Consider the following 45801-nt stretch of genomic DNA (forward strand, 5'->3'; position numbering starts at 1 on the left):
TGGCGAGCTATCAGGAGACGGCTCCGCTGACCGACGGCTGGACGGAGCGGATCGGCCTGCACCAGTTGTTCCCGCTGCTGGTGCATGCCGTGCTCTTCGGACGGAGCTACGCCGAACAGGCTTTGGCGACATCCCGGAATTTCGCGGACATGTGACCCCGTCATGTGCCGGACGGGAATGTGAAATCGGCCACGTGTGGGAGCGATTCGCCGGTTCCCCCTTAACAAGCTCTTAATTCGGCCTGAGATTACGCAGAGTAAGGAAACCAACCACGCGTTCGAATCGTATAAGTGCATGGAAGAACGAAACAGGGAGAGACCATGCAACCGTTCGCGCTCAACTACGCACGCCCCGCAGTGCAGTTGGACGTCACCACTCCGTACGCGTATGACTCCGGACTGCAGTTGAACGTTCTCCACGATGGCCGGATCGCAGCCACCGATCACGCAACGCTCAGAGCCCTGGGGACCACGACTTCCACCGCGGGCTCCAAGACGCACTTCGACGACTGATCGCGCGGACCCTCACGATGACCGTGCTCATCCTGACCAGTGACGAGGACGTGACGGCGGACATGGTGGTCCTCCGGCTGCACGAGGCCGGAGTGCCCGTCGTCCGCCTCGATCCTGCCGATCTGACCAGTGGTGTGGCCCTGTCGGGCGAGTATGTGCAGGGCGTCAGCCGCGGACATCTGTCCGTGAACGGACGCCTGGTGAGCATGAACGGCCTGCGCTCCATCTGGGTGCGCAGGCCGGGGGCGGCGGCCGCCCGGGCGGCGCAGCCGTCGGCCTGGCTGACCGAGGAGTCCGCGCAGGCGCTGTACGGCATGCTGCGCGGGACCGAGGCGCGCTGGATGAACCATCCGGACGCGGCCCTGCGGGCCCGCCACAAGCCGTGGCAGCTGCGGCTGGCGCAGCGCAGCGGGCTCGCCGTGCCCGCGACGCTGATCACCACGTTTCCCCAGGCGGCCCGGGAGTTCGCGGAGCGGTTCCCGGACCTGGTGGTGAAGCCGGTGTCGGGCGCGCATCCGCAGGAGCCGCCGCGGGCGGTGCCGACCAGCCGGGTGGCGCCGGACACCGACTTCGCGGCGGTGGCGTTCGGCCCGACGCTGTTGCAGCGGCGGGTCGCCAAGCGGGCCGACATCCGGCTGACGGTGGTCGGCGAGCGGCTGCTGGCCGCCCGCAAGCCGGTGAGCCCGGACGCCCACCCCGACGACGTGGACGTCCGGTTCGCGCCGTCCGACTCCCCCTGGCAGGAGGCGGAGGTGCCACCGCGAGTCGCCGAGGCCGTCCACACGTATATGAAGGACGCCGAGCTGGCCTACGGCGCCTTCGACTTCGCGGAGGACGCCGACGGCATCTGGTGGTTCCTGGAGTGCAACCAGTCGGGGCAGTTCGGTTTCATCGAGATGGACACCGGTCAGCCGATCGCCGAGACCATCGCCGGGTGGCTGGCGCACGGCAGCGACCGGTGCCGGTCGTACGCCGGCGGCGGGCGGAACACGACGCCTTGACAGGCTGGGCGACGATGTGGAGCCGGGTACGCAGAAAGGAACGGAAGATGCGCATCGGACTGCTGGGCACCGGGCCCTGGGCACGGGCGGCGTACGCCCCCGCGCTGGCGGGGCACGGCTCGCTGGACTTCGCCGGGGTGTGGGGCCGCCGCCCCGAGGCGGCCGCGGAAATCGCCGGGGAGTACGACGTCCGGGCGTACGACGACGTGGACGCGCTGATCGGCGACGTGGACGCGGTGGCCGTGGCGCTGCCGCCGGTGATCCAGGCGGAGCTGGCGGTGCGGGCCGCGGAGGCCGGCCGGCATCTGCTGCTGGACAAGCCGCTCGCCATCGGCGTCGCCGAGGGGCGGGCGGTGGTGGAGGCGGCCGAGCGGGCCCGGGTCGCCTCCGTGCTGTTCTTCACCACCCGGTTCCAGCAGGAGCCGGAGGCGTGGATCGGTGAACAGGCTGCCACGGCGGGGTGGTTCACGGCCCGGGCGCACTGGCTGGGGTCGCTGTTCACCGGTGAGAGCCCGTTCGCCGACTCGCCGTGGCGGCGGGAGAAGGGCGCGCTGTGGGACGTGGGTCCGCACGCGCTGTCCGTACTGCTGCCGGTCCTGGGCGACGTACGGCGGGTGGCGGCCGCCGTGCACGGTCCCGCGGACACCGTTCATCTCGTGCTCGACCACGCCGGCGGGGCGACGAGCACGGTGACGCTGAGCCTCACCGCGCCCCCGGCGGCGGCCGGGGCCGATGTGGAGCTGCGGGGCGAGGCGGGGGTCACGCTCCTTCCGAGGAGTGCGGAGGGAGCGGTTCCCGCTCTGACCCGGGCCGCCGACGCCCTGGTCGCGGCCGCGCGCACGGGGCGGCCGCACCCGTGCGACGCGGCCTTCGGCCTGCGGGTCACCGAGATCCTCGCGGAGGCGGAGACGCTGCTGGGCAAGGACGTCGGCTAGTCGGCTGCCGGGCTGCTCGGCCGGTCCTCGCCGAACGGCTCGTCGCTCCATCTGAACCACGCCCGGTCCCCCTCTATGTGCAGCAGGAACTCGGGGACCGGGCCGTCCGGCGAGGTCAGGGACACCTGGCGGTGGATCTCGTCGTGGACCTCTTCCCAGGCATCCCAGTCCTCGTCCTCGGCGAGCACCAGCTCCCGGGCGAACAGGTCCCGGACGCCGGCGAAGCCGGGACCGGGGGTGAAGCGGCCGTGCAGCCAGGGGAAGTCGGCCTCGTCGACGACGATCTCACCGACCGGCTCCCGCCTGCCCCGCACCCGCCAGACACCACCCTCGAACCCCATGCCGGCTCCTGTCGTCAGCTGAAGATCACCGTGATGTCAGCATGTCACCCCGCACCGACAACGCCCGTCGCCCGGAAGTTCACCCGCTCCCGGACGACGGGGTACCCGGCCCTGGCGAAGTGTGCGGCCATGGGGACGTTGCCCTGGTCGGTGGCGGCGGCGATGAACGCGGCGCCGTGCTCGACGAGGAAGTGCGTGCACTCCACGAGCAGGTCGTAGGCGTAACCGTGCCCGCGCCGCTCGGGCAGGACTCCGAGGAACCCGATGCAGGGCCCTGCCGGGTTGTGCCCGGGGATGTGGATGCCGACCGGTTCGCCGTCGGGGGTGCGGGCGATCTGCCACCATGCGCGAGGCGAGGGCATCCAGTGGAAGAAGTCCATCTCCTCCTGGGCGGCCAGGTCCACTCCGCCCTGCTCGATGGCGCGGCGGGCGTGGGCGTCCAGGGTGACGGAGTGGATGCGGCGCAGGGCGTCGAAGAACACCCGGTCGTCGGGTTCGGGGCTGTAGACGAGACGGCCGGTCCGTTCGGGCAGGCCGCACTCGGGGGTCCAGCGGTAGTTGTAACGCTCCACCAGGAGCTCGAAGCCCGCCTTGCGGGCGGCGGTGAAACGGGTCTCGGCGGCGGTGCGCAGGTCGGGGTCGTCGTGCCAGCCCGTGGGCAGGTCGAGTTCCAGTTCCTCGACCTGCCAGGGTGCGCCGCTCAGCAGCTCGGCGCCGGCCTCCTCCTCGCCCTCGGCCACGTCGAACCAGTTGATCACGTCCGGCTCGTCGGCCCCGGGAACGCCCCACCAGGCAGCCCGGGCGACCACGCGTCCGTCGCGCAGGGCGACGCGCTTCCACTCGGGGCGGAACCGGGTGCGCTGGTGCTTCTCCCGCATGCGCAGCGGGTCGGGCAGGGTGTCGAAGACGTGGGCGGTGCTGTCGTCGAGCGTACGGATGACCGGATCGGTCACGGATTCCTCCGGGATGCGTGCTGCGGGGAGCGCTCCCGGGTCAGCTCTGACCTGTCACGCCCGGGAAACGGGGAGGGAGCGCGGGATGGGTGTGATGTACATCGCACTCGCCTCCTTCCGTCCGGTCTCGGGCGTGCGCTCATACGTTAGGGGCCCGGCCCGGAGACGTCCACGGGTTTTCCGGGCGCGGCTTTTCAAGATCGAGACGGGTGCGGTGGCCGGTCACGGGCGTAGCTTAGGGATGTGACTTCGGTGCGCGGCTGGTCGTCGCGTGGCTACCGGGACGGTCGTGGCTGGTTGCAGGGTGCGCCGCCGCCACGCTGGGTGCGGGTGCTGCCCGTCGTCCTGCTCGCGGTCGTGACGGTGGCGACGCTGATCAGCCCCGACGGAAACGACTTCGCCTTCCTCCTCGGTGCCATCCCGCCGCTGGCCGTCCTCTCCTACGGCCCGCTGGCGACGGCCGTCCTGAGCTGCCTGGTCGTACTGCTGCTCAACATCCCCGCCACCCACCTGAACCATCCCGGCGACACCGACCTCCTCACGGTCACCTTCGTGGCACTGCTGAGCGTGTTCGTCTCCTACGTGCGCAGTCACCGGGACGCACAGCTGCTCACCGAGCGGGCGGTGGGCGAGGCGGTCCAGCGGGCCGTGCTGCCGCCGCTGCCGGAGCGGGTCGGCGCGGTGGGGTGCGTGGGGCTGTACCGGGCCGCGCAGCACGGGACGCTGGTCGGCGGGGACTTCTTCGACGTGCGCGACGGCCCGTACGGGGTCCGGGCGGTGATGGGGGACGTACGGGGGCACGGGCTGGCCGCCGTCGCCACGGTGGTGTCACTGCTCGGCGCGTTCCGGGAGGCGGTCCTCGACCTGGAGGACCTGGAGTCGGTGGCGGCGCGGATGGACCGCAGACTGACGGTGGACTCGGCCGGCGTTCCGCACGCGGAGCTGTTCGCCACGGCTCTGCTGATGGAGTTCTCCGCCGATCTGCGCTCGGTGCGGATCGTCGCCTGCGGTCACCCGGCGCCGGTCCTGCTGCGGGACGGGCAGGCCGAGGAAGTGATCGTCGCACCCGGGGCCCCGCTGGGGCTGGGGCTGGTGGGGGTGGAGCCGGCGAAGGAGGTCACCGTGGAGCTGGGACCCTGCGACCGGCTGTTCCTCGCCTCGGACGGCGTCTGGGAGGCGCGCGACGGAGCCGGGGGCTTCTATCCGCTCCCGGAGCGGCTCGCGCGGTTCGCGGGCGTGGACGCGGTCGCACTCACCGAACGGGTGTGGGCGGACCTGACCAGGCACTACGAGGTGCATGACGACGCCACCATGCTCGTCCTGACACCGGCCATCGGCTGAGCTCTCAGCCCACCTCCCACAGGAACCGGTGGGTATGGATGCCGAAGTACGGGAAGGACCGGACCTCGCGCACGCCCTCGATCGGCCGGACCACGTCGTTGACGAAATCGAGCAGGTCCTTCGGACCGGCGTGACCACCTCGACGAACAGGTCGAAGCCGCCCGAGGTGAAGACGGAGTACACCACCGCGGGGTGTCCGGCGAGCGCGTCGGCCACGGCACGGGGGTCGCCGTCCACGCCGATGGAGCGTGCCGTACTGCCGGGTGAGGGCGCGCACGCCGTCCGGGTAGCCGGGTTCGGGCAGGACGATGCCGATGTTGGTGAGGGCGGGTCCATGAGAACGGCGGCCACGTGGCCGTGGGCGAGCTCGCGCTCCAGCTGGTCCAGGTCGTTGAACTCGGCGACCCGGCTGGTCAGGGTGACCTCGCAGGGCGCGCCGACGTCCCCGGGGCGGGGCGCCCCCTTGCCGTCCGGGCCGACGACGATGAGGCACTCGCCGACGCTGCCGTGGTAGCTGTAGCTGTTCACCAGGATCTTCGGGCGTCCGGTGACGGCGCGGGCGAGCCGGATCGCCCAACGGTTGGCGTCCGTCGCGGTGAGCGAGAAGCTCCAGCGGGCGAGCCCGAAGCGGCGGGTCAGCTCGGCGCCGGCCCACTCCGCGTCCTCGGTCGGCAGCATGGCGGTGGCCCCGCCCAGCTCGGCGAACCGACGGTGCACCGCCTCGGTCACGGCGGCCGGCGAGTGACCGGCCATCGCCCCGGTGTCGCCGAGGCGAAGTCGATGTACGTGTGCCCGTCGACGTCGGTGACCCGGGTGCCGCGGGCCGTCGCCAGGTACCGGGGGAAGGCGCCGGCGGTCTTGTTCATCCACGTCATCGGGACCCGGCCGAAGAGGTGGCCGGCGCCGGCATATGCCGCGCGGGAGCGGGGGTTTCGCCGCTCGGCCTCGGCGCTCTCGCGGGCCAGGAGGGCGTGCAGTCGGGTGCGGTCCATGGAAGCCCCTGGTCACGGTGCGGCGACGGAATGACGGGAGCGTACGGCTGATACCGCCCTGACATCCGAGGCGCAACGCTCGAATCGATTGCCGAGACGACCGAATCGAGCGCCTCTGCGCACCAAGGCGAATCCGCCGATTTGCGCAACTCTCGTACCGGTGCGCAGTGTTCGAACATTCGCCCTCAAACGCCAGGGTTCGCCACCCCTTCCGCCAGTTAGAAATATCTACCAGCATGCATATGCCGGGTTGGCGTGCGGACGCGCCGAGTGCCCGGTGTCGGTCGTTCCCCTGCGCCCGAAACAGGTGAGCGAGATATCCCGGAGCGGTGCATGACGAACAGGATGTGGATGCAGGGTGTGGAATGGCTCGCGGCAGCGTCGGCGGACCCCCGGGCGTGCAAGTGGGAGTGGGACCACGGTGAGGGCGTTTCCCTGCTGGAGGCGGGCCGCTTCTGGGATCTGCTGAGCGTGCCGGACCGGCTCGGTCTGCTCACCCTGGATCTGCTGTGGCGGCCGTCCCTGCCGGTGCCCGGACCGACCCTGGTGGACAGCGCGGCGCGCCGGGTCGGGTTCTTCCTGCCGCCCGACCCGTCCGGCGGCTGGATCGGTGCCGGGCTGCGGTACGCGAGCAAGGGGGCGTGGGTCTCGGTACCGCCGCCGTACCGGCCGACACGTTTCCTGGAGTGGCTGGTGCCGCCCGACGGCAGCGGCGCGTTGCACAGGCCGGCCACGCTGGAGTCGGCGCTGCGCGAGGCCAACGGCACGCTGGCGGTGTTGCGGCCGGTGTGCGAGGAGCAGTGAGGTCAGCGGCGGGGCAGCAGGATGAGGACGGTGGCCCAGCGGCCCTCCCGTTCGGCCGGCACCGTACGGCCCTGCTCCCGCCGCTCCCGGGCGAGTTGGGCGTAGATCGGCTCACGGGAGAGGAGGGCGCGCGGCTCCTGGACCGTGCGCCAGGGGATGCGGGAGGTTCCGTCCATGCCGGGGCAACGCCCGGGACGCGGCGGTGGTACGCGCCGTCCGGCACGCTCACCGGGGCGGGCGAGCGCACCCCCCGATCGGGCGCGCCCGCCGGCCATACATGCATTCCGGCGGCTCGCGGCCGGCAGGCGGCTTCCCACCCGCGCTCGTATCATGTGAAGTCAGGGTTCTGACGTCCGACCCCACCGCACGTTCCCTGTCACGGGCCTGGAGTCAGCCCATGCCGTACACGTCCGCCATACTGCGCCGAGGGGCCGCGATCGCCGTCGCACTGGGGACACTCACCGTGCCCCTGGTAGCGGCGCCCGCCCCCGCACCGGCCGCGTTCGCCGCGCCGTCGCCCACCCCGTCGCCGTCCGGCAGCTCCGACGTCCGTGCGATGACGCCGGCGGTGGCCCGCCAACTCGACGCGGCCGTGCAGCACGTCATGCGTGAGGCGGACGTGCCCGGCGTGACCGTCGGCATCTGGACGCCGGGACAGAGCGACTACGTTCGCTCGTTCGGGGTCGCGAACAAGGCGACCGGGCAGACGATGTCGCCCGACCTGTACATGCGCATCGGCAGCGAGACCAAGACGTTCACCGTGACCGCGCTGCTGCAACTGGTCGACCAGGGCAGGGTCGGCCTGGACGACCCGATCGGCAAGTACCTCGACGGTGTGCCGGGTGGCGACCGGATCACCCTGCGGGACCTGGCCGGGATGCGCAGCGGACTGTTCAACTACTCGGAGGACGCGGGCTTCTTCAAGGCGCTGACCTCGGATCCGCAGCGCGCCTTCACCCCACGGCAGCTGCTCGCGTACTCCTTCAGGCACCCGGCGTTGTTCCGGCCCGGCGAGAAGTTCTCCTACTCCAACACCAACCTGATCCTGCTCGGCCTGCTCGTCGAGAAGGAGAGCGGGCAGCGGCTCGGCGACTACCTCGAACAGCACGTCCTGGGGCCCGCGGGCATGCGCCACACCCTGTTCCCGACCGGGAACGAGTTCCCCGCCCCGCATGCGCAGGGGTACACCGACCAGACGGCGACCGGGAAGGTCGAGGAGACCGCCGGCTGGAACCCGTCCTGGGGCTGGGCCGCCGGCGCGATGATCTCGGACCTGGACGATCTGCGCACCTGGGCGCGGACCGTGGCCACCGGTGTCTTTCCCGACGGTACGGCCATGGTCGGCCCCGCCGTGCAGAAGCAGCGGCTGACCACCCCTCCGACCGGCATCCAGGGCACCGGATACGGCCTCGGCATCTTCGACGTCCAGGGATGGATCGGGCACAACGGCTCGCTGCCGGGCTACGAGTCCCTGACCGTCTATCTGCCGTCGGCCCGGACGACCGTGGTCGTGCTGCTCAACACCGACATCAGCTACAAGGGCGACATCGAGCCCAGCACCCTGTTCGGCAACGCGGTCACCCGGATCATCTCCCCGGCCCATGTCTTCGACCTGCCGGTGCCCGCCTCCGTCACGCGGTGACGGCGCAGAACCTCAACTCACCTGCCCCGTAAGGCATTTCCGACAGTTGACACAGAAGCGAACAGTCACCGAACGGATTCGCAGCGATGTAACGATTCACCGTGCGAGGCCGGTCAATGACGGTGTGTACTGTGCTGCGAGCGCCACATGGGAGGGCCCCGGGCTCCCCCCTGCCCACTGCAGCCCTACTCCCCTGGAAACCGATTCCATGATCGAATTACCGGAACTGGTGGCCGGTGGTCTCGCCGCCGGAACGCTCTCCGCGCTCGCTCTCGGCGGCAGCCTGCTCAGGTCCCGACGCCAGAAGGCGGCGCTGCGGGCCGAGGTGACGGAGTTGCGTGCCCAACTGGAGGGCGCCGAGGGCGCGTTCATCACCGAGGTCGAGCATCTCGCCGCCCGCCGGATGCCCGCGGCCGCGGCACAGCTCGCCCACCCGCATCTGAGGGTGCCGGGCCCGGCCGGGCAGCACACGCCCGGGACTCCCACCGGGATCGCGCTGGAGTACGTGCTCACCGCGCTGCGCGAGGAGCTGACCGCGCAGCGCACCCGGATCGACGCGGCCGCACAGGCCGGACTGCGCGGCGCCACCCGGGAGATCCAGGCCGCCCTGTACCGTTTGCAGGACGCCCTGCGGGGACTCCAGCAGCGCTACGACGAACCGGAGTTGGCGCAGACGCTGTTCGCGCTGGATCACGAGAACGAGCAGTCGCTGCGGCGGGCGCAGGTCGCGGCCGTGGTGTGCGGGGCCTGGGTGGGGCTGGCCCGCGAGGAGTCCCACGTGGTGGACGCCGTCACCGGCGGCCAGGCCCGGCTCTCGGGCTACCACCGGGTCCAGGTCCACAACCACCTGGAGCCGGGCACCGCCCTGGTTTCGCACGCGGTCGAGCCGGTCGCCATCATCGTCGCCGAACTCCTCGACAACGCGCTGCGCCACTCGGCGCCGGACACCGACGTCGTGGTCAATCTGGAGCACGTGCACCACGGGGTGTGCGTGACCGTCGACGACGCCGGCCTCGGCATGACGCAGGACGAACGGGCCCGCGCCCAGCGGCTGGTGGCGGGGAGCGACCCGATCCTGCTGACCGACCTCGGCGACCCGCCGCGCATGGGTCTGGCCGCGATCGGCCAGCTCACCCGCCAGTTCGACCTGAACGTCGACGTCTCCTCCCCCTCGCCCTACGGCGGAGTGCGCGCGGTGCTGCGGGTGGACAGCCACCTGCTCGGCCGGATCGACCCGGGCGAACGGCCCCCCTCCGCCAGCGCGCCGCGGTCGACCCGGGAGCGCGCTGTGCACGGGGAACCGGTGACCGCGACGGCGCCGCACGGGACGCCCGTACGCGAAGCAGTCGTACCCGAGACGGCCGTACCCGAGACGCCGGTGCCCGAGATCGCGGCGGCCGAGTCCGCGGCGGCCGCCGGGCCGGGGGCCGAGCACGAACGTGCCCCCGCCCCCGGCCGCGAGGAGCCGGGTGACCTGGGCGGTCTGCCGCAGCGGCGCCGCCGTACCCCTGCCGCCGCCCCCGGTGTGCCGCAGCCGCAGCCGGCCGCGCGCCGCCCGGAAGAGGCGGCCGCCGCGCTCGCGGCCCTGCAGTACGGCACCGCGGCGGCGCGGGCCCCCAAGCGGGCGAGCGCGCCCGAACCCCACCGGACCGACGACGAAGGAGGAGCGGCCAGATGACCAGCCGCGATGCGGGCGAGACGGCATGGGTGCTGGACCCCGTCCTGCAGGTGCCGCATGTACTGGGCGCCGTCCTGCTCACCCGGGACGGTCTCGCGACCGGGTACACCGACGGCCTGTCCCAGGCGAGTGCCGAGCGGGTCGCCGCGATCACCAGTACCGTGCAGGGCGCCTGCCGGGCCGCGGCCGCCGCGTTCGCGGACCGGGACCGGGCCGACGTGCGGCAGGTGGTCATCGAGTCGGACCACGGGTACGTGCTGATCGTGCCGACCGAGCACGGCACCTGTGTCGCCGCCTACGGCGACCCGGAGGTGCGCCTGGACCTGCTGGCGCACCGGGTGCACTCGCAGGTGGCCCGGCTGGGCGAGAAGACGATGGCGGCCGCGCCCAGAGGCTCCGACGGCGGCGCGCCGGCATGACCGGCCGCCGTGGCGGCCGTCCCCTGGTTCCCGCGTATCTGTCGACCGGCGGGGTGGCCCGGCCCAGCCGTCCGCACCTGGATCGGCTGACGGTGCTCACCCGTGACGGGGGTCCGCTGCCCGCCGGTCTGCCGGCCGCCGAACTGGCTCTGCTGGAGCTGCTGTCCGGCGGCGCGCTGACGGCGGTGGAGGCGGCGGCGCTGCTGCGGCTGCCGTTCTCCGCCGTGCGGGTGCTGGCCGCCGACCTCGTCGACCGGGGCCTGGTCCAGGCCCGCGCGCCGATCCCGCCCGCCGAACGGTTCGACCCCGACCTGCTGAAGAGAGTGGCCGATGGCCTCCGCGCCCTCAAGCACCGGTGAGCTGCCCCGCCGGGGCGGCACCCATCTCCCCGACGGCACCCGCGACCTGGTGAAGATCCTGGTCACCGGACCGTTCGGGGTGGGCAAGACGACCCTGATCGACTCGGTGTCGGAGATCCGCCCGCTGCACACCGAGGAGCACCTCACCGAGGCCTCCGTCCACGTCGACGATCTCGACGGGGTGCGGGAGAAGGAGACGACGACCGTCGCCATCGACTTCGGGCGGATCAGCCTGTCCGGCGGCATCGTGCTGTACCTGTTCGGGACACCGGGGCAGGACCGGTTCCGGACGCTGTGGGACGACATCTCCTACGGCGCGCTCGGCGCCCTGGTCCTGGTCGACAGCCGCCGCATCGACGCCTCCTTCGACGTGCTCGGGCTGGTGGAGGAGGCGGGGCTGCCGTACGCGGTCGCCTTCAACGCGTTTCCCGACGCGCCGAGCCACTACACGAACGACCAGCTGCGCGCCGCCCTGGACCTGGCGCCCGGCACCCCGATGGTGACCTGTGACGCCCGGGACGCGCACTCCTCGGCGGACGCGCTGCTCGCCCTCGTCCAGCATCTGATCGACGACCGGCCGGCGGAGGCCCGATGACCGCGCAGCAGTCCTTCACCGTCTCGGGTCCGGTACGGCTGTGGGAGGACGGGTTCGCCCGCAACCCGCACGGCTACTACGCGGCCCTGCGCGCCCAGGGTCCGGTCGGCTGGGCGGAGCTCGCGCCGGGCACCCCGGCGTACGTGGTCACCGAGCGGCATGCCGCCCTCGACGTGCTGCGGGACGTCGAGACCTTCTCGCACGACCCGCGGGACTGGGAGGCGACCGTCCCCGAGGACTCCCCGCTGCTCGGCATGATGCGCTGGCGGCCCAACGCCCTGTTCTCCGACGCCGACGCGCACATCCGCTACCGCACCACCCTGATCGACGTGTTCGACCTGATCGAGCCGCACGACCTGCGCCAGCTGGTGCACCGGGCGGTACGGCTGCTGGTCGACCGGTTCGGGCCCAGGGGCGAGGCGGACCTCGTCACGGACTTCACCCGGCCCCTGATGGCCCTGGTCTTCAACAACCTGTTCGGGCTGCCGGACAGCCAGGGCGACCGGCTGAACGAGGGCCTCCTGAAGATGATGGAGGGCGGCGCACAGGCGGCCGCGGGCGAGGCGGACTTCGTCGAGTACGTGCTGCGGCTGGTCGCCGCCAAGGTCGAGGAGCGCGGCGAGGACCTGCCGAGCATGCTCCTGGACCATCCCGCCCAGCTGACCCCGGAGGAGGTCACCTGGCAGGTGTTCCTCACCCTCGGCGCCGGCTACGAGCCGAGCACGAACCTCGTCTCCAACGCGCTCTCCCGGATCCTCGGCAACCCGCTCTACTACTCCACGCTCACCAGCGGCGCCCGTCCGGTCATGGACGCGGTGGTCGAGGTGCTGCACCACGAGACCCCGCTGGCCAACTACGGCATCTACTACGCCCGTCGGCCGGTCTCCTTCCACGGGGCGTGGGTCAGGCCGGCGATCCCGGTGGTGGTCTCCTTCGGCGCCGTGGGGCTGTTCGCCGAGCGGGAGGTCACCGGCGGCCGGCACGCGGCGGACGCCTCGCACCTGTCGTGGGGCGCCGGTCCGCACGCCTGCCCGGTCCGGCACCACGCGCTGCTCATCGCGACCGAGGCGATCGAACGGCTCACCCTGTGGCTGCCCGACCTCGACCCGGTCCTGCCCCGCGAGAAGCTCAGCTGGCGGCCCGGCCCGTTCCACCGCTCGCTGACCTCGCTGCCCGTCCGGTTCAGTCCCCGCTCCCCCGACCAGCCTGGAGAGTCGTCGTGACCGTCACCGACCGCATCGCTCTCGACCCGTTCGGCTCCGACATCCCGGCGGAGAGCGCGCGGTTGCGCGCCCGCGGCCCCGTCGTGCCCGTGGAGCTGCCCGGCGGGATACCCGCCTGGGCGCCCACCGGCTACGACGTCCTCAAGGAACTCATCCTCGATCCCCGGGTCAGCAAGGACCCGCGCAAGCACTGGCGGCTCTGGCCGGAGATCGGCGAACACCCCTCCTGGGGCTGGGTGCTGGGCTGGATCGGCGTGGTCAACATGCTCTCCGCGTACGGCCCCGACCACACCCGGCTGCGCAAGCTGGTGGCGCCGAGCTTCACGCACCGCCGTACCGAGGCGATGCGGCCGCGGGTCGCGGCGATCGCCGCGGAGCTGCTCGACGGCGTGGCGGCCGCCGGTGCCGACGGCTCGGTGGTGGATCTGCGGGCCGGTCTCGCACAGCCGCTGCCCATGCGGATGATCTGCGAACTGTTCGGGGTGCCCGACGAGATGCGGGACGCCACGGGTGCGCTGATCGCGGCCATCATGGACACCTCCGACCCGACCCCCGAGCACGCCGCCTTCGTGCAGGAGCGGATCGGCACGGTCCTCGGCGGGCTGATCGCGTACAAGGTGGAGCACCCGGGCGACGACATGACCACGGAGCTGATCCGGGTCCGTGACGAGGACGGCGACCGGCTCAGCGACGAGGAGCTGCTGTACACGCTGCTGCTGGTGATCGGCGCCGGCTTCGAGACCACGGTCAACCTGATCGGCAACGCGGCGGTGGCGCTGCTGACGCATCCGGTGCAGCTGGCGGCGGTGCGCGCCGGGGCGGTCGGCTGGGACGCGGTGATCGACGAGACGCTGCGGGCGCATCCGTCGATCGCCTCGCTGCCGCTGCGGTTCGCGGTGAGCGACCTGAAGGTCGGCGACGTCACCGTTCCGGCCGGGGACGCGATCATCACGACGTACGCGGCGGCCGGCCTGGACCCGGCCCACTACGGGCCGGACGCGGCCGCGTTCGACGCCGCGCGGGCCACCGACGACCATCTGGCGTTCGGGATCGGGGTGCACCGCTGCATCGGCGCGCCGCTGGCCCGGGCGGAGGCGCTGGCCGCACTGCCCGAGCTGTTCGGCCGGTTCCCGGGGCTGCGGCTCGCGATCGAGGCCGACGAGCTGCGGCAGGTGCCGTCGTTCATCGCGTTCGGCTGGCAGGAGATCCCGGTACGTCTGCAGGCGTGAACCGGAGACCGCGGGGGCCTCGACCGGTCCCCCGTTCCGGTCGTGCCCCCGCGCAACGTGAACATACGTCCGGATCCGGCCGGTGGGTATCGCGCCGGTGCCCGTTCGGACCCGCCGAGGACTCACCCGTGCACAGGTGAGTCCGGTTGGCCCGGATTCGCCCGCAGCAACACGGGTACGGCGAGGTCCCCGAGCGCCAGATGGGCCAGCACCACCTCGTACAGGTCGGTGCCGGCGGCCAGCAGCTGGCGTTCCAGGACCGGTTCGGCGCCCCGCACGTGTTCGCGGACGGTCTGGGCGTGCATGCCCAGGTCCTGGGCGGCGCGTTCGGCGTTGCCGCCGGCGGCGATCCAGGCGCGCAGGGTGCCGCGCAGGTCGCGGCCGTCCCGGACCAGGCGGTCCAAAAGGTCGTGCGCCCAGGCCCGCAGCGCCGGGCCGGCCAGCAGGTCGCCCAGGCGGACGCCGGACGTCCGGGGCGCCGCGGCGGTGAGATCCTCCGTCAGGGCCGCCTGGGTGTTGAGGGCCAGGTGGGCGGTGGCGCGCACGGTGAGGTCGGAGAAGTCCGCGCCCAGCAGCGCCTCGACCCGGTCCATGCGGGCGCGCACGGTGTTGCGGCTGACGCCGAGGACCTTGGCCGCGCTGACGGCGGTGAACTCCAGGCCGAGACGGGTGGTGGCGAGGAGTTCCGCGCGGGTGTGGTGGGGCAGGGTGTCGAGCGGCCGCAGCACGGCGGCGGACCAGGCGTGCAGCGCGGTGGGGTCCATCAGCCGTTCCGGGTGGGTGCGTTCGGCGTAGACGGCGGCCTGGCCGGGACGGAAGCGGGCCACGGCGAGGGCGCTGACGGCCTGGCCGTAGGCGGTGGCCGTCTGGGCCAGGTTCTGCCGGACGCTGCCGCCGAGGAAGGTGCCGGGGCGGCCGTCGACGAGCGAGCGCAGCCGGTCGGCCGTCGCGGGCGCGGGGCTGAGGACGATGACGTGGCCGTCCATGGCGGGGCAGCGCACGACGAGAGCCTGGCCGCTGGTCGCGTCGAGGCAGTCCTCGGCGAGGCCGTCGCGTTCCGCCGGGTGCCCTTCCACGATGTACACGCAGGCGCTGTCGGTGTCGAGCAGGCCGGGCCACAGGCCGGCCGCGACGCGCCGGGCGGAGACCGTGTCCTCCACCATCAAAAGTTGCAGGATGGCAAGGCGCAGGTCGGCGGCGGCCCGTCGGAGCCGGTGCCCGGCGGCCGTCAGTTCCCGCTCGCGCAGCAGGAGTTCGACGACCGAAGCGGTCTGGGTGACGATCTCGGCGGCGCGCCGGTCGAAGGGGGTCGCGCGGGCCACCGCGAGCAGTCCGGCGGCGGCCGGGCGCGGGTCGGGGGCGTGGACCGCGACCAGCCGCAGGTGGCGGTCGCCGTCCTGGACGGCGGCGGCGGAGATCCGCCCCGCGACCACGTCGGCCGCGAGACCGGCGTCGAGGGGGATCCTGGTCCCGGCGATCAGGGTGCCGTCGGCGTCCCGGAGGCAGACGGTCCCCTGCACGGCGCCGGCCAGCCAGGCGACGACCCGGCGCGGGTCGCGGGCGCCGGGACGCAGGTGGTCGAGGAGCCGCGCGGCCCAGCCGTCGCCGTGGAGTGCCGGGTGCTGCGGGCCCTCGCCTGCTCGGCCTGCCATCTCGCCCTGCCCCTCGTCCCTAGCGTCGACCTCGATCTACGGACGTTACCCGATGAACGAAGTCTGGTCCCGATCACCGGGCACGGCTCCGCCGGCGGCCCTCGGGGGAAGGGCCGCCGGCGGAGAAAGCCTCACCCGGAGCCGGGGGGTGGTCCCCGGGGTGGCTGGTTCTTCGGGTGCCCAGGAATCCACGGGGTATGCGCACCAATTTCCCGAAGCCGCCGGCTCCCCCGAAGTCCGCGGTTCGGCAGTGCCCGCAGGGGCGCTGGGATACCCCCGGGAGGAGCTGCGCGACCAGCCACGACGGCGCAGCAGACGGCACATCACGGCACTTCCCGCGGAGCGCCCCGCTCGGCCGGAACTCGCCGTACGGCATAAGCTCGGCGGATGGCGAAGTACTTCGACGTGCACCCCGACAACCCGCAGGCGCGCAGCATCTCGCAGATCGCCGAAGCGGTCCGTTCGGGGTCGCTGATCGCATACCCCACCGACTCCTGCTACGCGCTGGGCTGCCAGCTCGGCAGCCGGGACGGCATCGACCGGATCCGCACCATCCGGCATCTGGACGACCGGCACCACTTCACCCTGATGTGCAGGGACTTCGCGCAGCTCGGCCAGTTCGTGCGCGTGGACAACGACGTGTTCCGGGCCGTGAAGGCGTCGACGCCCGGCAGTTACACCTTCATCCTCCCGGCGACCCGGGAGGTGCCGCGCAAGCTGCTGCACCCGAAGAAGAAGACCGTCGGCGTCCGCATCCCCGACCACGTGGTCACCCAGGCGCTGCTGGCGGAGATGGGCGAGCCGCTGCTGTCCAGCACCCTGCTGCTGCCGGACGAGGAGGAGCCGCTGACCCAGGGCTGGGAGATCAAGGACCGGCTGGACCACCAGGTGGACGCGGTGGTCGACTCCGGGGAGTGCGGCACCGAGCCGACCACGGTCATCGACTTCTCCGGCGGCGAGGCGGAGATCGTCCGCCGGGGCGCGGGCGACACCTCCCGCTTCGAGTGAACTCGAGGATCCCCCGTCCGCGGCTCTCCCGCCGTCGCGTGCCACGATGATCGGGACATGCCGCGCCGGGTGTCCCCCACCCCGACGCCGACTCCACAGAGAGGCACTTGCGCCATGACCGCCGTACAGGGATCCGACGTGGACATCACCACCGAGGACGGTGTCGCCGACGCCTACCTGGCCCACCCCGCCGACGGACTCCCCCACCCGGGCGTGCTGCTGTACCAGGACGCCTTCGGGATCCGTCCGCACCTGAAGTCGATGGCGGACCGGCTCGCCGGGGCGGGCTACACGGTCCTGCTCCCCAACGTCTTCTACCGCAGCGGCCGCACTCCGGTCATCGACCTCCCCGAGTTCATCGACCCCTCGGTGGACCCGACGATCTGGCAGCGGATCATGCCGATCATGATGTCACTGACGCCCGAGTTCAGCGACCGGGACTCGGCCGCCTACCTGGACTGGCTGGCCGAGAGCCCGCTGGTGGCCGACGGGCCGGTGGCGATCACCGGTTACTGCATGGGCGCCCGGCTGGCCGTGCGCACCGCCGCCGCGTTCCCGGACCGGGTCGCGGCCGCGGGCGGCTTCCACGGCGGCCGGATGGTCACCGACGACGCGGACAGCCCGCACCTGCTGGCCGACCGGATCACCGCGGAGCTGTACTTCGGCTTCGCGGACCAGGACCAGTCGATGACCGAGGAGCAGATCGGCACCTTCGAGGCGGCGCTCACCGCCGCCGGGGTCCGCAACACCTGCGAGATCTACCGGGGCGCCGACCACGGTTACACGCAGGCCGACACTCCGGCCTACTCCGCCGAGGCCGACGAGCGGCACTGGTCCGCGCTGCTCGACCTGCTGAAGCGCACCTTCTGATCCGCCCGCTGCGCCGGTTCCGGGGGCCCGTCGACCGGCGGGCCCCCGATTTCGTCCATGTTGTTGACATGGACCCGACCGACCGTTCAACCTGAGAGCGCTCTCAGAATTGGTCCGGACCAATTTTCCGGACCAACCCCGACCCCACACGGAGGTGGAGAGTGCGCACAGGACTCGTACGCCGGGCGCTGCCGCTCACGGCCGCGGCGGCGCTGATCGGCGGGGCGCTCACCCTGGGCACGCCGGCACCGGCCGGCGCGGCCGTGCCGGACACGATCCCGCTGAAGATCACCAACAACTCCGGGCGCGGCGACCAGGTATACGTCTACGACCTCGGCACCCAGCTCTCCTCGGGGCGGCAGGGCTATGCCGACGCGAACGGCGCCTTCCACGCCTGGCCGGCCGGCGGCAACCCGCCGACCCCGGCGCCGGACGCCTCGATCACCGGCCCGGCGGCGGGCCAGTCGAAGACGATCCGGATCCCGAAGTTCTCCGGCCGGATCTACTTCTCCTACGGCCAGAAGCTCGACTTCAGGCTGACCACCGGCGGTCTGGTGCAGCCCGCCGTGCAGAACCCGAGCGACCCCAACCGGAACATCCTCTTCAACTGGTCCGAGTACACGCTGAACGACTCGGGTCTGTGGATCAACAGCACCCAGGTGGACATGTTCTCGGTGCCGTACGCGGTCGGGGTGCAGCGCTCCGACGGCAGCACGGCGAGCACCGGGCACCTCAAGTCGGGCGGCTACAACGGGTTCTTCAACGCCCTGCGCGGCCAGCCGGGCGGCTGGGCCAACCTGATCCAGACCCGGTCCGACGGCACCGTGCTCCGTGCGCTCTCCCCGCTGTACGGCGTGGAGACCGGGGCACTCGCCTCGACCGTCATGGACGACTACGTCAACCGGGTCTGGTCGAAGTACGCCACGTCGACCCTGACCGTCACGCCGTTCGCCGACCAGCCGAACACCAAGTACTACGGCCGGGTCTCGGGGAACGTCATGAACTTCACCAACTCGGCCGGAGCGGTGGTGACGAGCTTCCAGAAGCCTGACGCGAGCAGCATCTTCGGCTGTCACAACCTGCTGGACGCACCCAACGACCAGGTGCGCGGACCGATCTCGCGCACCCTCTGCGCGGGCTTCAACCGGTCGACGCTGCTGACCGGTTCCAGCCAGCCGGACACCAACCCGGCCGACTTCTACCTGGACTCGGTCACCAACCAGTACGCCCGCAAGATCCATGCCCAGATGGCCGACGGCAAGGCGTACGCCTTCGCCTTCGACGACGTCGGCAACCAGGAGTCGCTGGTCAACGACGGCAACCCGCAGCAGGCGTACCTCACGCTGGACCCGCTGAGCTGACCCGCGTGAGCGTCCCGCACCCGGCTCGCGGGTGCGGGACGCTCGACTGCCGGATGTCAGGTATGTCAGCCGGTCGTGACGGCGGTGTCGTCGACGACGAAGCTGGTCTGGAGCGAGGAGTCCTCGACACCGCTGAACTTCAGGGTGACGGTCGAGCCCGCGTAGGACCCGAGGCTGAAGGACTTCTGCACGTACCCGGAGGCCGCGTTGAGGTTGGAGTACGTGGCCAGGGTGGTCGAACCGACGGTGACCGTCAGCTTGTCGTACTGGGTGCTGGTGGTGGTCTCGGCCGTGTCGATGTGCAGGTAGAAGGTGAACGTGGTCGCGGTGCAGCCGGACGGGATCGTCACCGACTGGGACAGCGTGTCGGTGTGCGAGGAGCCGTAGCCGTCGAGCCACGCCTTGTACGAGCCCGCGTGGGCCGCCTCGCTGCTGGAGTTGGTGATGACACCACTGGTCGCCGTCCAGGTGGTGTTGCCCGACTCGAAGCCCGGGTTGCCCAGCAGCTGCGTGGAGGTGCAGGTGCCGCCGCCGCTCGAACTGACGGTCCAGGTGAAGGAGGCCGTACCGGTGGCACCCGTCGAGTCGGTCACCGTGACGGTGGTGCTGTAGGTGCCCGCCGTCGTGGGTGTGCCGGTGATGGCGCCGGTCGAGCTGTTGATCGACAGGCCGGTCGGCAGTCCGGTCGCCGCGTAGGTCAGCGAGCCGCTGTTGGTGCTGCTCGCCGATATCTGCAGGCTCACCGCGGTGCCGACGGTCGAGGACTGGCTGCCCGGGTTGGTGACCGTGACGCCCGAGGTGGGCACGGTGATGTGGCTGCCGACGTTGATGCCGGCGAACGCGTTGCCGACACCCGCGTACTGGGTGGAGCTGGTGCCGTACAGCGCCGCGGCCGCGTTCAGGGCTGCGGTGCGGGCGGCGGAGTAGTTGGTGCTCGACGTCATGTACGACGTCAGCGCCTTGTACCAGATCTGCAGGGCCGCGGCCCGGCCGATCCCGGCGACGGCGACGCCGTCGGAGGTCGGGCTGTTGTAGGTGACGCCGTTGATGGTCTTGCTGCCGCTGCCCTCGGACAGCAGGTAGAACATGTGGTTCGCCGGGCCCGAGGAGTAGTGCACGTCGAGGTTGCCGACCCCGGAGTACCAGCTGTCGGCCGACGAGCCGTCCTTGCTCGGCTTGTCCATGTAACGCAGCGGCGAGCCGTCGCCGTTGATGTCGATCTTCTCGCCGATGAGGTAGTCGCCGACGTCGGAGGAGTTGTTGGCGTAGAACTCCACGCCGGTGCCGAAGATGTCGGAGGTCGCCTCGTTCAACCCGCCCGACTCACCGGTGTAGTTGAGCCCGGCGGTGTTGGAGGTGACGCCGTGGCTCATCTCGTGGCCGGCCACGTCGAGCGAGGTCAGGGCGTGGGTGCCGCCGGAGCCGTCGCCGTAGGTCATGCAAAAGCAGTCGTCGTCCCAGAAGGCGTTGACGTAGCTGCTGCTGTAGTGGACACGGGAGTAGGCGGCGACGCCGTCGTTCTTGATGCCGCTGCGCCCGAAGGTGTTCTTGTAGAAGTCCCAGGTCATCTGGGCGCCGTAGGCCGCGTCGGCGCCGGCGGTCTGGGTGTTGGAGCCGGATCCGGTGCCCCAGACGTCGTCGGAGTCGGTCATCAGCGTGCCGGTGCCCGACGTGCCGTTGTTGAGGTTGTACGTCTTGTGGCCGCCGCGCGTGGTGTCGTACAGCTGGTACGTCGAACCGGACAGCGTCGTGTTCAGCGTCACCGTGCCGCTGTACTGGGTGTTGCCGGTGCCGGTCTGGACGGCCTGGTAGCGGTAGAGCTCCTTGCCGGTGGTGGCGTCCGTGACGACGTGCAGCCTGCTGGGCGTGCCGTCGTCCTGGAAGCCGCCGATCACCGTCTCCCAGGCGAGCTTCGGGGTGCCGCTGCCGGCCCATATCACCTTGCGGGCGCTGTCGGCGACGGGCTGCTGGGCGTCCAGGGCCCTGGCCGCCTTGAGCGCCTTGGTCTGGGCGGCGGACTTGCTGTAGGCCGCGCTGACCGTGGGCACCGTGAGGGTGTGCTTGTTGTTGAAGGTGGTGCTGACCGTGCCGGCCGCGAGGGAGGCGGGCGGGGTGTGCACGATCAGGTCGCCGCCGAGGACGGGGAGGCCGTCGTAGGTGCGCTCGTAACGGGTGTGCAGCGTGCCGTCGTTGTCCTTGGTGACGTCCTTGACCACCAGCTTCTCCTTGGCGCCGAGGCCGAGGGTGCGGGCGGTCGTGGTGGCCTTCTGCTGGGCGTTCTTGATGAGCGCGGTGTGCTGGGCGGGGGTGAGCTTCGCCTCCAGGCCGCCGGTGCGCACGGGGCTGGGGTGGGGGGCGGCGGGCTGGGCGTTCGCCGGGACCGACTGGATGCCGACGGCGAGGAAGGCCGCGGTGGAGACCAGGGCGGCTCCTACCGTGGCCCGTCTGTGGGGAAGACGTCTCACTCGTACTCCTCCTGCTGCGGCCGCCGGGTCGCGGCCGGTGACAGCCGGGCAGACGGGGATGTGCTGTCCGGGACGAGCTGAGCTGTGCGGGAACCGGGATCCGGGAACCGGGGGTGCGTGGTCCGTGATCCGGGGACACGCCAGGGAGAAGGCGTGTGCTGAGTGAGGATTCCAGAGTTGACCCGCACATGTCAGCCACGTCGAGGCCGCTCGAGGGTTTTCCCTATGCACGGTGGGGCGGTCGGGACGGAACGGCGCTCACGGGGATGGCGGGCGCACCATGAACACGTCCACCGGGTCCTCGGTCTCGGCCAGGAACCCGTGCCGCTCGTACAGCCGCCGGGCCGCGCTGCCCCGCAGGACGTTCAGCCGGACGGCGACGCCGTCGCGGTCGCACCGCTCCAGCAGCTCGCGCAGCACGGCCGTGCCGATGCCACCGCCCTGCGCGTGCGGGGCCAGATAGAAGTGTTCCAGCCAGTGGGCGTCCCCGGCCGGCCGCAGCGCCACACAGCCGGCGAAGGCGCCGCCCGCCTCGATCACCCGGGTGTGGGCCGCGTCGAACCCGTCCCGCAGCCGCTGGCGGACCCGCCGCTCGTCGTACCGCCCGAGCCGCTCCAGGTCGTCCCGGAGCACGACGGCCCGCAGTTCCGCCACCGCCTCGACGTCCGCTTCCGACGCCGGCCGTATCGTCCAGTCCGCCGTGATCACCACGCTATCCACCGCGGCCGGCCACCGAGGGAGCGGGGCGAGGAATCCGGTGCGGCCGATGGGCCGTCGCGGGTACGCCCGGCCTCGACGGGCGTCGCGCACCAGCCGAGCCAGGCCAAGCCGACCGATTTATCCTGGTTCGGAGGGAATGTGGCAGCCGCGCGCCCCGGGACCGACCGTCGGCATCTCCCACCCCACGGAAGGGGCTCCCCCATGCGGGTCTTCATCGTCGGCACAGGCAACATGGCGGGCGGTATCGCCACCCGGGCCCTGGCGGGCGGGCACACGGTCCGGTTGATCGGCACGGATCCGGCCAAGGCCACGACGCTCGCCGACGCCCTGAGCGAGCGGACGCCGGGGGCGGACGTGGCGCCGGCCGTGCCGGACGCGGTCGGGTCGGCGGACGTGGTGGTGCTGGCCGTGCCGTTCGACGCGGCCAAGCAGGTCGTGACCGAGTACGGCGACCATCTCGCCGGGAAGACCGTGGTCGACATCTCCAACCCGGTGGACTTCTCGACCTTCGACTCGCTCACGGTGCCCCCGGACAGCTCCGGCGCCCAGCAGTTGGCCGAGGCCGCCGCGCCGGGCACGCACCTGGTGAAGGCCTTCAACACCACGTTCGCGGGCTCGCTGGTCGCGGGCGAGGTGGGCGGGCTGCCGCTGGACGTGTTCATCGCCGGGGACGACGCGGGGGCCCGCGACCAGGTGGCGGAGCTGGTCGCCTCCGGCGGCCTCAACCCGGTGGTCGTCGGCGGACTGCGGCACGCCCGGGAGCTGGAGGGCATCCAGCTGCTGCACATGGCCCTGCAGACGCGGCCCGAGGGGCACGGCTGGATGAGCGCGATCAAGATCGTCGCACCCTGAGCGCCCTGTGACCTGGCCGGAAACCGTCCATGCCGCGGCGGTGTCGATCAGCGGTTCCCGAGAGGCGGCCGAAGTCCCGGCGCACGCCCTCGGCGCGTAGTACCTTCCCCCACAACAGCTGTGACTCTGGGGGGAGTTGCATACATGCACGGCACGACGGACGGATTCCACTACGGCGCGGTGACGCCGGTCGCGGCCTATCTGATGGCCTGTCTGGGCGGGGCACTGGGGCTCCGCTGCATCGTCAGGTCGCTGTACCACCACGGGGAGTCGTGGCGGCCCGGCTGGCTCGCCCTCGGGGCGGCCACGATCGGCTGCGGCATCTGGACGATGCACTTCATCGCGATGATCGGCTTCCATGTCCAGGAGGCCACGATCCGCTACGACGTGGGGCTGACCCTGCTCAGTCTGGCGGTGGCGATCCTGGTGGTCGGCATCGGCGTCTTCGCGGTCGGCTACCGGGGCGCGAGCGCGGGGACGCTCTGGACGGCGGGCGTCATCACCGGTCTCGGCGTGGCCGCCATGCACTACCTCGGCATGGCGGCGCTCCGCCTTGACGGAACGATTCACTACGACCGGACGACGGTCGGCCTCTCCGTGCTGATCGCGATCGCGGCGGCGACGGCTGCGCTGTGGGCGGCCGTCTCGGTGCGCGGCTTCACGGCGAGTCTGGGTGCCAGTCTGGTGATGGGTCTCGCGGTGTCCGGCATGCACTACACCGCCATGGCGGCCGTGAGCGTCGATGTGCACCCGGCGTCCGCCACCTCCTGGTCCAGCGCGTCACCGACCTCGCTGCTGTTGCCCATGCTGCTCGGCCCGGCCGTGTTCCTGCTGCTGGCCGGGGTGGTGGTGATGTTCGACCCACTGCTGGTCCTGGGCGAAGGGGACTGGAACCGGCAGGCGGCCGAGCAGAAGGATCCGCCGCCGACGTCCCCCCGGACGGCACGCTCACGCCCGCCGGGCCGGCGCGCCGGACGCACGCCCCGAAACCGTCACGGCCACCCGACGCCCGGCGGCGCCGACCGGTACGGCACGGCGACGCACACCGCACCGTCCCCCACGGGCGGGTACGGCAGCCGAAACCGACCGGCATCCGGCGGAGGCGGCCAGTTCGGCATCCCCACCCAGCCGGCACCCGGCGCCACCGGCCGACCCGGCACCCGTCATCGCTCGACGCCCCCTCCACGAGACCCGTACGGCGGCCCCTCGAACCCCTACGAATGGTGACCGGTCCTACTGGGACGTCCGCAGGACTCCGGAGCTCCACTCCGACCTGCGCCCACGACCTCGCCGTCACAGCGCCGCCCAGGCCTGACGCCGGAGCGAAAACCGGTTCGCGGTGCCTCGCCGAACCGCCACGATGCCTCCGTTTCCCCATGGAGGACTCTTGTTCGTCTTCGTGTGTGCGGGATGCGGCGCCGGGCTGACCGCCCCGCTGCCCCACGTCGCACGTCATCACGGCCGCGGGAGGTCGTGACCTGGCGCATGGCCGATGGGCCCGACCACGCGGCAGAGCGCGGGAGCGACAGACAGACGGACCGCCGGGCCGTGACCGCGCGATGCGACACGTGCGCGGCTCCCACCGACCCACCGTGGCGGCCGTGGCCGTCGACACGTGGCCACGGCCATCGCGGGCCCGGCAGACGCCGGCCTCAGCCTTCTCCCAGCACCGCCCGGATCACGTGCCGGGCATTGGCGGCCATCGCCGGGTTCGTCCCGCGGTAGTACGGGAGCGCGATCAGCGCCTGCGAGAGAGTTCGCCCCCGGCCGCGGATCCAGGTCGCGTCGTCCACGCCCAGCGCCTCGTGGAAGACCTCCCGCGCATCGGCCGGAAACAGATTCCACGCCGGGAACAGATCACAGGCCGGATCGCCCACCCCCAGGCACCCGAAGTCGATCACCGAGGTCAGCCTGCCGCCGTCCACCAGCAGGTTGCCCGGCATGAGGTCGGCATGGAGCCACACCGGCGGGCCGTCCCAGCCGGGGGCCTCCAGTGCCTCCTCCCACACGGTGGTGACGGCAACGCAGTCGACGTCCTCCTGCGGGATCCCGCGCAGTTCCTCGATCGCCGACCGGGTCTGCGCGTCGAGCGAGGCGACCGGGCCGCCCCGGTGGGCCTGCGGTCCACCTGGCAGGGTGACGCCGCGCATCGCCGCCACGAACGCGGCCAGATCCTCGGCCAGCGGCACCGGCTCGCTCAGGGCTCCCGCTTCGGGATTCTCCCCCGCCAGCCACCGGCACACCGACCACGGCCACGGATACCCCTCGGCGGGATCCCCGGCTCCCAGCACCTCCGGGACGGGCATGGGCAGGAGGGGCGCGAGCCGGGGCAGCCACGTCCGCTCCCTCGACACGTCGTCGGCCCCGCCCCGCACCAACGGCAGCCGTACGGCGAGCTCGTCGCCCAGCCGGAACATGGCGTTGACCGTGCCAGGGGACGGAACCCGCTGAACCGCCAGCCCCGCCCACTGCGGGAACTGGCCGGCGATCAGCCGCCGTACCAGGTCGTCGTCGATGGGATGCGTGCCGGGATGCATCTGCCCTGTGTCCACCGACGACATCCGACCGCCTGACCCCGACGAGCGTCAACGCCTTTCCGGCGGCACCGCTCACGCGCTACGCCCCCAGGGGCAAGAAGCCGCCGTCGGCCGCGGGCGGCGGCACCGAACCCCTCGCCCGTAACGGCCCGTTGAGCGTTGTACGGTTCCCGCGTGTCTGACTCCTCACGCAAAACCGCAGAAGGCGCCGGCTGGGGCGAGGCCGAGCGCGGCGCCTACCGCCAACTGATGCCGGACCATGTCGAGAAGCTGTTCTGGTTCAACCCGCGGACCATGTGGGCCGCCCGCAACGGGGTGCTGGCGTCCTGGTTCGGCGATCCGACCGGCCGTACCCGCGGCCGTTGGGTGGCGCAGCGGGCGGCTGCCGGGGCGCCCGCGGACAAGGTGATCCGGCGTCATGAGGCGGACCGGTTCTCGTTCATGGTGATCGGCGACACCGGTGAGGGCGACGACTCCCAGTACGCCGTCGTGCCGGGGTTCCTGAAAGCGAGTCAGGACACCGACTTCGCGGTGATCGCGAGCGACGTGATCTACCCGGTCGGCACCGCCGACGACTACGGCACCAAGTTCTTCCGGCCGTACCGGGATTATCCGGCGCCCATCTACGCGATACCCGGCAACCACGACTGGTACGAGGATTTGGGCGCGTTCATGCGCGTCTTCTGCGACGACGCCCAGCCGCTCCCGGCCGAGCCGAGGCCGCGCCCGTTCGGCCGCGCCTGGTGGCGCGCCCTGCTGTGGCACCGGCCCCGCCCGGCGGACGAGCAACTCCTCACGGAGGCCCGTAAGTTGCGGCCGACGCAGGAGCAGACGGCCGTACAGCCGGGACCGTACTGGGCGATCGACGCCGGGCCGGTCCGGATCGTCGGCATCGACACCGGCCTGCTCGGCACCATCGACGCCGAACAGGGCGCCTGGCTCCGGGAGGTGTCCCAGGGGCCGCGTCCGAAGATCCTCGTCACCGGCTCCCCGCTGTACGTGGACGGCGAGCACCACCCGTGCGCGATCGAGGGCGGCGGCACGGTCGACGACATCGTCCGCGACCCGGCCCATCACTATGTGGCGGCGATCGGCGGTGACATCCACAACTACCAGCGCTACCCCGTGAACGTGGACGGCCGCACCATCCAGTACGTGGTCGCGGGCGGCGGCGGTGCCTTCATGCACGCCACCCACACCATCCCCCCGGTGTCGATCGCGAACGTCACCGAGGACGACTTCCGCTGCTACCCGCTGCGCGGCGACTCCCTCGCGTTCTACAGTCGGCTGTACGGCCGCCGGCTGCGGCTCCGCCGCCTCTTCACCCTCACCGAGGCGGAGGCGACGGCCGTGATCGCCGAGCGCCTCGGCATCAGGCCCGGCCGCACGCCCGCCCCGGACACCCGCGTCACCCGCCGCACCCGCCTGGTCGCGACCCTGCTCGGTGCCGGCAGCCGCCCGGATCGCGGCCCGCGCTTCCGGCTGCCCGTGAAGAAGATCTACACGCAGCTGTTCTCCCCGGGCTCGGCCACCTACAGCCCGCCCTTCTTCAAGTGCTTCCTGCGCCTCGACGTCAGCCCGGAGGCGGTACGGCTGCGCTGTTTCGCCGCCACCGGGAACCGCCCGCAGGAGCTGGACCCGCCGGTCGAGGACGAGATCACGATCCCCCTGACCTGATCCGAAGCCGATCACACTCCCGCAATGTTCGGGTGCCACAATCGGGGCAGAACTGACGTACGACCGCTGGAGGACCCGTGCCGTCCACCCCCCGCCCCCTGCGCAGACTGGGCTTCCTCACCATCGGCCTGTTCGACGGCGCGGATCCGGGCCGGGGACACGAGTCCACGCTGGAGATCATCGAACTGGGCGAGCGGCTGGGCTTCGACAGCGCGTGGGTGCGCCACCGGCACCTCCAGTACGGCATCTCGTCGCCGGTCGCCGTCCTCGCGGCGGCCTCGCAGCGCACCAGCCGGATCGAGCTCGGCACCGCGGTGATCCCGCTGGGCTGGGAGAACCCGCTGCGGCTGGCCGAGGACCTGGCGACGGTCGACCTCCTGTCCGGCGGCCGCCTCAACCCGGGGGTGAGCGTGGGCCCGCCCATGCACTACGAGCAGGTCAGGGAGGCCCTCTACCCGGACACGGCGGATGTCGAGGACTTCAGCTACGAGCGGGTGCGGCGGCTCCTGGACTTCGTCCGGGGCAAGCCGGCCACCGACTTCAGCGGAGTGGAGGGCTTCGAGGTGTTCTCCGACGTCGTCCAGCCGCACTCCCCCGGGCTCGGCCGGCGGCTCTGGTACGGCGGCGGCAGTCTCGGCTCGGCGCGCTGGGCGGGCGAGCACGGCATGAACTTCCTGACCAGCAGCGTCGTACGGGCCGGGGACCCGGCGGACGCGTACGACTTCGCCGAGATCCAGCTCTCGCACGTCCGCGAGTTCCGCGCCCATCACCCGGACGGCGAGGCGGCCCGGGTCTCCCAGGGCCTGGTCGTCATCCCCACCGACTCCGCCACGCCCGAGCAGCGCGCCAAGTACGAGGCGTACGCGGCCAAGCGCCTGCCCCGCACCACGGCCCCGCAGGGCCCCGGGCGGCTGCTCTTCGCGCCGGACATCGTCGGCACCTCGGCGGAGATCGTCGAGCAGCTGCACGCCCACGCCGCCTTCCGCGAGGTCGACGAGGTGGCGTTCGCCCTGCCGTTCACGTTCGAGCACGAGGACTACGTCCAGATCCTCACCGACATGGCGACCCGCCTGGGCCCGGCGCTCGGCTGGCACCCCGCGACCACGGCCTGAGTCACCAGCGGCGTACCTCCGTGCCGGTGACCGGCTCCGACGGCTTGCCGTCCACCCCGACCGGCACCTCGCCGTGCAGCATCACCCGGTGCATGACGCGGGGGAAGCCGAGGTGGGCGTTGTCGCTCGGCGCGAGGTGGATGGTGGCCCGGTTGTCCCAGAACGCGACACTGCCGGGCTCCCAGCGGAAGCGGACCGTGTACTCGGGCCGCACGGCCTGTTCGAGGAGCATCTCCAGCAGCGCGGCGCTCTCCGGGCGGGAGACGTCGGCGATCTGCTCGACGTAGTAGCCGTTGACGTAGAGCACCCGCTCACCGGTCTCCGGATGGACCCGCACCAACGGGTGCACCGAGGCCACCTGGTGGTCGAGGAGGTGGCGCAGATATGTGTCGTCACCGGGTCGGGACTGGTAGCCCACGCCGAGGCGGTGCTCGGCGCGCAGGCCGTCGACGAAGGCGCGCACGGGCGCGGACAGCCCTGCGTAGGCGGCGGCCAGGTTGGCCCAGGTGGTGTCGCCGCCGTAGGGCGGGACGGTCTCGGCGCGCAGGACGGTCGCGGCGGGCGGGTCGATCCTCGCCCCGTGGTCGCAGTGCCAGCCGCGCAGCAGGGTGTGGCGGCGCCGCTGGAGCCATTCCTCGTGCTCCATCCCGAACCGGCCGCCGAGCTCCAGCCGGTCGGCGGTGGTCTCCACCTCGGGGAAGCCGGCCGGTGAGGCGCTGCCGCGCCGGCCGAGCACGACCGGTTCGCCGAAGCGGCGGGCGAAGGCGACGTGCCCGGCGTGGTCGAGCCGCTGGTCCCGGAAGAAGACGACCTTCCAGCGCAGCACGGCCTCCCGGATCAGGGCGACCACGGCGTCGTCGAGTTCCGCGGTGAGGTCGACCCCGGTGATCTCGGCCCCGATGTGCCCGGCGACGGGTCTCACCTCGGCTCCGGCGGCGCCCTGTGCCCGTCCTGCCGTACCCCGGTCCGTCGTCATGCGTACTCCGAGTGGTCGTCGGTACCCGTCCAGGAAAGATCGTGTCAGCCCGGCCCGCACCGCGGAAGGGAGCACCCGGGCCGGGTTGATCATCGTCCGCCCGGTCCGCGAGGCTGGGGTACGACACAGTCGAGGGAAGGTCACATCGTGGTCAGCATTCCGGCGTACACGCTCAACGACGGTACGGCGATCCCCGCCACCGGCCTGGGCACCTGGCCGATGGACGACACGCAGGCCGAGCAGGCCGTTCGCCATGCGCTCGAAACCGGATACCGGCTCGTGGACACGGCGGTGAACTACCGCAACGAGTCCGGGGTCGGCCGGGGTGTCGCGAGCAGCGGGGTGCCCCGCGAGGAGGTGGTGGTGACGACGAAGCTGCCGGGCCGCCACCACGGATACGAGGAGACCCTCGCGTCCTTCGAGGAGTCCCGGCGGCGGCTGGGCCTGGAGTACGTGGACCTGTATCTGATCCACTGGCCCAACCCCCGGGTCGGCAAGTACGTCGACTCGTGGAAGGCGATGATCAAGCTGCGCGAGGACGGTCTGGTGCGCTCGATCGGCGTCTCCAACTTCACCGAGGAGCACCTCACCCGGCTGGAGAAGGAGACCGGGGTGCTGCCCTCGGTGAACCAGGTGGAGCTGCATCCGCTCTTCCCGCAGGACGGGCTGCGGGCCTTCCACGCGGAGAAGGGCATCGTCACCGAGAGCTGGAGCCCGCTCGGCCGGGACGTCCGGCTCCTCGACGACCCGGCGGTCGTCGCCGTCGCCGAGGCGCACGGGGTGACGCCCGCCCAGGCGGTACTGCGCTGGCACGTCCAGCTCGGTGCCCTGCCGATCCCGAAGTCGGCGGACGCCGAGCGGCAGCGCGCCAACCTGGACCTGTTCGGCTTCGAACTCGACGCCGCCCAGATGGCGGCGGTCTCCGAGCGGTCCCACCGGCGGCTCGGCGGCGACCCGGACCGCCACGAGGAGTTCTGAGCCGCCCACCAGAGGACGCGGGTCGAGAACCGGACGGGACCGGGCAGCGGGCAGCGGGCAGCGGGCTGATCGGGAGGGGCTCGGCCGGGTACTCGGGGCGCACGTCCGAGGGAAGGAGCCGTGGTGGGTGACGACGACCGGTTGCGTACGTACCGCGACAAACGCGACTTCGAACGGACCGGGGAGCCGTCGGGGCAGGCGGCGCGGGCCGGCGACCGGCTCCGGTTCGTGGTGCAGATCCATGACGCGCGCCGCATGCACTTCGACTTCCGGTTGCAGGTCGGGGACGTCCTGAAGTCCTGGTCGGTCCCGAAGGGCCCGTCCGCCGACCCCGGCGACAAGCGGCTGGCCGTGCCCACCGAGGACCATCCGCTGGAGTACGAGGACTTCGAGGGAGTCATCCCGAAGGGCGAGTACGGCGGTGGCACCGTGATCGTCTGGGACCACGGCTGGTACGAGCCGCTCAGCCACGACCGCAGGGGACGCCCGGTCGGCTTCGGGGAGTCACTGGAACGCGGGCACGCCACCTTCCGGCTGCACGGCTCCAAGCTGCACGGCGAGTACGCCCTGACCCGGTTCCGGGGCCGCGACGGCGAGGACGCCTGGCTGCTGGTGAAGAAGGGGGCCGGTCGCTCGGACGGCCACGGCACGCCCGACCCGCGGCGGGCCCGTTCGGTGCGCTCCGGCCGCACCCTCGCCCAGGTCGCGGCGGACGCGGGCGAGGCGTGAGGGCGGTGTCCGGCCGGATGAGCGGCAACTCCTCCTGCGGGTACGCGGATTGAGCCGTTCCTGCCCCGGCCGGGCGGGCGGGGGCCTATGTTCACGAAGGTACTCGATCTTCGGTTCAGGAGGCCCCCACACATGCGTACCACGCTCCGTACCGCCATGGCCGGGGCGGTGGCCGCCGGCACTCTGCTGACCTGCGGCACCGCCTACGCCACCCCCGCCGGCCCCGGTGTGACCGGCAGGGTGATCAGCCAGACCACCGTCGGCGACACGGACTACGTCCTGCGGGAGATCACCGTCCCGCCCGGCCAGACCACCGGCTGGCACTACCACGACGGCCCGGTCTACGGGTACGTCCAGAAGGGCACGCTCAGCCACTTCCACTCCGACTGCAAGGAGGACGGCGTCTACCAGCGGGGCGGCACGGTGTACGAGTCGGGCGGGCCGGGCGACGTGCATCTGGGCGCCAACCTCGGCGACACCGACCTGGTGCTGGACGTGCTGTACGTCCTGCCGCACGGCTCGCCGTACTCGGAGTCGGTGCCGAACCCGGGCTGCGATTTCGAGTAACGCCGGGCGGCCCGTCACTCGTCGGCGACCGGCGACGAGCCTTCGGGCAGCGGCTGTTCGGCCCAGATCGTCTTGCCGCTGCCCGTCTGCCGGCTTCCCCAGCGCTGGGTGAGCTGGGCGACGAGGAGCAGGCCGCGGCCGCCCTCGTCGAAGGCGTGCGCCCGGCGCAGGTGCGGTGAGGTGGAACTGCCGTCGAAGACCTCGCAGATGAGCGCGCGGTCGCGGATCAGGCGCAGCTGGATGGGCGGTTCGCCGTAGCGGATGGCGTTGGTGACGAGTTCGCTGACTACGAGTTCGGTGACGAACGCGGCCTCGTCCAGGCCCCAGTGGGTGAGCTGCTCGGTGGCCGCCTGCCGGAAGTGCGCCACCGCGGCGGGGTCGGGCGGTACGTCCCAGGTGGCGACCCGGTCGGCGCCGAGGGCGCGGGTGCGGGCCAGCAGCAGGGCGACGTCGTCGGACGGCTGTTCCGGCATGACGGCCTTGAGGACGTTGTCGGTGAGGTCTTCCAGGGAGTCGGCGGGTGCGCTCAGCACGCGGCGCATCTCCTCCGTGGCGCGGTCCACGTCCCGGTCGCGGTCCTCGACCAGACCGTCCGTGTACAGGGCGACGACGGATCCCTCGGGCAGTTCGAGCTCCGTCGCCTCGAAGGGCAGACCGCCGACGCCGAGCGGCGGGCCCGCGGTCATCGGGATCAGCTCGGCCTCGCCGCCCGGCAGCACGACCACGGGCGCCAGGTGCCCGGCGGCGGCGAGGCTGAGCCGCCGCGAGACGGGGTCGTAGACGGCGTACAGACAGGTGGCACCCAGTTCGGCGACCTCCTCGCCGGAGCCGTCGGCGGCGAGGTGGGTGACCAGGTCGTCGAGGTGGGTGAGGAGTTCGTCGGGGGGCAGATCCACGTCCGCGAGGGTGCGTACGGCGGTGCGCAGGCGTCCCATGGTGGCGGAGGAGGCGATGCCGTGGCCGACGACGTCGCCGACGACCAGGCCGACCCTGCTGCCGGAGAGCGGGATCACGTCGAACCAGTCGCCGCCGATGCCGGCCAGTGATCCGCAGGGCAGATAGCGGTGGGCGACCTCGACGGCGGCCTGGGGCAGGCCGCGGGGCAGCAGGCTGTGCTGGAGGGCGAGGGCGGTTGAGCGCTCGCGGGCGAAGCGGCGGGCGTTGTCGATGCAGACGGCGGCGCGGCTGGCGAGTTCCTCGGCGAAGACGGTGTCGTCGACGACGTAGGCGTCGGGGTGGCGCATGCGCACGCCCACGACGGCACCGAGCAGGACGCCCCGGGCCTGCAGGGGTACGGCGATCATGGAGTGGACGCCCTCGCGGTAGGGGCGGCCCTCGGGCTCGCGGGCGTTGCGCTCGTCGACCCAGCGGCGGAACTCGGGCTCGCCCGCCTGGCTGACCACGGCCCGCCGCTCCCGCAGCGCCTGCGCCGGCGGTGACGCCGCCGGGTGCACCTCGGCGTCGCCCAGCCGGACGGCGGCCTCGGGGGTGCCCTCAGTCACGGAGCCGTGGGCGACGCGGCGCAGCGCGATGTCGCCCTCCGGCACGGTGGGTGGTTCCTCGGCGCTGAGGACCCAGTCGAGGAGGTCGACGCTGGCGAAGTCGGCGTACCGGGGGACGAGGAGTTCGACGAGTTCCTCGGCGGTGCGCACCACGTCCAGGGTGGTGCCGATGGAGGTGGCCGCCTCGTTGAGGAGGGCGAGCCGGAGCCGAGCCAGGTACTGCTCGGTGCTGTCGAAGGCGGCGAGGGCGACGGCGGTGAGTTCGCCGGCGGGGTCGCGCAGCGGCCACATCTCGATACTCCAGGCGTGCTCCCGGTTCAGGGCGGGGGCACCGGTGAAGCTCTCGTAGCGGACGGGCCGGCCGGTCTCGACGACCTGGCGCAGATGGCGCAGGAAGCCCTCGCTGTGCGGGGCCTCCTCGACGGTGTCCAGGAAGAAGCGCCCGAGCAGGGCCTCCTCGGGGACGCCCATGACGTGGCAGGCGGCCGCGTTGGAGCGGAGGTAGTGCTGGCGGACGTCGAAGACCGACATGGACATCGAGGCCTGCTGGAAGGCCTGGCCGGCCAGGGTGGGGTCGGCCTGAAAGGGCGGGTCGGCGGTGAGCACGTAGCCGGTGGTCCCGCCGTCGGGGCCGAGGACCGGGCAGGCGGTCAGGGCGATCTCCGTGCGGCGTCCGTCGGCGCGCCGCAGGGCGACGGTCCCGGAGCGGGCGGCCAGCACCTCGGCGGGGACTTGCTCGGCGAGGAGGTCGGTGGCGGGCTTGCCCACGACCTCCTCCGCCCGGTGGCCGGTGAGCGCCCGCGCGCCCTCGCTCCACCCCGTCACCCGGCCGAGGGCATCGATGATCGCCGCGGCAGCGACACGCTCCATACGCCCCAGGATGAGACCTATGTCCGAGCGCATCAAGCGCGGACCAGGGCCGTCGGCTCAGCCCTGGTGGGCGCGCAGGGCGGCCAGCGCCCGGTCGGCGTGCGTGTTCATGCGCAGCTCGCTGCGGACCACCTCCAGGACGGTGCGGTCCTGGGCGATCACGAAGGTGGCCCGCTTGGTCGGGGCGAGCGAGAAGCCCCGCTTCACGCCGAACAGCTCCCGGACGGCGCCGTCCGCGTCGGAGAGCAGCGGCATGCCGAGCGTGTGCTTGCCGGAGAACTCCTGCTGGCGTTCCACGCTGTCCCCGCTGATCCCGACGGGCCGGGCGCCGACGGCCGCGAACTCGGCGGCCAGGTCCCGGAAGTGGCAGGCCTCGGCGGTGCATCCGGCCGACAGGGCGGCGGGATAGAAGAACAGCACGACCGGCCCGTCGGCCAGCAACTCCGTGAGGGTTCGCGTCGCACCGGTCTCGTCCGGCAGCGCGAAGTCCTCGATCTTGCTTCCCACCTCGACAGGTGCCGCCATCTATCGGCCCTCCTCGTTGCGTGCGACCCCGCGCGCCCACAGCACCAGGGGGATCTGGAGCGGTAGCCGGGCGAGCGCCGCGGTCCTGAGCGGCTCGGGCCGCTTCTGCCAGTCGACGGCCATCTGCACGTTGGCCGGGAAGACACCCACGAAGAAGGCGGCGGCCGCCCGGGCCGCCGCCTTGCGGGTACGCGGCAGGGCGATCCCCGCCGCCAGCGCCAGCTCCACGGCCCCGCTGCCGTACGTCCAGGCCCGCGGCGATCCCGGCAGCGCCTTCGGGATCGTCTCGTCGAACTGCTTCGGCACCGCGAAGTGCGCGACGCCGGCAGTGGCCAGCAGTCCCGCGAGCAGCAGGGGTGAACGTTCGGACCGGGCCACGAAGCCTCCTCTGACGACCTGCCGCCGGATATTACCGGGCGGTACCGACCCGCTCGGCGCCGGGTCGGCCGTCGGCCCGTCCGCGCCCGCCGGCGCCTCACACGGTCCGGGAGGCCGGGGGCACCGTCTCGGGCTCCTGGCCGGGCTCGTCCTCGACCGCGTAGGCCAGGAAGTCGTCGACCATGCGGTGGAAGAGCGTGGCCAGCTGCCGCAGTTCCTCCGGCTCCCAGTCGCCGAGGGCCAGTTGCATGCCACGCGCCCCGGCGTCCCGGACGCGGTCGACGGCGGCCCGGCCGGCGTCGGTGAGCTCGATGCGCTGGGCGCGGCGGTCGACGGGGTCGGGGACGCGGGTGACGTAACCGGACCTCTGGAGCTGCTGCACCGTGCGGGTCACATGGGACGCCTCGACTCCGAGCCGCTGCGCCAGCTCGCCCGGGCGCAGCGGCTCGGAGTCGGCGACCTGGCGCAGCAGGGCCACCGCGGCGCGGTCCAGCGGCACACCGGCCAGGGCCATCAGCCGCTCGTGCTGGCGGGCCCGGGTGCTCAGGTAGGTGACGCGCGTCAGGGCGCGCTCGATCTCCACGACCTCCGGGGTGGCGGCGGGGACGTCTGGCAGCGGTTCTGTGGGCATACCGGCCAGTTTACCATATCGTTGCGTAACTCAAGTAAATTACTGCCCGGGTTTACCCCCAGTACTGCGCGGCGCGTAGGCACCGGTTGTCAGATCCCGTGGTCACGCAACGGTCCGACGGTGAGCCCCCGCTGGTCACAGCTGTCCAGGAGGCGTGGCAGCGCGCCCAGGGCCGAGCGCCAGGCGCCCGGCGCCGAGGTGCGGTCGGAGTCGTGCAGCAGGATCGTGCCACCGCCGTCCAGGTCCCGGACGACGGTGCGGTGGACGGAGTCGGGGGTGGCGCGGGCGGTCCAGTCCTCGCCCCAGCAGGTCCACAGCACCGGGGTGAGACCGAGCCGGCGGGCGGCCAGATGGGCCGCGGTGGACATCACGCCGTACGGGGGCCGGTACAGCCGCGGCGCCTGCCCGGTGAGCGCTCCGACGGTGTCCCGGGCCCGGGCGAGGTCGTCGTGGGTGGCCCGGGGGCCGCGCAGCAGGAGCGGCCGGTGCAGCCAGCCGTGGACGCCTGTCTCGTGCCCGGCCGCGGCGATCTCGCGGACCAGGCCGGGTGAGCGGCGGGCCTGGCAGCCGAGCAGGAAGAAGGTGGCCCGGACCCGCCGCTCGTCCAGGGCGCGCAGGAAGAACGGGGTCGACAGCGGGTCCGGGCCGTCGTCGAAGGTGAGGGCGACGTGGTCCGCCCGGCCCCGGCCGGCGAGACGGGGCATGACGCGGTTGCGCAGCGGTCCGAAGGTGGAGATCACAGGGGCCGCGTGCAGGGCGAGCGCCGGGAGGGTGGCGAAGGCGGCCGTGCGGAGCAGGCGTACGGGGGTGGTCACGAGTGGTGGTCCCCCTGGTGCGGGCCGCCGGGGTGGGCGTCGTCGTCGAGGTCCAGGGTGTGGTCGATGGCGTGGATGACGCCGGAGCCGCTGCCGGTCGTGGCGACCGCGGTGCCGACCGCGCCGGCCCAGAGGGCACAGGCCACGGCCGCGCCGGCGCCGAGCCGCCGGACGGCCGGGCGTTGCCCGCGCCAGGCAGGCGCGGCGCCGGGAGCGCGCACGACCGGGTCCGCCGGGGGCGACGGCAACCGGCGGAGGCCGGGCGGGCCCGGCCGCGGGCCGGTCGTGCGGCAGGCGCGGGATATCTCGTCCGCCGGGCCCGCTCCGGCGGCGGCGAACAGGGCGCGGCCCGCCTCCCGTTGCAGCAGGCCGCGCGGGCCGTCGATCAGGTCGGCCAGTACGTCCTTGAGTTCGGCCCGGTCGCGGATCCAGGCGGCGACCCCGGCCTCGTCGAGCGCCGCGGCGTTGGTGAGGCCGTGCCCCGGTATGCAGCGGTAGCTGGCGACGGGCAGCCCGGCGGCGAGGGCCTCCAGCGAGGTCAGACCGCCCGCGTTCTGCACCAGCACGTCGGCCGCGTGCATCAGGCCCGGCATGTCGTCGACCCAGCCGTAGACGTGCTCGACGCCGTCGGCGCGCAACCGCTCCGCAAGGGCCTCGTTGCGGCCGCAGACGACGACCGGTACGGCCGCGCCGCAGTCGCGCAGCTCCAGGGCCACCTGCCGGACCGGGCCGACCCCCCAGGAGCCGGCCACCAGCAGCGCCAGCGGGGCGTCCGCGGGGAGCCCGAAGCGGGCCCGGGCCGCCCGGCGCCGCCCGGCGTCGGCGGGGCGGAAGCGCGGGTCCGCCACCGGGCCGCCCACCCGGACGTCCCGGGCGCCCAGGGCGCGGGCCTGCGCGGCGGGTACGGCGTGGGCGGCGAGGTGGACGTCGACGCCCTCGGCCACCCACAGCGGGTGCACCGAGAAGTCGGTGAGATAGGTGAACACCGGTACGTCGAGGCGGCCGGTGAGCCGGAGTCTGCCCAGGACGCGGCTGGCGCCCGGATAGGTGGAGACGACGGCGCCGGTGTCGGCGGGGAGGGCGGCGCGCATGTGGTTCTCGGCGCTGCGCAGCAGGGCGCGGGCCAGCGGGCCGCCGCCTCCGGCGCGTTCGGTGCTGGTGTAGACGCGCTGGTAGACCCAGGGCGCCCGGACGAGCATCCGGTGGTAGCCGTCGCGGACGGCCCGGCCGAGCCGGGCGGGCAGCAGGTCGAGCAGGTCGTACCGGTCGACCGTGACACCGGCCGCCGTCAGCCGCCGCGCCAGTTCGCGCGCGGCGCCGTCGTGGCCCGCGCCGATGCTCGCGGAGACGATCACGACGCGCTCGGCCGGCGTCACGGGCCGGGGAGCGCGGGCGGGCCGGGGACGCAGGGCGGCGGCCGCCAGGGCGCGCAGATGCACCGTACTTCCGAGGTGGGGCATGGGTGGGTTCCTCCGCACAGACTCCGCAGGTGGAGTGGAGCGGCGAAACTCTACAACATGTAGTAGGTAAGCTCGTACAACTTGTAGTAGACGGCTTTCGCGCAGCTCAGCAGGGGTCGGCACCGGTTCTACAGGAGGTAGTAGCAGTCCAGGTAGGCTGTCGCCTCGAACGCTGGTTGAAGGATGGTGAACGGTGCGCGACCGGAAGATCGACGAGACCGGTGAGGCATCCGGCCGACGGGCCCGCGGCGAGTTGGAGAGCGGGGTACTGGCCGCCCTCTGGGCCGCTTCCGGGCCGCTGACCGCCCGGCAGGTCCAGGAACGGCTGACCGGAGACCTCGCCTACACGACGGTGCTGACCATCCTGTCCCGGCTCCACGACAAGGGCACGCTGGTCCGGCACCGGGCGGGCCGGGGTTACGCGTACGCGCCCGTGCGCGACGAGGCGTCCGACACCGCCCAGCGCATGCACACCCTGCTGGAGCGCGGATCCGACCGGGAGGCCGTGCTCGCCCGGTTCGTCTCCGAACTCTCCGAGGAGGACGAGCAGTTGCTGCAGCGCCTGCTCGGCGAACCCGACGGCGGCCCCGCCGGCGAAGGACTGTGAGCCGATGACCGTCAGCGTCTACGTCCCCTTCCTGGTCACCGTGGTCCTCGCGGTGCTCGCGCCCCGGCTCGCCCGGCGGTTCGCGCCGCGCCCGGCGGCGTGGGCGCTGGCCGGCGGCGCCCTGGTGACGGCGCTCGGCTGGCTGGGCTCGCTGGCACTGCTGGCGTTCACCGGGCTCGCACAGATCCCCGAGGTCGCGGAGGAGGGCCGCTGGTCGGTGACGGCGCTGCGCGCGGACGACCCCGTGTATCTCACCGTGTCCGCGGTCGCGACGGTCACCCTGCTCGCCTCCCTCACCGGCCTCGCGGTCGCCGCGGTGCGACAGGTCCGGCATCTGCTCTGGGCCCGCCGGGAGTGCGCGCGGCTGCCCGGGGACGTGGAGCTGGCCGTGCTCGACGACGCGTCGCCGCACGCCTTCGCGCTTCCCGGGGCGCCGGGCCGGATCGTGGTCTCGCACGGGATGCTGCGCTGCCTCGGCGACACCGAACGGGAGGCCCTGCTCGCACACGAGCGGGCCCATCTGCGCGGCCGCCACCATCTCTTCCAGAGCGCATGGCGGCTCACCGCCGCCGTCTGCCCCCTGCTGCGGCCGCTCGCCGGGACCGGCGGCTTCGTGCTGGAGCGCTGGGCCGACGAGGAGGCCGCGGAACGCGTCGGGGACCGGACGGTCGTCGCACGCGCGGTGGGCCGCGCGGCCCTCGCCTCGGCCAAGGCCCCGGCCGGTGCCTCGCTCGCGGCGACCGGGGGCGCCGTGCCGCAGCGGGTCCGGGCGCTGCTCGCCCCGCCGCCGCCGCGCCGCGCGCTGCCACTGGTCGCGGGCGCCGCGCTGCTCGCGGTGTCCTGCGCGAGCCTGGCCGAGGCCGCGTCCGACAGCGAGCGCATGATCGAGGGCGCCCAGTTCGCCGCGTGCGTGACCGCGCTCAAGGACACCGGGATGCCGGCGCAGCCGCCCGCACACGGCCCCTGCGGCCACCCGCCCCGCGACCACGACGAGCCGGGCCGATATCCCCGCTGATCGCCCCGGGGCTTGACACCACGATCGGAGCGAGGGTTATCGTCACCCGACGATCGCCAGGATTCCTGTCGATCGATCTGCCGCCCGGCGGGCATGCGCCCCGCCCCGCGGCGCATGCCCCTCCCGATCGGAGCCGTATGTCCCTCCTGGCCCGCCCTTCGGTCGCCGCCCTCGCCGCGAGGACCATGCAGCGGCTGACCCTGCTCGCGAGCAGGCGCCCGAGCGGCCCGGGCTCCGACGCCGCCGCGCACGCCCGGTTCCCCGAATTCCCCCGCACGGTGCGGGCGTTGACCATCCCGACGTCCGTCGCCCCGGCCCGCGCCACGGTGTATCTGCCGACAGCCGTGTCCACCGCTCCCCCGGTGCACGTCAACTTCCACGGCGGCGGTTACGTCATGTCGCTCACCGAACTCGACGACCCGCTCTGCCGGTTCCTCGCCGCCGAGGCCGGGGTGGCCGTCGTCAACGTCGACTACGTCGTCGCCCCGCAGCATGCCTTCCCGGCCCCGCCGCGCCAGGCCTACGAGGTGGTCCGCTGGGTCGCCGAGCACGCGGCCGAACAGGGCTGGGACGGTGCCCGGCTCACCGTCGGCGGGCAGAGCGCCGGCGGCGGCCTCGCCGCGGCGGTGGCCCGGCAGGCGCTGACCGAGGGCGGCCCCTCGATCGCCCTCCAGGTCCTGCACTATCCCCCGCTGGACCTGGCGACGAGCGCCTCCGACAAGCGGTCCGCCATCGCCAGACCGGTACTGCGGCCCTGGATGGCCGAGGTGTTCGACACGGCGTACGTCCCCGAGCCGAAGAACCGCACCGACCCGCTGGTCTCCCCCGCCCACCCGTCCGACACGGCCGACCTGACGGGCATCGCCCCCGCGCTGGTGATCACCGCCGCGTACGACCTGCTGAGGGCGGAGGGCGAGCGGTATGCCTCGCGGCTGGGGGCCGTGGGGGCGCTGGTGGAGCACCACGAGGTGGCGGGGGTGGATCACGGGTATGACGGCACGGACGATGTGAAGGCGCGGGAGGTGTATGCGCTCATCGCACGTCATGTGCGGTCAGCCGGGGGGCCGGGCGCCTAAGAGATCGGGGTGTGCTGCCGGTGGGCGGCCGACCGTTGTCGGCGGCTGGTCACGCAGTTCCTCCCCCAGCCTTCGGCCGGGGGGTACCCCCCGGCGCCCCTGACGGGGCGCCAATGGACCGTTGCTCACAGGCTGGGTGCGTCCGTCGAAGTCTGCTGCGGTTCAGCAGCGCCCCACACGGGCGCTGGGAGAACCCGGCCCAAGGCTGGGGGAGGATCTGCGCGACCGGCCACGACGGCGCCGCAGTCGGCCGATCGCAGCCCTTCCAGCGGAGCGTCTACCCGTCGAACCGCGGCGCGGCTACGCCCAACCGGTCCGCGTGCCCGGTGAGTTCACGCCATACCTTCGCGGCCACGGGGACGCCCTTCGCCCCCCGTTCCTCCGCCACCGCCGCGCTTCGCTCACCGGGGTAGAAGACCCCGACCGCGCCCGCCGCGACCGGCAGACCCTTCAGCGTGCCCAGGGTGTCGTCCACGTTCGCGGTGAAAGCCTCCGGATCACCGAAGGCGGCCGGGTCCACGGCGATGAGCAGGGCGTTCTGGCGGTGCTTGCGGTCGCCTGCATGGAAGGACGCGAAGATCGGGGCCCCGACCAGAACGCTGGTCAGGAGTTCGAAGGCGAGGGACATGCCGGAACCCTTCGCGCCGCCCAGCGGCAGGGGCATGACCGCCCGTTCCGGGTCGGTCGTCCGGGTGCCGTCCTCCGTCGCGGCCGCGCCCTCCGGCAACGCCGTGCAGCTCGCCCTCGCCGGCCGGATCCTGCCGAGGGCGATGGTGGCGGTGGCCATGTCCAGCAGCAGCGGCGCGTGTTCGCGGGCCGGTACGGCGACGGCGAGGGGGCTGGTGGCGACGGCCGCGCCCTTGACGCCGGTGTAGCCCATGTTGGGCATGCCGGCCACGAACCCGAGCCCGACCAGGCCCTGTTCGGCGATCCGGGACACGTAGTAGCCGATGGCGCCGGTGTGGACGGTGCGGCGGACACCGGCCGAGGCGATGCCGGTCTCGCGGGCCCGTCGTACCGCCTCGTCGGCGCCGGCGGTCAGGGCGACCGGGCCGGGGGCGCGGTCGGCGTCGAGGACGGCGGCGGCCGGGGCCGTCGACTCGATCGTCATCCGCGGCCGCGCATTGGCGACGCCCTTGGCCAGCAGCTCCAGGTAGGCGGGGACGCGGGCGGTGCCGTGCGAGTCGACGCCGCGCTGGGCGGCCCAGACGAACACGTCGGCGGTGGTCCGGGCGTGCTCGGCGCTCAGGCTGCCCCTTTCGAGGAGGGCGGCGGAGAAGGTACGCAGGTCGTCGGCGGGCACCAGGATCTTGGTGGGGGTGCTGGACATGGTTGCGGTGTGTCTCCTGGCTAGCGGGTGACTAGGACGTCCACGACGGCGGTCGTGCCCTCGGCGACGGACTGAGGGCGCGCTCGAGCGCCGGTGCGAGCGCTTCCGACGGGTCGACGGCCTCGGTGCGCATGCCGAACGGCTCGGCGAAGTCGGCGAGCCGGGGCAGCCGGTGCAGATCGGTGCCGAGCCATTCACCGGTCTCGGCGGCCGCGCCGTCGGGGTAGAAGCGGCGGTGGTCGAGGTTCATCGACTTGTAGACACGGTTGTTGAACACCACGATCAGCAGCGGCAGTTCGTACGCGTTCGAGACGTCGTACGAGGGGATCACCGGGTTGTAGGTGAAGGCGCCGTCGCCGATGGTGAGGACCACCGGCCGCTCCCGTGCGGCGAGTTTGACGCCGAGGGCGACCGCGATGCCCTGGCCGAGTCCGCCCTGGACGTAGAAGCAGGAGTCAGGGGCGGCGGTCTGGACGTGCCGCTTGACGACCCGGCTGTGGGTGATGGTCTCGTCGACGACGATCGCGTCCTGCCCGTGCAGGGTGGCGGCGACCCTACCGGGTCGATGCCCTTGGCCTCGGCCGCCTTCGTCTCCGCCGCCGCGATCGCGGACTGCTCGGCGGCGTGCCGTTCCTCCTGCGCCGCCCGGCGCACCTCGCACAACTGCGACGAGCACGTGACCGTCCTGGAGGGCGAGGCGGAGGTGTGGGTGGACGGCGAGGTGACCCGGCTCGAGCGGTTCGACACCACGTACGTCCCGTCCCCCGTCCCCCGCCTGTTCCGCAACGTCGGCGACACTCCGCTGCGGATCCTGTGGGTGTACTCGTCGGGGTACGTCACGCGGACCTTCACGGCCACGGGGAAGACGGTCGAGCACCTGTCGGCCGAGGACCGGATGGGCTGAACCCGCGTGCCCTGGGACGTCCCAGCCGTCCCAGGGCACGCGGGGACGACATGGCGACGGTCCGGCACGGAAACGCTCCGACTCGTGATCACGCTTCGTGGTCACGAGCACGACAGCACGGAGGTTTCCATGTCCCGTCGGATCCTGAAGAACGGCCTGCTGGCCACCGTCGCGGTGTTCGCGTTCCTGCCCACGGCCGGGGCCGCCACCGCGAGCGCCGCCACCCCGGTCCCCGCGCCCCAGGGAATCGTGCAGTACTACAACTACACCACACTGCCCGCGCCGGCGGCCCGCCGTGTCCACCACCGGCACTACACCTACCGCACGGTGGGCCGGGTCACCACGCACCACGTCCGGCTCAACGTCCGCTCCGGTCCGAGCACCCGCTACCGGGTGGTCAGCCACCGCCACAACCACCGGCTCGTGGGGCTGACCTGCAAGACGTACGGCGGCTCGGTGCGCGGCAACCACACCTGGTACCGGCTCCCGCACCACAAGGGGTACGTCTCCGCCCGCTACGTCCGGGTCGGTCACGCCGTCCCGTGGTGCTGACGGCCCCTTACCGCCGTACTCCCTGACCGCAGAGGCCTGTTCGGGAACCGCGCGTTCCCGAACAGGCCTTCGACATGCACCCCTCGATTCACCGTCTTCACACCTGTTCGCCGGTTGCGCCCCCGGTTCCGATGGGAAGCCATTCCGACATCAGGGGCGAAACGCCCATAGCGTAATGAAGTCGAGGCACGCAACATGCCGCACTCCGAAGGAGCCAGAACCACCCCACCGGACGAGTCGCCGGCGGCGAGGCTGCGCGAACTGAAGGAGCGTACGGGACTGAGCCTCGCGGCGCTGGCCGCCCGCACCCCGTACAGCAAGTCCGCCTGGCACCGCTATCTCTCCGGCGACAAACGACCGCCACGCCCGGCGGTGGAGGCCCTGGCCCGGCTCGCGGGCGCCGATCCGGTCGCCGTACTGGCACTGTGCGAGGCCGCCGGGGAGCCGCCGGCCGTCGCACCGGTCCAGGACAGGACACCGGCGAGGCGGTGGTGGCGGCTGCCGCTGACCGCGCTCGCGCTGCTCGCCGTGGCCGGGGTGTCGGCGGCGGCCGTGACCGTCTCGGACCGGCGCGGCGCACCGGGCGCACAGCCGGTGTCGGCGGCGCCGCGCTGTCATGGCCGGTCCTGCCAGGGCGAGTTGCCGGACGCGTCGGCCTGCGCCCGGGACGCGCGGACCAAGAGCCGTGTCACAGGTGTCGCCTACGACGTTTGGCTGCGCTGGTCCCCGGCCTGTGGAACCGTCTGGTCCGAGGTGCGGCTGCACACACCGCACGCCCGGGAGGTCTCGGTCCGGGCCGGGCAGGACGTGCTCTCGGCGAGCTATCCCGCCGAGGACTCGGTCGGCTACACCAGCCCGATGCTCGCGGTGCCGGCGCCTCGGGGCGTGGAGGCGTGTGCGGAGGTCGGGGGACAGCTGGCCTGCACCGGACTGGAGGCGGAACCCGCCGGCGAGCAGTAGGAAGGCGCCGCGCCCGTGGAAGGAGCGCGGCGCCGGACCGGTCCGGCCGGACCGGTCAGTGGGCGGCGACCAGCTCCTCCTGGTCGTTGGCGGCCTGCGGCTGCCTGGCCGAGCGCAGGGCGGCGATGCCGATGAACACCATCGAGGAGACACCGGCCAGCGCGAAGGCGGTGAAGCCCCAGTCGCCGTTGCCGGCGGCGAGCAGCTGGCCGCCGAGCCAGGGGCCGAAGACGGCGCCGAAGCGGCCCATGCCGGAGGTCCAGCCGACGGCGGTGGCGCGGTTGTCCGGGGTGGAGCGGATGGAGACGGTCGCGTAGATCATCGTCTGGGCGCTGTTCAGGAAGACGCCGGTGAGGAAGACGACCAGGGTGGTCACGCCCATCGGCATGTGGACGCTGAGCAGGTAGACGCCGGCGGCGGTGAGGGCGAACCAGATCGCCGCGATGCGCGGGGCGCCGAACCGGTCCGCGGCGCGGCCCGCGACCAGCATGCCCACGATGCCGCCGAGGTTGAAGACGACCACGAAGGTGAGGGCGTTGGTGAGCTCGTAGCCCTCGGTGCGCATCAGGGTCGGCAGCCAGGTGGCCACGCCGTAGACCAGGAGCAGGCCGCCGAAGGAGGCCAGCCAGTACAGCAGGGTCTGCAGCCATTCGCCGCCGCGGAACAGGGCGAGCAGCGCGTCCCAGCGGTCGGCGGCGGTCTTCTTGCCGGCGACGGCGGGCAGTTCGACCTCGTAGCGGTGGGCCAGCGCGGTGGCCTCCTCGGTGCGGCCCTTGGCGACCAGGAAGCTCAGCGACTCGGGGAGGAGCTTCAGCAGGACGGGCACGAACAGCAGCGGGAGCACGCAGACCCAGAAGGCGGAGCGCCAGCCGAAGGGGTCCACCAGCCACTTGGCGACGTACGCGGACAGGATGCCGCCCGCGTGGTGGGCGGTCATCAGCACGCCGATGGTGATCGCGATCCGGCCGCCCTTGGCGTAGTCCGAGACCATGCTGATCGCGGTCGGCAGCAGCCCGCCGAGGCCGACGCCGGCCAGGGTGCGGCCGAGGCCGAAGACGGCGAGGCTCCCGGAGACCGCGCAGATGCCGGAGGCGAGCGAGAACAGCGCGACGCAGGCGATCATCAGCTGCTTGCGGCCGATCCGGTCCGCGACCGTGCCCGCGGTCAGGGCGCCCACCAGCATGCCGAAGGTGGCGTAGGAGCCCAGGTCGCCGGCCTTGTCCGGGGTGATGCCGAAGGTCTTGGTCTCCAGCAGGTGGGGCAGCACCGAGCCGTAGATGAACATGTCGAGGCCGTCGAAGAGCACGGCCAGCCAGCACAGACCGACGACCAGCAGGGCCAGTTTGCCGCCGCGAGCGGACAGGGCGGTTGAGGAGGACATCTTTGTTTTCCTCTCGTCCAGGATGCGTTCCCTGGAGGGGAAGCGGTAGAGGGGGTCGACGCGGCTCGTGCTGCTGACCCGTGGTGCGTAGACGCTAAGGATTGGCGTCAAAAACGTCAACACTTTTGTCAACAATCACCGACCGATCCGGACACCTCAAGCGGAACAGGGGGGTGGGGGGGGGGGGGGGGGGGGGGGGGCCCCCCCCCCCCCCCCCCCCCCGCCCCCCCCCCCCCCGGGGGGGCCGGGGGGGGGGGGGGGGGGCTG

The 45801-nt window shown here is 72.6% G+C and carries 48 protein-coding genes and 1 pseudogene (1 of these 49 only partly in view); 30 read left to right on the plus strand and 19 right to left on the minus strand.

What is annotated here, in order from left to right; all coding sequences use genetic code 11:
- The 4 genes from ACFY0P_RS42045 to ACFY0P_RS42060 form a co-directional block, all read left to right on the plus strand.
- Positions 1-155: the 3' end of a fructosamine kinase family protein gene (locus tag ACFY0P_RS42045; RefSeq protein WP_388926168.1), read on the plus strand. Its footprint begins 712 nt before the window's first position; the window shows 155 of its 867 coding nt (coding positions 713-867); its start codon lies off the left edge, out of view; it ends in the stop codon at positions 153-155.
- A gap of 165 nt (positions 156-320) precedes the next feature.
- Complete coding sequence (tgmA, locus tag ACFY0P_RS42050; protein WP_089102565.1) at positions 321-512, plus strand: putative ATP-grasp-modified RiPP; 192 nt, start codon at positions 321-323, stop codon at positions 510-512.
- A 17-nt stretch (positions 513-529) separates the two neighbouring features.
- Positions 530-1513, plus strand: a complete 984-nt coding sequence (tgmB, locus tag ACFY0P_RS42055; protein WP_388926171.1) for an ATP-grasp ribosomal peptide maturase — start codon at positions 530-532, stop codon at positions 1511-1513.
- 47 nt (positions 1514-1560) lie between these two features.
- Positions 1561-2448 carry a Gfo/Idh/MocA family protein gene (locus ACFY0P_RS42060; protein WP_388926174.1) on the plus strand — a complete coding sequence of 296 codons (888 nt, stop codon included), beginning with the start codon at positions 1561-1563 and terminating at the stop codon, positions 2446-2448.
- Here the strand turns inward: ACFY0P_RS42060 and ACFY0P_RS42065 are convergent.
- Both ACFY0P_RS42065 and ACFY0P_RS42070 read right to left on the minus strand, forming a co-directional pair.
- The gene (locus tag ACFY0P_RS42065; RefSeq protein ID WP_388926177.1) at positions 2445-2789 is read right to left on the minus strand and encodes a hypothetical protein; all 345 of its coding nucleotides are present in this window, start codon (positions 2787-2789) and stop codon (positions 2445-2447) included. The genes ACFY0P_RS42060 and ACFY0P_RS42065 overlap by 4 nt on opposite strands.
- A 44-nt stretch (positions 2790-2833) precedes the next feature.
- Entirely contained in the window at positions 2834-3742 is a 909-nt protein-coding gene (locus tag ACFY0P_RS42070; RefSeq protein WP_388926180.1) for a GNAT family N-acetyltransferase, read from the minus strand.
- Positions 3743-3985: 243 nt separating this feature from the next.
- On the opposite strand from ACFY0P_RS42070, the gene ACFY0P_RS42075 reads away from it, so the two are divergent.
- Positions 3986-5083, plus strand: coding sequence for a PP2C family protein-serine/threonine phosphatase (locus ACFY0P_RS42075; protein ID WP_388926183.1), 1098 nt, complete (start codon positions 3986-3988; stop codon positions 5081-5083).
- 4 nt (positions 5084-5087) lie between these two features.
- Here ACFY0P_RS42075 and ACFY0P_RS42080 read toward each other — a convergent pair.
- Positions 5088-5326, minus strand: a pseudogene (locus ACFY0P_RS42080) (Lrp/AsnC family transcriptional regulator); the annotation flags it as partial.
- Between the two features lie 304 nt (positions 5327-5630).
- Here ACFY0P_RS42080 and ACFY0P_RS42085 point away from each other — a divergent pair.
- A complete protein-coding gene (locus tag ACFY0P_RS42085; protein ID WP_388926386.1) occupies positions 5631-5828 on the plus strand; it encodes a hypothetical protein in 198 nt (65 codons plus the stop codon).
- Here ACFY0P_RS42085 and ACFY0P_RS42090 read toward each other — a convergent pair.
- Positions 5809-6075 carry a hypothetical protein gene (locus ACFY0P_RS42090; protein ID WP_388926186.1) on the minus strand — a complete coding sequence of 89 codons (267 nt, stop codon included), beginning with the start codon at positions 6073-6075 and terminating at the stop codon, positions 5809-5811. The two genes, ACFY0P_RS42085 and ACFY0P_RS42090, sit on opposite strands and share 20 nt — an antisense overlap.
- A gap of 333 nt (positions 6076-6408) precedes the next feature.
- On the opposite strand from ACFY0P_RS42090, the gene ACFY0P_RS42095 reads away from it, so the two are divergent.
- Positions 6409-6879 (plus strand): hypothetical protein, encoded by a 471-nt coding sequence (locus ACFY0P_RS42095; RefSeq protein WP_388926188.1) that lies wholly within the window; start codon positions 6409-6411, stop codon positions 6877-6879.
- A 2-nt stretch (positions 6880-6881) separates the two neighbouring features.
- Here the strand turns inward: ACFY0P_RS42095 and ACFY0P_RS42100 are convergent, their stop codons facing one another.
- Positions 6882-7055: a hypothetical protein gene (locus ACFY0P_RS42100; protein WP_388926191.1), complete on the minus strand. Its 174-nt coding sequence runs from the start codon at positions 7053-7055 to the stop codon at positions 6882-6884.
- Positions 7056-7276: 221 nt separating this feature from the next.
- On the opposite strand from ACFY0P_RS42100, the gene ACFY0P_RS42105 reads away from it, so the two are divergent.
- The 7 genes from ACFY0P_RS42105 to ACFY0P_RS42135 all read left to right on the plus strand — a co-directional run bounded on the left by ACFY0P_RS42105 (position 7277) and on the right by ACFY0P_RS42135 (position 14024).
- On the plus strand, positions 7277-8521 hold the full coding sequence (locus ACFY0P_RS42105; protein ID WP_388926194.1) for a serine hydrolase domain-containing protein: 1245 nt from the start codon (positions 7277-7279) through the stop codon (positions 8519-8521).
- Between the two features lie 208 nt (positions 8522-8729).
- A complete protein-coding gene (locus ACFY0P_RS42110) occupies positions 8730-10199 on the plus strand; it encodes an ATP-binding protein (RefSeq protein WP_388926197.1) in 1470 nt (489 codons plus the stop codon).
- Positions 10196-10618 carry a roadblock/LC7 domain-containing protein gene (locus tag ACFY0P_RS42115; RefSeq protein ID WP_388926200.1) on the plus strand — a complete coding sequence of 141 codons (423 nt, stop codon included), beginning with the start codon at positions 10196-10198 and terminating at the stop codon, positions 10616-10618. Before ACFY0P_RS42110 ends, ACFY0P_RS42115 begins: the two co-directional genes overlap by 4 nt.
- Positions 10615-10977 (plus strand): DUF742 domain-containing protein, encoded by a 363-nt coding sequence (locus tag ACFY0P_RS42120; RefSeq protein ID WP_388926203.1) that lies wholly within the window; start codon positions 10615-10617, stop codon positions 10975-10977. Before ACFY0P_RS42115 ends, ACFY0P_RS42120 begins: the two co-directional genes overlap by 4 nt.
- The gene (locus tag ACFY0P_RS42125) at positions 10949-11572 is read left to right on the plus strand and encodes an ATP/GTP-binding protein (RefSeq protein ID WP_388926206.1); all 624 of its coding nucleotides are present in this window, start codon (positions 10949-10951) and stop codon (positions 11570-11572) included. The genes ACFY0P_RS42120 and ACFY0P_RS42125 overlap by 29 nt, the downstream gene beginning before the upstream one ends.
- Entirely contained in the window at positions 11569-12795 is a 1227-nt protein-coding gene (locus ACFY0P_RS42130) for a cytochrome P450 (protein ID WP_388926208.1), read from the plus strand. Before ACFY0P_RS42125 ends, ACFY0P_RS42130 begins: the two co-directional genes overlap by 4 nt.
- Complete coding sequence (locus ACFY0P_RS42135; protein WP_388926211.1) at positions 12792-14024, plus strand: cytochrome P450; 1233 nt, start codon at positions 12792-12794, stop codon at positions 14022-14024. Before ACFY0P_RS42130 ends, ACFY0P_RS42135 begins: the two co-directional genes overlap by 4 nt.
- A 122-nt stretch (positions 14025-14146) precedes the next feature.
- Here the strand turns inward: ACFY0P_RS42135 and ACFY0P_RS42140 are convergent, their stop codons facing one another.
- Complete coding sequence (locus tag ACFY0P_RS42140; RefSeq protein ID WP_388926214.1) at positions 14147-15676, minus strand: helix-turn-helix domain-containing protein; 1530 nt, start codon at positions 15674-15676, stop codon at positions 14147-14149.
- Between the two features lie 387 nt (positions 15677-16063).
- Between ACFY0P_RS42140 and ACFY0P_RS42145 the strand changes: the two genes are divergently transcribed.
- The 3 genes from ACFY0P_RS42145 (at position 16064) to ACFY0P_RS42155 (ending at position 18915) form a co-directional block, all read left to right on the plus strand.
- The gene (locus tag ACFY0P_RS42145) at positions 16064-16684 is read left to right on the plus strand and encodes an L-threonylcarbamoyladenylate synthase (protein ID WP_388926217.1); all 621 of its coding nucleotides are present in this window, start codon (positions 16064-16066) and stop codon (positions 16682-16684) included.
- Positions 16685-16798: 114 nt separating this feature from the next.
- Positions 16799-17554 (plus strand): dienelactone hydrolase family protein, encoded by a 756-nt coding sequence (locus tag ACFY0P_RS42150; RefSeq protein ID WP_388926220.1) that lies wholly within the window; start codon positions 16799-16801, stop codon positions 17552-17554.
- Positions 17555-17715: 161 nt separating this feature from the next.
- Complete coding sequence (locus tag ACFY0P_RS42155; protein ID WP_388926223.1) at positions 17716-18915, plus strand: glycoside hydrolase family 64 protein; 1200 nt, start codon at positions 17716-17718, stop codon at positions 18913-18915.
- 65 nt (positions 18916-18980) lie between these two features.
- Here the strand turns inward: ACFY0P_RS42155 and ACFY0P_RS42160 are convergent, their stop codons facing one another.
- Both ACFY0P_RS42160 and ACFY0P_RS42165 read right to left on the minus strand, forming a co-directional pair.
- Positions 18981-21380 carry a M4 family metallopeptidase gene (locus tag ACFY0P_RS42160; protein ID WP_388926226.1) on the minus strand — a complete coding sequence of 800 codons (2400 nt, stop codon included), beginning with the start codon at positions 21378-21380 and terminating at the stop codon, positions 18981-18983.
- Positions 21381-21638: 258 nt separating this feature from the next.
- The gene (locus ACFY0P_RS42165; RefSeq protein WP_388926229.1) at positions 21639-22091 is read right to left on the minus strand and encodes a GNAT family N-acetyltransferase; all 453 of its coding nucleotides are present in this window, start codon (positions 22089-22091) and stop codon (positions 21639-21641) included.
- Positions 22092-22301: 210 nt separating this feature from the next.
- Here ACFY0P_RS42165 and ACFY0P_RS42170 point away from each other — a divergent pair, with 210 nt between their 5' ends.
- Both ACFY0P_RS42170 and ACFY0P_RS42175 read left to right on the plus strand, forming a co-directional pair.
- Complete coding sequence (locus ACFY0P_RS42170) at positions 22302-22952, plus strand: NADPH-dependent F420 reductase (protein ID WP_388926232.1); 651 nt, start codon at positions 22302-22304, stop codon at positions 22950-22952.
- A 144-nt stretch (positions 22953-23096) separates the two neighbouring features.
- Complete coding sequence (locus tag ACFY0P_RS42175; protein ID WP_388926235.1) at positions 23097-24179, plus strand: MHYT domain-containing protein; 1083 nt, start codon at positions 23097-23099, stop codon at positions 24177-24179.
- Between the two features lie 425 nt (positions 24180-24604).
- Here ACFY0P_RS42175 and ACFY0P_RS42180 read toward each other — a convergent pair whose 3' ends face one another.
- Complete coding sequence (locus ACFY0P_RS42180) at positions 24605-25489, minus strand: aminoglycoside phosphotransferase family protein (RefSeq protein WP_388926378.1); 885 nt, start codon at positions 25487-25489, stop codon at positions 24605-24607.
- 174 nt (positions 25490-25663) lie between these two features.
- Here ACFY0P_RS42180 and ACFY0P_RS42185 point away from each other — a divergent pair, with 174 nt between their 5' ends.
- Both ACFY0P_RS42185 and ACFY0P_RS42190 read left to right on the plus strand, forming a co-directional pair.
- Positions 25664-27166 carry a metallophosphoesterase family protein gene (locus ACFY0P_RS42185; protein WP_388926238.1) on the plus strand — a complete coding sequence of 501 codons (1503 nt, stop codon included), beginning with the start codon at positions 25664-25666 and terminating at the stop codon, positions 27164-27166.
- Positions 27167-27243: 77 nt separating this feature from the next.
- Positions 27244-28278 (plus strand): LLM class flavin-dependent oxidoreductase, encoded by a 1035-nt coding sequence (locus ACFY0P_RS42190; RefSeq protein WP_388926241.1) that lies wholly within the window; start codon positions 27244-27246, stop codon positions 28276-28278.
- 1 nt (position 28279) lies between these two features.
- Here ACFY0P_RS42190 and ACFY0P_RS42195 read toward each other — a convergent pair whose 3' ends face one another.
- Positions 28280-29254: a TauD/TfdA dioxygenase family protein gene (locus ACFY0P_RS42195; protein WP_388926244.1), complete on the minus strand. Its 975-nt coding sequence runs from the start codon at positions 29252-29254 to the stop codon at positions 28280-28282.
- A gap of 147 nt (positions 29255-29401) precedes the next feature.
- On the opposite strand from ACFY0P_RS42195, the gene ACFY0P_RS42200 reads away from it, so the two are divergent.
- The 3 genes from ACFY0P_RS42200 to ACFY0P_RS42210 all read left to right on the plus strand — a co-directional run bounded on the left by ACFY0P_RS42200 (position 29402) and on the right by ACFY0P_RS42210 (position 31528).
- Complete coding sequence (locus ACFY0P_RS42200) at positions 29402-30232, plus strand: aldo/keto reductase (protein ID WP_388926247.1); 831 nt, start codon at positions 29402-29404, stop codon at positions 30230-30232.
- A 123-nt stretch (positions 30233-30355) separates the two neighbouring features.
- A complete protein-coding gene (locus ACFY0P_RS42205; protein ID WP_388926250.1) occupies positions 30356-30961 on the plus strand; it encodes a DNA polymerase ligase N-terminal domain-containing protein in 606 nt (201 codons plus the stop codon).
- Between the two features lie 132 nt (positions 30962-31093).
- Complete coding sequence (locus ACFY0P_RS42210; RefSeq protein WP_388926253.1) at positions 31094-31528, plus strand: cupin domain-containing protein; 435 nt, start codon at positions 31094-31096, stop codon at positions 31526-31528.
- A gap of 14 nt (positions 31529-31542) precedes the next feature.
- Here ACFY0P_RS42210 and ACFY0P_RS42215 read toward each other — a convergent pair whose 3' ends face one another.
- From ACFY0P_RS42215 to ACFY0P_RS42240, 6 genes are all read right to left on the minus strand, one after another.
- Entirely contained in the window at positions 31543-33900 is a 2358-nt protein-coding gene (locus ACFY0P_RS42215; protein ID WP_388926256.1) for a SpoIIE family protein phosphatase, read from the minus strand.
- Between the two features lie 57 nt (positions 33901-33957).
- The gene (locus ACFY0P_RS42220; protein ID WP_388926259.1) at positions 33958-34425 is read right to left on the minus strand and encodes a peroxiredoxin; all 468 of its coding nucleotides are present in this window, start codon (positions 34423-34425) and stop codon (positions 33958-33960) included.
- Positions 34426-34803 carry a DoxX family protein gene (locus ACFY0P_RS42225; RefSeq protein ID WP_388926262.1) on the minus strand — a complete coding sequence of 126 codons (378 nt, stop codon included), beginning with the start codon at positions 34801-34803 and terminating at the stop codon, positions 34426-34428.
- Between the two features lie 97 nt (positions 34804-34900).
- Complete coding sequence (locus ACFY0P_RS42230) at positions 34901-35434, minus strand: MarR family winged helix-turn-helix transcriptional regulator (protein WP_388926265.1); 534 nt, start codon at positions 35432-35434, stop codon at positions 34901-34903.
- An 89-nt stretch (positions 35435-35523) separates the two neighbouring features.
- Positions 35524-36249 carry a polysaccharide deacetylase family protein gene (locus tag ACFY0P_RS42235; RefSeq protein WP_388926268.1) on the minus strand — a complete coding sequence of 242 codons (726 nt, stop codon included), beginning with the start codon at positions 36247-36249 and terminating at the stop codon, positions 35524-35526.
- Positions 36246-37709 carry a glycosyltransferase gene (locus ACFY0P_RS42240; RefSeq protein WP_388926271.1) on the minus strand — a complete coding sequence of 488 codons (1464 nt, stop codon included), beginning with the start codon at positions 37707-37709 and terminating at the stop codon, positions 36246-36248. Before ACFY0P_RS42240 ends, ACFY0P_RS42235 begins: the two co-directional genes overlap by 4 nt.
- A 193-nt stretch (positions 37710-37902) precedes the next feature.
- Here ACFY0P_RS42240 and ACFY0P_RS42245 point away from each other — a divergent pair, with 193 nt between their 5' ends.
- The 3 genes from ACFY0P_RS42245 to ACFY0P_RS42255 all read left to right on the plus strand — a co-directional run bounded on the left by ACFY0P_RS42245 (position 37903) and on the right by ACFY0P_RS42255 (position 40407).
- The gene (locus ACFY0P_RS42245) at positions 37903-38316 is read left to right on the plus strand and encodes a BlaI/MecI/CopY family transcriptional regulator (RefSeq protein WP_388926274.1); all 414 of its coding nucleotides are present in this window, start codon (positions 37903-37905) and stop codon (positions 38314-38316) included.
- Between the two features lie 4 nt (positions 38317-38320).
- Positions 38321-39331, plus strand: coding sequence for a M56 family metallopeptidase (locus ACFY0P_RS42250; protein WP_388926277.1), 1011 nt, complete (start codon positions 38321-38323; stop codon positions 39329-39331).
- A gap of 137 nt (positions 39332-39468) precedes the next feature.
- Positions 39469-40407 (plus strand): alpha/beta hydrolase fold domain-containing protein, encoded by a 939-nt coding sequence (locus ACFY0P_RS42255; RefSeq protein ID WP_388926279.1) that lies wholly within the window; start codon positions 39469-39471, stop codon positions 40405-40407.
- Positions 40408-40684: 277 nt separating this feature from the next.
- Here ACFY0P_RS42255 and ACFY0P_RS42260 read toward each other — a convergent pair whose 3' ends face one another.
- Together ACFY0P_RS42260 and ACFY0P_RS42265 are read right to left on the minus strand one after the other, a co-directional pair.
- Positions 40685-41737 carry an Ldh family oxidoreductase gene (locus tag ACFY0P_RS42260; RefSeq protein ID WP_388926282.1) on the minus strand — a complete coding sequence of 351 codons (1053 nt, stop codon included), beginning with the start codon at positions 41735-41737 and terminating at the stop codon, positions 40685-40687.
- Positions 41738-41768: 31 nt separating this feature from the next.
- Positions 41769-42413, minus strand: a complete 645-nt coding sequence (locus tag ACFY0P_RS42265; protein ID WP_388926285.1) for a thiamine pyrophosphate-dependent enzyme — start codon at positions 42411-42413, stop codon at positions 41769-41771.
- Here ACFY0P_RS42265 and ACFY0P_RS42270 point away from each other — a divergent pair, their 5' ends adjacent.
- The 3 genes from ACFY0P_RS42270 to ACFY0P_RS42280 all read left to right on the plus strand — a co-directional run bounded on the left by ACFY0P_RS42270 (position 42414) and on the right by ACFY0P_RS42280 (position 44153).
- Positions 42414-42641 (plus strand): cupin domain-containing protein, encoded by a 228-nt coding sequence (locus ACFY0P_RS42270; protein ID WP_388926288.1) that lies wholly within the window; start codon positions 42414-42416, stop codon positions 42639-42641.
- Positions 42642-42770: 129 nt separating this feature from the next.
- Positions 42771-43193: an SH3 domain-containing protein gene (locus ACFY0P_RS42275; RefSeq protein ID WP_388926290.1), complete on the plus strand. Its 423-nt coding sequence runs from the start codon at positions 42771-42773 to the stop codon at positions 43191-43193.
- Positions 43194-43388: 195 nt separating this feature from the next.
- Complete coding sequence (locus ACFY0P_RS42280; RefSeq protein ID WP_388926293.1) at positions 43389-44153, plus strand: DUF2690 domain-containing protein; 765 nt, start codon at positions 43389-43391, stop codon at positions 44151-44153.
- A gap of 55 nt (positions 44154-44208) precedes the next feature.
- On the opposite strand, the gene ACFY0P_RS42285 is transcribed toward ACFY0P_RS42280, so the two are convergent.
- Positions 44209-45534 carry an MFS transporter gene (locus ACFY0P_RS42285; protein WP_388926295.1) on the minus strand — a complete coding sequence of 442 codons (1326 nt, stop codon included), beginning with the start codon at positions 45532-45534 and terminating at the stop codon, positions 44209-44211.
- Positions 45535-45801 lie beyond the last annotated feature (267 nt).

The sequence above is a fragment of the Streptomyces sp. NPDC001714 genome (genome assembly GCF_042892755.1).
GTDB lineage: Bacteria > Actinomycetota > Actinomycetes > Streptomycetales > Streptomycetaceae > Streptomyces.

Coding starts and splice junctions, on each gene's coding strand:
- ACFY0P_RS42275 (WP_388926290.1), top strand. CDS start 42,771: ATGTCCCGTCGGATCCTGAAGAACGGCCTGCTGGCCACCGTCGCGGTG.
- tgmB (WP_388926171.1), top strand. CDS start 530: ATGACCGTGCTCATCCTGACCAGTGACGAGGACGTGACGGCGGACATG.
- ACFY0P_RS42065 (WP_388926177.1), bottom strand. CDS start 2,789: ATGGGGTTCGAGGGTGGTGTCTGGCGGGTGCGGGGCAGGCGGGAGCCG.
- ACFY0P_RS42210 (WP_388926253.1), top strand. CDS start 31,094: ATGCGTACCACGCTCCGTACCGCCATGGCCGGGGCGGTGGCCGCCGGC.
- ACFY0P_RS42105 (WP_388926194.1), top strand. CDS start 7,277: ATGCCGTACACGTCCGCCATACTGCGCCGAGGGGCCGCGATCGCCGTC.
- ACFY0P_RS42175 (WP_388926235.1), top strand. CDS start 23,097: ATGCACGGCACGACGGACGGATTCCACTACGGCGCGGTGACGCCGGTC.
- ACFY0P_RS42220 (WP_388926259.1), bottom strand. CDS start 34,425: ATGGCGGCACCTGTCGAGGTGGGAAGCAAGATCGAGGACTTCGCGCTG.
- ACFY0P_RS42130 (WP_388926208.1), top strand. CDS start 11,569: ATGACCGCGCAGCAGTCCTTCACCGTCTCGGGTCCGGTACGGCTGTGG.
- ACFY0P_RS42150 (WP_388926220.1), top strand. CDS start 16,799: ATGACCGCCGTACAGGGATCCGACGTGGACATCACCACCGAGGACGGT.
- ACFY0P_RS42285 (WP_388926295.1), bottom strand. CDS start 45,534: ATGTCCTCCTCAACCGCCCTGTCCGCTCGCGGCGGCAAACTGGCCCTG.
- ACFY0P_RS42195 (WP_388926244.1), bottom strand. CDS start 29,254: ATGACGACGGACCGGGGTACGGCAGGACGGGCACAGGGCGCCGCCGGA.
- tgmA (WP_089102565.1), top strand. CDS start 321: ATGCAACCGTTCGCGCTCAACTACGCACGCCCCGCAGTGCAGTTGGAC.
- ACFY0P_RS42215 (WP_388926256.1), bottom strand. CDS start 33,900: ATGGAGCGTGTCGCTGCCGCGGCGATCATCGATGCCCTCGGCCGGGTG.
- ACFY0P_RS42100 (WP_388926191.1), bottom strand. CDS start 7,055: ATGGACGGAACCTCCCGCATCCCCTGGCGCACGGTCCAGGAGCCGCGC.
- ACFY0P_RS42255 (WP_388926279.1), top strand. CDS start 39,469: ATGTCCCTCCTGGCCCGCCCTTCGGTCGCCGCCCTCGCCGCGAGGACC.
- ACFY0P_RS42280 (WP_388926293.1), top strand. CDS start 43,389: ATGCCGCACTCCGAAGGAGCCAGAACCACCCCACCGGACGAGTCGCCG.
- ACFY0P_RS42180 (WP_388926378.1), bottom strand. CDS start 25,489: ATGCATCCCGGCACGCATCCCATCGACGACGACCTGGTACGGCGGCTG.
- ACFY0P_RS42140 (WP_388926214.1), bottom strand. CDS start 15,676: ATGGCAGGCCGAGCAGGCGAGGGCCCGCAGCACCCGGCACTCCACGGC.
- ACFY0P_RS42170 (WP_388926232.1), top strand. CDS start 22,302: ATGCGGGTCTTCATCGTCGGCACAGGCAACATGGCGGGCGGTATCGCC.
- ACFY0P_RS42115 (WP_388926200.1), top strand. CDS start 10,196: ATGACCAGCCGCGATGCGGGCGAGACGGCATGGGTGCTGGACCCCGTC.
- ACFY0P_RS42095 (WP_388926188.1), top strand. CDS start 6,409: ATGACGAACAGGATGTGGATGCAGGGTGTGGAATGGCTCGCGGCAGCG.
- ACFY0P_RS42120 (WP_388926203.1), top strand. CDS start 10,615: ATGACCGGCCGCCGTGGCGGCCGTCCCCTGGTTCCCGCGTATCTGTCG.
- ACFY0P_RS42125 (WP_388926206.1), top strand. CDS start 10,949: ATGGCCTCCGCGCCCTCAAGCACCGGTGAGCTGCCCCGCCGGGGCGGC.
- ACFY0P_RS42090 (WP_388926186.1), bottom strand. CDS start 6,075: ATGGACCGCACCCGACTGCACGCCCTCCTGGCCCGCGAGAGCGCCGAG.
- ACFY0P_RS42110 (WP_388926197.1), top strand. CDS start 8,730: ATGATCGAATTACCGGAACTGGTGGCCGGTGGTCTCGCCGCCGGAACG.
- ACFY0P_RS42240 (WP_388926271.1), bottom strand. CDS start 37,709: ATGCCCCACCTCGGAAGTACGGTGCATCTGCGCGCCCTGGCGGCCGCC.
- ACFY0P_RS42230 (WP_388926265.1), bottom strand. CDS start 35,434: ATGCCCACAGAACCGCTGCCAGACGTCCCCGCCGCCACCCCGGAGGTC.
- ACFY0P_RS42250 (WP_388926277.1), top strand. CDS start 38,321: ATGACCGTCAGCGTCTACGTCCCCTTCCTGGTCACCGTGGTCCTCGCG.
- ACFY0P_RS42260 (WP_388926282.1), bottom strand. CDS start 41,737: ATGTCCAGCACCCCCACCAAGATCCTGGTGCCCGCCGACGACCTGCGT.
- ACFY0P_RS42060 (WP_388926174.1), top strand. CDS start 1,561: ATGCGCATCGGACTGCTGGGCACCGGGCCCTGGGCACGGGCGGCGTAC.
- ACFY0P_RS42145 (WP_388926217.1), top strand. CDS start 16,064: ATGGCGAAGTACTTCGACGTGCACCCCGACAACCCGCAGGCGCGCAGC.